The 55,333-nt window shown below is 65.9% G+C and carries 52 protein-coding genes (2 of these 52 only partly in view); 18 read left to right on the forward strand and 34 right to left on the reverse strand.

What is annotated here, in order from left to right:
- The 3 genes from ACA097_RS26310 to ACA097_RS26320 all read right to left on the reverse strand — a co-directional run.
- Positions 1-369 carry the 5' end (the start) of an ABC-F family ATPase gene (locus ACA097_RS26310; protein ID WP_371367094.1) on the reverse strand. The gene continues 1,221 nt to the left of window position 1, outside the view, so 369 of the gene's 1,590 nt are visible here — the first part of the coding sequence; the start codon lies at positions 367-369; the stop codon falls past the left edge of the window.
- 602 nt (positions 370-971) lie between these two features.
- On the reverse strand, positions 972-1,244 hold the full coding sequence (locus tag ACA097_RS26315; RefSeq protein WP_043252679.1) for a hypothetical protein: 273 nt from the start codon (positions 1,242-1,244) through the stop codon (positions 972-974).
- A 336-nt stretch (positions 1,245-1,580) separates the two neighbouring features.
- Positions 1,581-2,252 carry a DUF3313 domain-containing protein gene (locus ACA097_RS26320; RefSeq protein ID WP_043252676.1) on the reverse strand — a complete coding sequence of 224 codons (672 nt, stop codon included), beginning with the start codon at positions 2,250-2,252 and terminating at the stop codon, positions 1,581-1,583.
- A 604-nt stretch (positions 2,253-2,856) separates the two neighbouring features.
- Here ACA097_RS26320 and ACA097_RS26325 point away from each other — a divergent pair.
- Positions 2,857-4,824, forward strand: a complete 1,968-nt coding sequence (locus tag ACA097_RS26325) for a BCCT family transporter (protein WP_371367098.1) — start codon at positions 2,857-2,859, stop codon at positions 4,822-4,824.
- A 74-nt stretch (positions 4,825-4,898) separates the two neighbouring features.
- Here the strand turns inward: ACA097_RS26325 and ACA097_RS26330 are convergent, their stop codons facing one another.
- The 5 genes from ACA097_RS26330 to ACA097_RS26350 form a co-directional block, all read right to left on the reverse strand.
- Entirely contained in the window at positions 4,899-6,179 is a 1,281-nt protein-coding gene (locus ACA097_RS26330) for an OprD family porin (protein WP_043252672.1), read from the reverse strand.
- 200 nt (positions 6,180-6,379) lie between these two features.
- Positions 6,380-7,561: an MFS transporter gene (locus ACA097_RS26335; protein ID WP_160287280.1), complete on the reverse strand. Its 1,182-nt coding sequence runs from the start codon at positions 7,559-7,561 to the stop codon at positions 6,380-6,382.
- A 288-nt stretch (positions 7,562-7,849) separates the two neighbouring features.
- Positions 7,850-8,407, reverse strand: a complete 558-nt coding sequence (locus tag ACA097_RS26340) for a putative glycolipid-binding domain-containing protein (RefSeq protein ID WP_371367101.1) — start codon at positions 8,405-8,407, stop codon at positions 7,850-7,852.
- Positions 8,404-8,766 carry an MmcQ/YjbR family DNA-binding protein gene (locus ACA097_RS26345; protein WP_371367103.1) on the reverse strand — a complete coding sequence of 121 codons (363 nt, stop codon included), beginning with the start codon at positions 8,764-8,766 and terminating at the stop codon, positions 8,404-8,406. Before ACA097_RS26345 ends, ACA097_RS26340 begins: the two co-directional genes overlap by 4 nt.
- Before the next feature lie 18 nt (positions 8,767-8,784).
- The gene (locus ACA097_RS26350) at positions 8,785-9,063 is read right to left on the reverse strand and encodes a peptidylprolyl isomerase (RefSeq protein ID WP_371367106.1); all 279 of its coding nucleotides are present in this window, start codon (positions 9,061-9,063) and stop codon (positions 8,785-8,787) included.
- 192 nt (positions 9,064-9,255) lie between these two features.
- On the opposite strand from ACA097_RS26350, the gene ACA097_RS26355 reads away from it, so the two are divergent.
- Positions 9,256-10,467 carry a PilT/PilU family type 4a pilus ATPase gene (locus tag ACA097_RS26355; RefSeq protein ID WP_201752499.1) on the forward strand — a complete coding sequence of 404 codons (1,212 nt, stop codon included), beginning with the start codon at positions 9,256-9,258 and terminating at the stop codon, positions 10,465-10,467.
- Between the two features lie 239 nt (positions 10,468-10,706).
- Here the strand turns inward: ACA097_RS26355 and ACA097_RS26360 are convergent, their stop codons facing one another.
- Entirely contained in the window at positions 10,707-11,969 is a 1,263-nt protein-coding gene (locus ACA097_RS26360; protein ID WP_371367108.1) for an OprD family porin, read from the reverse strand.
- A gap of 387 nt (positions 11,970-12,356) precedes the next feature.
- On the opposite strand from ACA097_RS26360, the gene ACA097_RS26365 reads away from it, so the two are divergent.
- From ACA097_RS26365 to ACA097_RS26380, 4 genes are all read left to right on the forward strand, one after another.
- Positions 12,357-13,133 carry an IclR family transcriptional regulator gene (locus tag ACA097_RS26365; protein ID WP_371367110.1) on the forward strand — a complete coding sequence of 259 codons (777 nt, stop codon included), beginning with the start codon at positions 12,357-12,359 and terminating at the stop codon, positions 13,131-13,133.
- A gap of 207 nt (positions 13,134-13,340) precedes the next feature.
- On the forward strand, positions 13,341-14,393 hold the full coding sequence (locus ACA097_RS26370) for a Gfo/Idh/MocA family protein (protein ID WP_371367112.1): 1,053 nt from the start codon (positions 13,341-13,343) through the stop codon (positions 14,391-14,393).
- A gap of 104 nt (positions 14,394-14,497) precedes the next feature.
- The gene (locus ACA097_RS26375) at positions 14,498-15,313 is read left to right on the forward strand and encodes a sugar phosphate isomerase/epimerase family protein (RefSeq protein ID WP_371367114.1); all 816 of its coding nucleotides are present in this window, start codon (positions 14,498-14,500) and stop codon (positions 15,311-15,313) included.
- 88 nt (positions 15,314-15,401) lie between these two features.
- On the forward strand, positions 15,402-16,280 hold the full coding sequence (locus tag ACA097_RS26380) for a DMT family transporter (RefSeq protein WP_371367116.1): 879 nt from the start codon (positions 15,402-15,404) through the stop codon (positions 16,278-16,280).
- Positions 16,281-16,342: 62 nt separating this feature from the next.
- On the opposite strand, the gene ACA097_RS26385 is transcribed toward ACA097_RS26380, so the two are convergent.
- On the reverse strand, positions 16,343-17,674 hold the full coding sequence (locus ACA097_RS26385) for an MFS transporter (RefSeq protein ID WP_371367118.1): 1,332 nt from the start codon (positions 17,672-17,674) through the stop codon (positions 16,343-16,345).
- A gap of 564 nt (positions 17,675-18,238) precedes the next feature.
- Here ACA097_RS26385 and quiC point away from each other — a divergent pair.
- The 3 genes from quiC (at position 18,239) to ACA097_RS26400 (ending at position 21,749) form a co-directional block, all read left to right on the forward strand.
- Positions 18,239-20,149: a 3-dehydroshikimate dehydratase QuiC gene (gene quiC / locus ACA097_RS26390; protein WP_371367121.1), complete on the forward strand. Its 1,911-nt coding sequence runs from the start codon at positions 18,239-18,241 to the stop codon at positions 20,147-20,149.
- Between the two features lie 86 nt (positions 20,150-20,235).
- Positions 20,236-20,904, forward strand: a complete 669-nt coding sequence (locus ACA097_RS26395) for a TetR family transcriptional regulator (RefSeq protein ID WP_371367123.1) — start codon at positions 20,236-20,238, stop codon at positions 20,902-20,904.
- Positions 20,905-21,005: 101 nt separating this feature from the next.
- Positions 21,006-21,749, forward strand: a complete 744-nt coding sequence (locus tag ACA097_RS26400) for a sulfite exporter TauE/SafE family protein (protein WP_371367125.1) — start codon at positions 21,006-21,008, stop codon at positions 21,747-21,749.
- A gap of 137 nt (positions 21,750-21,886) precedes the next feature.
- On the opposite strand, the gene ACA097_RS26405 is transcribed toward ACA097_RS26400, so the two are convergent.
- The 7 genes from ACA097_RS26405 to ACA097_RS26435 all read right to left on the reverse strand — a co-directional run bounded on the left by ACA097_RS26405 (position 21,887) and on the right by ACA097_RS26435 (position 30,487).
- On the reverse strand, positions 21,887-22,741 hold the full coding sequence (locus ACA097_RS26405) for a shikimate dehydrogenase (protein ID WP_371367127.1): 855 nt from the start codon (positions 22,739-22,741) through the stop codon (positions 21,887-21,889).
- A gap of 5 nt (positions 22,742-22,746) precedes the next feature.
- Positions 22,747-23,187 (reverse strand): type II 3-dehydroquinate dehydratase, encoded by a 441-nt coding sequence (aroQ, locus tag ACA097_RS26410; RefSeq protein ID WP_371367129.1) that lies wholly within the window; start codon positions 23,185-23,187, stop codon positions 22,747-22,749.
- 195 nt (positions 23,188-23,382) lie between these two features.
- Positions 23,383-25,173, reverse strand: a complete 1,791-nt coding sequence (locus ACA097_RS26415; RefSeq protein WP_371367131.1) for an FAD-dependent oxidoreductase — start codon at positions 25,171-25,173, stop codon at positions 23,383-23,385.
- A 339-nt stretch (positions 25,174-25,512) separates the two neighbouring features.
- Complete coding sequence (gene lpdA / locus ACA097_RS26420; RefSeq protein WP_371367133.1) at positions 25,513-26,919, reverse strand: dihydrolipoyl dehydrogenase; 1,407 nt, start codon at positions 26,917-26,919, stop codon at positions 25,513-25,515.
- 5 nt (positions 26,920-26,924) lie between these two features.
- Complete coding sequence (locus ACA097_RS26425; protein WP_160287264.1) at positions 26,925-28,205, reverse strand: dihydrolipoamide acetyltransferase family protein; 1,281 nt, start codon at positions 28,203-28,205, stop codon at positions 26,925-26,927.
- Positions 28,206-29,258: an alpha-ketoacid dehydrogenase subunit beta gene (locus ACA097_RS26430; RefSeq protein WP_043252630.1), complete on the reverse strand. Its 1,053-nt coding sequence runs from the start codon at positions 29,256-29,258 to the stop codon at positions 28,206-28,208.
- A complete protein-coding gene (locus ACA097_RS26435) occupies positions 29,255-30,487 on the reverse strand; it encodes a 3-methyl-2-oxobutanoate dehydrogenase (2-methylpropanoyl-transferring) subunit alpha (RefSeq protein ID WP_371367136.1) in 1,233 nt (410 codons plus the stop codon). Before ACA097_RS26435 ends, ACA097_RS26430 begins: the two co-directional genes overlap by 4 nt.
- Positions 30,488-30,776: 289 nt before the next feature.
- Between ACA097_RS26435 and ACA097_RS26440 the strand changes: the two genes are divergently transcribed.
- Positions 30,777-31,238 (forward strand): Lrp/AsnC family transcriptional regulator, encoded by a 462-nt coding sequence (locus tag ACA097_RS26440; RefSeq protein WP_043252626.1) that lies wholly within the window; start codon positions 30,777-30,779, stop codon positions 31,236-31,238.
- Between the two features lie 48 nt (positions 31,239-31,286).
- Positions 31,287-32,159: a MurR/RpiR family transcriptional regulator gene (locus ACA097_RS26445; RefSeq protein ID WP_160287261.1), complete on the forward strand. Its 873-nt coding sequence runs from the start codon at positions 31,287-31,289 to the stop codon at positions 32,157-32,159.
- Positions 32,160-32,204: 45 nt separating this feature from the next.
- On the opposite strand, the gene ACA097_RS26450 is transcribed toward ACA097_RS26445, so the two are convergent.
- The 9 genes from ACA097_RS26450 to ACA097_RS26490 all read right to left on the reverse strand — a co-directional run bounded on the left by ACA097_RS26450 (position 32,205) and on the right by ACA097_RS26490 (position 43,045).
- Complete coding sequence (locus ACA097_RS26450) at positions 32,205-33,416, reverse strand: P1 family peptidase (protein ID WP_371367138.1); 1,212 nt, start codon at positions 33,414-33,416, stop codon at positions 32,205-32,207.
- A 30-nt stretch (positions 33,417-33,446) separates the two neighbouring features.
- The gene (locus ACA097_RS26455) at positions 33,447-34,778 is read right to left on the reverse strand and encodes an aspartate aminotransferase family protein (protein WP_371367140.1); all 1,332 of its coding nucleotides are present in this window, start codon (positions 34,776-34,778) and stop codon (positions 33,447-33,449) included.
- Positions 34,775-35,662, reverse strand: coding sequence for an ABC transporter ATP-binding protein (locus ACA097_RS26460; protein ID WP_371367142.1), 888 nt, complete (start codon positions 35,660-35,662; stop codon positions 34,775-34,777). Before ACA097_RS26460 ends, ACA097_RS26455 begins: the two co-directional genes overlap by 4 nt.
- 21 nt (positions 35,663-35,683) lie before the next feature.
- A complete protein-coding gene (locus tag ACA097_RS26465) occupies positions 35,684-36,397 on the reverse strand; it encodes an ABC transporter permease subunit (RefSeq protein WP_160287257.1) in 714 nt (237 codons plus the stop codon).
- Positions 36,394-37,101, reverse strand: a complete 708-nt coding sequence (locus ACA097_RS26470) for an ABC transporter permease (RefSeq protein WP_160287256.1) — start codon at positions 37,099-37,101, stop codon at positions 36,394-36,396. The genes ACA097_RS26465 and ACA097_RS26470 overlap by 4 nt, the downstream gene beginning before the upstream one ends.
- A 3-nt stretch (positions 37,102-37,104) precedes the next feature.
- On the reverse strand, positions 37,105-39,168 hold the full coding sequence (locus ACA097_RS26475) for an FAD-dependent oxidoreductase (RefSeq protein WP_371367145.1): 2,064 nt from the start codon (positions 39,166-39,168) through the stop codon (positions 37,105-37,107).
- A gap of 89 nt (positions 39,169-39,257) precedes the next feature.
- Positions 39,258-40,040: an ABC transporter substrate-binding protein gene (locus ACA097_RS26480; protein WP_371367147.1), complete on the reverse strand. Its 783-nt coding sequence runs from the start codon at positions 40,038-40,040 to the stop codon at positions 39,258-39,260.
- Positions 40,041-40,075: 35 nt separating this feature from the next.
- On the reverse strand, positions 40,076-41,398 hold the full coding sequence (locus ACA097_RS26485) for an acetyl ornithine aminotransferase family protein (RefSeq protein ID WP_371367149.1): 1,323 nt from the start codon (positions 41,396-41,398) through the stop codon (positions 40,076-40,078).
- 75 nt (positions 41,399-41,473) lie between these two features.
- The gene (locus ACA097_RS26490; protein WP_371367151.1) at positions 41,474-43,045 is read right to left on the reverse strand and encodes an aldehyde dehydrogenase family protein; all 1,572 of its coding nucleotides are present in this window, start codon (positions 43,043-43,045) and stop codon (positions 41,474-41,476) included.
- A gap of 410 nt (positions 43,046-43,455) precedes the next feature.
- Between ACA097_RS26490 and ACA097_RS26495 the strand changes: the two genes are divergently transcribed.
- Complete coding sequence (locus tag ACA097_RS26495) at positions 43,456-43,701, forward strand: DUF2790 domain-containing protein (protein ID WP_371367153.1); 246 nt, start codon at positions 43,456-43,458, stop codon at positions 43,699-43,701.
- 52 nt (positions 43,702-43,753) lie between these two features.
- Here the strand turns inward: ACA097_RS26495 and ACA097_RS26500 are convergent, their stop codons facing one another.
- Positions 43,754-44,677: a LysR family transcriptional regulator gene (locus tag ACA097_RS26500; protein ID WP_371367155.1), complete on the reverse strand. Its 924-nt coding sequence runs from the start codon at positions 44,675-44,677 to the stop codon at positions 43,754-43,756.
- A gap of 121 nt (positions 44,678-44,798) precedes the next feature.
- Between ACA097_RS26500 and ACA097_RS26505 the strand changes: the two genes are divergently transcribed.
- From ACA097_RS26505 to ACA097_RS26515, 3 genes are all read left to right on the forward strand, one after another.
- Positions 44,799-45,497, forward strand: coding sequence for a CoA transferase subunit A (locus ACA097_RS26505; protein WP_160287250.1), 699 nt, complete (start codon positions 44,799-44,801; stop codon positions 45,495-45,497).
- Between the two features lie 26 nt (positions 45,498-45,523).
- Entirely contained in the window at positions 45,524-46,180 is a 657-nt protein-coding gene (locus ACA097_RS26510) for a CoA transferase subunit B (protein ID WP_371367158.1), read from the forward strand.
- Positions 46,181-46,253: 73 nt separating this feature from the next.
- Positions 46,254-47,435, forward strand: a complete 1,182-nt coding sequence (locus ACA097_RS26515) for an acetyl-CoA C-acetyltransferase (RefSeq protein ID WP_371367160.1) — start codon at positions 46,254-46,256, stop codon at positions 47,433-47,435.
- 131 nt (positions 47,436-47,566) lie between these two features.
- On the opposite strand, the gene ACA097_RS26520 is transcribed toward ACA097_RS26515, so the two are convergent.
- The 3 genes from ACA097_RS26520 to ACA097_RS26530 form a co-directional block, all read right to left on the reverse strand.
- Positions 47,567-48,118, reverse strand: coding sequence for a hypothetical protein (locus ACA097_RS26520; protein ID WP_371367163.1), 552 nt, complete (start codon positions 48,116-48,118; stop codon positions 47,567-47,569).
- A 323-nt stretch (positions 48,119-48,441) separates the two neighbouring features.
- On the reverse strand, positions 48,442-48,921 hold the full coding sequence (locus ACA097_RS26525; RefSeq protein WP_371367166.1) for a DUF2778 domain-containing protein: 480 nt from the start codon (positions 48,919-48,921) through the stop codon (positions 48,442-48,444).
- On the reverse strand, positions 48,918-49,400 hold the full coding sequence (locus tag ACA097_RS26530) for an Hcp family type VI secretion system effector (protein ID WP_371367168.1): 483 nt from the start codon (positions 49,398-49,400) through the stop codon (positions 48,918-48,920). Before ACA097_RS26530 ends, ACA097_RS26525 begins: the two co-directional genes overlap by 4 nt.
- Before the next feature lie 521 nt (positions 49,401-49,921).
- On the opposite strand from ACA097_RS26530, the gene ACA097_RS26535 reads away from it, so the two are divergent.
- On the forward strand, positions 49,922-50,710 hold the full coding sequence (locus ACA097_RS26535) for an SDR family NAD(P)-dependent oxidoreductase (RefSeq protein ID WP_371367170.1): 789 nt from the start codon (positions 49,922-49,924) through the stop codon (positions 50,708-50,710).
- A gap of 168 nt (positions 50,711-50,878) precedes the next feature.
- Positions 50,879-51,319, forward strand: a complete 441-nt coding sequence (locus ACA097_RS26540) for a carboxymuconolactone decarboxylase family protein (RefSeq protein ID WP_371367172.1) — start codon at positions 50,879-50,881, stop codon at positions 51,317-51,319.
- Between the two features lie 38 nt (positions 51,320-51,357).
- Here ACA097_RS26540 and ACA097_RS26545 read toward each other — a convergent pair whose 3' ends face one another.
- The 3 genes from ACA097_RS26545 to ACA097_RS26555 form a co-directional block, all read right to left on the reverse strand.
- A complete protein-coding gene (locus ACA097_RS26545) occupies positions 51,358-51,786 on the reverse strand; it encodes an organic hydroperoxide resistance protein (RefSeq protein WP_043252602.1) in 429 nt (142 codons plus the stop codon).
- Positions 51,787-51,903: 117 nt separating this feature from the next.
- Positions 51,904-53,058, reverse strand: coding sequence for a YbfB/YjiJ family MFS transporter (locus ACA097_RS26550; RefSeq protein WP_371367175.1), 1,155 nt, complete (start codon positions 53,056-53,058; stop codon positions 51,904-51,906).
- Complete coding sequence (locus ACA097_RS26555) at positions 53,055-53,936, reverse strand: LysR family transcriptional regulator (protein WP_160287241.1); 882 nt, start codon at positions 53,934-53,936, stop codon at positions 53,055-53,057. The genes ACA097_RS26550 and ACA097_RS26555 overlap by 4 nt, the downstream gene beginning before the upstream one ends.
- A gap of 82 nt (positions 53,937-54,018) precedes the next feature.
- Between ACA097_RS26555 and ACA097_RS26560 the strand changes: the two genes are divergently transcribed.
- On the forward strand, positions 54,019-55,071 hold the full coding sequence (locus ACA097_RS26560; protein WP_371367178.1) for an NAD(P)H-dependent flavin oxidoreductase: 1,053 nt from the start codon (positions 54,019-54,021) through the stop codon (positions 55,069-55,071).
- Between the two features lie 221 nt (positions 55,072-55,292).
- Here ACA097_RS26560 and ACA097_RS26565 read toward each other — a convergent pair whose 3' ends face one another.
- Positions 55,293-55,333, reverse strand: the final stretch of a protein-coding gene (locus tag ACA097_RS26565) for a DMT family transporter (RefSeq protein WP_371367180.1). It continues 847 nt past the right edge of the window; 41 of the gene's 888 nt are visible here — the last part of the coding sequence; its start codon lies off the right edge, out of view; its stop codon occupies positions 55,293-55,295.

A 55,333-nucleotide genomic window follows, 5' to 3' on the forward strand; every position in this document is an offset into this window, starting at 1 on the left:
GAACTGGACTTCCAGCTCCGCCACGGCCATGCCGTCTTCCTCGCTCATTTCCGGCAGCGAGTAGATGCGATCGCGCTCGGCCTTGACCGCCCACAGCTCCTCGTGGCCCATGATCACGGTGTCGATCACCGAGAACTCTTCGTAGGCGAACTGGTCCTGGCGCAGCTTGCCCAGGCGCACGCCGTTCTCCAGCATCACCTGGCCGCTCGAAGGCTCCAGATCGCCACCGAGAATCTTCATGAAGGTGGACTTGCCGCAGCCGTTGGCGCCGATCAGGCCGTAGCGGTTGCCGTTGCCGAACTTGACGGAAACGTTTTCGAACAGCGGCTTGGCGCCGAACTGCATGGTGATGTTGGCGGTGGAGATCAAGGTTCTTACCTATCAATAACTTAGAGGTGCATGGATCAAGCCGATAGCAATTTGATACCGAGTTCAGCCGCTCAGGTTCGCCGGGGGCGCCTGAGTCGATCCTGCGGGCGTAAGTGGGTTTCGCGAACCGCAGCTCCTACCGAGCTGCCGGGTGCTGCATGCGGGGGTTGGTCGCGGACGTGGCGCGCATTGTCGCATAGCTGGGGTGACAGTTGCATGCGCGAGGTCAAGGGGCGCGTCAGATCGGGCCTTGGCGGTTACGGTGGCCTGCACCCGGCTCTCGACCTGGCGTTTGCTGAAGATGTGCCTTATGTGGCTCTCGATGGTTTCCGGTGTAACGCACAGCAGCTTGGCCCTTTCCTTTGTCTCGATCGACTCCGACGCCGACACCCCGCGGATTGAGTTGGAGCCTGATCCATGGCATTGGCTGCGTTGCGGCATGTGGCCGAGATGTTCGGTTTGCACTGGAGCACCGTACCCAGGCGATCGTCCACGCCAAGGCGCTGGGCCCGGCGCGCTGAAGCGGCTCGGCGCCGGGGCATTCGCTCCGGCGCTTCGTCCTTAAGGCGTGGATTTTCCTGGGGAGGGCGGTTACGTGCTGGTCAGGCGCTGGCGCGCATCTGTGCCCCTTGGGCTGCCTCGTACAACTGCCGCGCTTCGCTGGCCAGCGGCGCCAGGGCCCAGGCCAGGCGGGCGGTTTCCTGCAGCAGGGTTTCCGCGCTGTCGTGCTGCTCCAGCACTTGCAGCAGGTTTTCCAGCGCCTGCAGACGGCGCGCGGCGGCTTCGTACAGGTGCTCGGCCGGTGCGGCGGTGTTGATGTAGAGAACGTCCTCGAAGGGTTGGTGACGCAGGGGGACCAGCTTGAGGTCAGGCATGGCGCACCTCGCTGGCGGAGGTGCAGGGCAGGGGGAGCGACCGGGGGCTTGTGGCCGGGGTCGGTTGATTGCGCATTTCCGTTGCTCCGTCTCAGGAGTGAATAAGCCGCCATCCCGGGGCAAGGGCGGCGGGCCGTACGGGGTACGCAATGTAGTGGCAGCTTTTGTAGGACGGCAAGGTAAGTACGCGCAGGACGCTTCTGTACTAATGGCTAGGGATTTCTACGGCGTGCGGTTCGGCGCAAGGCGGGGAAAGCGCTTGGTGTTGCGCGGAGCAGGGGATTCGCGGAGGGAGCGGACGCCCGGGTGCCGATGGCAGCCCGGGCGCCGCGGGTGTCACTTGCCTTTCAGGCTCTGGTACGACTTGACCATGTCCGAGGCCCAGGTATCGAGCACGGTGCGGAAGTCCGTGGACTTGACCACCTGGTCGGAGTTTTCGAGTTCTTTACCCGAGCCTTTGCGCACCACCTGGGCGACCACCTTGTTGTTGCTGCCGTCCATGAACGCAGCTTCGGTGGCGAGGGTGGTGTCTTGGTCGCGGATGCCGGCGGCGGTGCTGATGCCGGCGGCGATCAGGGCGATCGGGATCACCTCGTAGGGTTGCAGGCTCTTGGTCTTGGCGCTGACCGCGGTGATCGCCGGGCGCACCACCAGGACGCCCGGGCCGGGGCCGTTGGCCAGCGGCAGGACCTTGGCGAATTGGGTCTTCAGGGCCTGGTCGTAGTACTGGGTGATGCCCTGCAGGGTGCTCGCCGGGATCTTGTCGGTGGCTTGCGGCTGCGGGTAGAGCTGGCTCGGTTCGACGTAGACGCTGGTGAACTGGCTCACGTCGAGGCCCGGTTGAATCCAGCGCATGACGGGTGCGCCGGAGGGCGACTTGTCCTCCTTCAACACGCTGTAGTTGGTGAGGAACCCGGAATACTGCTCTGGCTCGACGTACTTGCTGGCACAACCGGAGAGCAGTAAGGACGTAAGGCACAGCGGAACTGCCCAGGACTTCATTTGCATTTTTATGCTCCATGTCTTCAGGTAGGGGTGTTCGCTTGCGGTTTGCTACAGGTTCAAGCGTGGTACTCAGTGGGCTTTCGCGCCAGGCCAGCTGGGTGCGGCGCAAAAACTTCATCCCGCCGGCCCGGCTTCCTTGCGAGTGTGCCGACGAGCGCTGAAAGGCGGTGTAGGCGCGCAGATCGTAAGTTGCGCTTATGCATCGAGCCTCCCCTGCTTTTTCATCGGTTCATCGAGGCACCGGTGTCCATTGGCGCTCGCGACCTGAGCGATGACAGCGCCCCCCGGTGGTTGGGCGTTCCCTGCGACCGCGCGTGCCGTACGAAATCCAGCCTAGATGCACTTGCCAGTTGCGCAACCGTTCGCGCCGGGTATCGGCGCGAGACGTGCGCTTGGCGAGGCTGCCGTGTGCGCCTGTAGCAGCGGGCTCTGGAGGGGGAGTCCAAGCCGTTCCAACTGCCCCGATCTGGGCAGGCCAATGGCCCTGCGTAGCGGCCACTCGAAAATCTTCGAGGCTTCAATGGGGTACCCTAGAAAACTTTCGATTGCGCTGGCCCTGTGCCGGCGCAATCGAAAGAAGTGTTTCGCAATGCAGGAGAACCCCCACTTGACCGACAAGACGTCAACCCCCAGGAGCACACTCAACCCCCCAGTCTTCTACAGCAGCGCACTGCTCATCATCCTTCTGGTGATCTACGCAGTGGTCTTCCAGACGCAGGCGCAGAGCCTGTTCGAACACATCCAGCAGTGGATATTCACCAACGCCAGCTGGTTCTACATCCTCACCGTCGCGCTGGTACTGATCAGCGTGGTGTTCCTCGCGGTAAGCCGCTTCGGCGACATCCGCCTCGGCCCCGACCACAGCGAACCCGAGTACCGCAACACCAGCTGGTTCGCCATGCTGTTTTCCGCCGGCATGGGCATCGGCCTGATGTTCTTCGGCGTGGCCGAACCGGTCATGCACTTCACCAGCCCGCCGGTGGGCGAGGGCGGCACAGTGGCCGCGGCCCGCGAGGCGATGAAGATCACCTTCTTCCACTGGGGCCTGCACGCCTGGGCGATCTACGCCATTGTCGGGCTGATCCTGGCGTACTTCAGTTTCCGCAAGGGCCTGCCGCTCACGCTTCGCTCGGCGCTGTACCCGCTGATTGGCGAGCGCATCCATGGCCCGATCGGCCATGCCGTCGACGTCTTCGCCATCCTTGGCACCGTGTTCGGCGTGGCGACTTCGCTGGGCTATGGCGTGCTGCAGATCAACAGCGGTTTCCACCATCTGTTCGGCCTGCCGGTCAACGCCACCGTGCAGATCATCCTGATCGCCGTCACCTGCGGGCTGGCCACGCTGTCGGTGGCCAGCGGCCTGGACAAGGGCATCCGCATCCTCTCGGAGCTGAACCTCGGCCTGGCCGTGGTGCTGATGCTGTTCGTGCTGGCGCTCGGCCCGACCGTGTTCCTGCTGCAGACCTACGTGCAGAACACAGGCGGTTACCTGTCCGACATCGTCAACAAGACCTTCAACCTCTACGCCTACGAACCCACCGACTGGATCGGCGGCTGGACCTTGCTCTACTGGGGCTGGTGGCTGTCCTGGTCGCCCTTCGTCGGCCTGTTCATCGCGCGCATCTCGCGCGGCCGGACCATCCGCGAATTCGTCTGCGGCGTGCTCTTCGTGCCGGCCGGTTTCACCCTGCTGTGGATGACCATCTTCGGCGACAGTGCGATCCACATGATCCTCAACGAGGGCGTGAAGGACCTGGCGACCATGGTCGGCCAGGACAGCTCACTGGCGCTGTTCGCCTTCCTCGAGCACTTCCCGTTCTCCAGCGTGGTGTCGATGGTGGCGGTGGCCATGGTGGTGGTGTTCTTCGTCACTTCCGCCGACTCCGGCGCCCTGGTGGTGGACATGCTGGCCTCGCGCGGGCATGCCCATTCGCCACTGTGGCAGCGCATCTTCTGGTCGGTGAGCATTGGCGTGGTGGCTATCGCGCTGCTACTGGCCAACGGCCTCAAGGCGTTGCAGACCGCGACCATCGCCAGCGCCTTGCCGTTTGCGATCATCCTCCTGGCGTCGATCTGGGGCCTGTTCAAGGCGCTGCACCTGGACGCCACCCGCCGCGACCTGCGTGGCCAGGCACTGCCGGCGCCCAGCCGCGGGCAACACGGCGGCTGGCAGCGGCGGTTGCGCAACATCGCCATGCGTCCGCGCCGCGCCCATGTTTCGCGCTTCATCGCCGAGGTGGTGCGGCCGTCCTGCGACGAGGTCGCCAGCGAGCTGCGCAAGCAGGGCTATGAAGTCGCGGTGAACGAGCGCGATGACGGCCGGGTGCTGCTGGAGCTCGAGCACGCCGGGGAAGGGCGCTTCGTCTACGAAGTGCGTCCGCGCGCCTTCGACCTGCCCAATTTCGTTCTGCAGGACGACGACGGCAGCGATGCCCGCAAGTACTTCCGCGCCGAGGTGCACCTGCGCGAAGGCGGGCAGGACTACGACATCATGGGCTGGAGTCGCGACGACGTGATCGGCGACATCCTCGACCAGTACGAGCGCCATCTGCACTTCCTGCACGTGGTCCGCTGACCAGGCACCCGTAAAAACGCCCCGTGGCATTGCTGCCACGGGGCGTTTCGTTTCAGCTCGAGCGAGCCGTTCGATCAGAACACGCTGAACGGGTAGTCGACGAACACGCGGACTTCGTTGCCGCTGACGTTGTACTCGCTGGCGTCGTTGGACACGCGCAGCCAGGAGCCACGCAGGCGAACCGACAGGTCCTTGGCCGCGCCGTCCTGTACCACGTACTTGAGCTGGTTGAAGATCTCGCGCTCGTGGCCGTCGCTGGTTTCCGAGGTCTTGATGTTGTCGCCGTAGACGTAGGCGACGGTGTAGCTCAGACCCGGAACGCCGTACTCGCCGAAGTTGATGGCGTAGTTGGCCTGCCAGGAGCGCTCGTCCTCGCCGTTGAAGTCCGACCAGTAGGAGTTGGCCAGCCAGATGGTGGTGCCGCCGTCGCCCAGGCCGCCAGCGTTCTGGTACCAGCCGTACAGGTAGCCGGTGTCGCCGGTGTTGCGCTGGTGGGCGAGCATGAAGGAGTGCGCGCCGAGGGTGTAGGTGGCCGCCAGGCTCCAGATGGTGTTGTCGCGGTTGCCGTTGTTGTTCTGCTCGGCCCAGTCCTTGTTCAACTTGGTCTTGTAGCCGTTGAAGTCGAAGGTCAGGGACTGCTTGTCCTGCATCGGGATGACGTAGTTGAGGTTCATGTACTCCTTGCGAGCCACGTCCTTGTTGTCCGATGCGTAGAGCGAGCCGCTGAAGTTGTCGGTGAACTTGTAGCTGCCGCCGTAGACGTCGATGCGCTTCAGGCCACCGCTGTCACGCCCTTCGGCGCTCTTGCGGGCTTCCTCGGTGAAGCTGCCGACGTTCAGTTCCAGGCCGTCGATCTCCTTCGAGGTGATCAGGGTGCCGGTGTAGCTTTCCGGCAGCAGGCGCGAGTTGTCGTAGCTCAGCACCGGCAGGGCGGGCATCTGGTCGCCGTACTTGACCACGGTGTTGGAGAAGCGCGCCTTGACCGCGCCACCCGCGCGGGACAGGTCGTCAGCCGCTTCGCCGCTGTCGCCCTGCTTGAAGAAGTCGATGCCTGCCGCGCCGCTCTTGCCCTTGCCGCCGTCCAGGCGCAGGGCGTAGAGGCCGAAGGTGTCGATGCCGAAGCCGACGGTGCCCTGGGTGAAGCCGGAGGTGAAGGTGGCGGTGGCGGACTGGCCCCACTCGGCCTTGTCGGCCTTGCCGTTCATATAGTCGCGGTTCATGTAGGCGTTGCGGAAGAACAGGTCCAGGTGGCTGTCTTCGACGAAGCCCTTGGAGGCAGCCTGGTCGTCGGCCATGGCCTGGCCTGCGGCGGCGAGAATGCCCAGTGCGAGCAGGCTGATTCGCGTGTTCATCATCTTCTTGTTTCCTACGGTCTGTAATCGCCGCGCGCCCTGGCGGGAGACGAATGCAGCCCGTTCCGGCACAAGGCGGAGCGGGCAGGCGAGCCGGGGGCTGGCGTTATTCGGATTATTCCCGAGGCCCCTCACAGGCCTCGAACGCCGGCGATAATAGCAGAGTGCTCGCAAAATCAAGGTATTACGAGACCGCCGCGGGCTCAGTGCCGGCGCTGCAGCCAGAGGCTCAGGCCAAGACCGAGCAACGCGGCGGTCGCCGCGAACAGGAAGATCGAGCGGAAGCCCCAGCCGCTGGCGATGGCGCCGGCCAGCGGGCCGGTGATGCCGAGCGACACGTCGATGAACAGCGAGTAGGCGCCCAGTGCCGCGCCGCGACTGGAGGCCGGCACCAGGCGCACCGCCTCGACGCCGAGGGCGGGGAATACGAGAGAGAAGCCGAATCCAGTGAGCGCCGCGCCGGCGAAGGCCGACCAGGGCGCTGCCGCCTGCCAGAGGAGCAGCAGACCCAGGGTTTCCACGCTGAGGCAGACGATAGCCACGAGGAAGCCGCCGTGGCGGTTGATCGCATTGGCGAACAGCAGGCGCGCGCCGATGAAGCAGGCGCCGAATGCGCTCAGGCAGTACACCGCGCCGTCCCAGCCACGGCTGCGGTAGTAGAGGGTGATGAAGGTGGCGATGCAGCCGAAGCCGATGCCGCCCAGCGCCAGTCCGGAACCGTGCGGCGCCACGCGGCCGAGCACGTGGTGGAAGGGCAGGCGCTCGCCGTGGACCACGGCGGCCGGGCGTCGTGGCCAAGCCAGGGCGAAACCGAGCACGCCCAGCAGGATGACGGCGAGCGCCATGCCGGCCAGGCCGAAGTGCTGTGCCAGCACCGCACCGAACGGCGCACCGACCGCGAGTGCGCCGTAGCTGGCGATGCCGTTCCAGGAAATCACCTTGGCGGTGTGCCCGGCGCCGACGCGGTCGATGCCCCAACTGATCGAGCCACTGCCCACCAGGCTTTCCGCGGTGCCGAGGATCAGCCGGCCGAGCAGCAGGCTGCCCAGGCTCAGCAGCGGCAGTGCCTGGGTGGAAGCCGAAAGCAGCATGCACAAGCCGCTGACGGCGCAGCCGCACATGCCATAGAGCACCGCGCGTTTCGGACCGAGGGTGTCGATCACCTTGCCGGCGTAGGGCCGGGTGAGCAGGGTGGCGAGGTACTGGGTGCTGATGACCAGGCCGGCGAGCACGGATCCGTAGCCCAGGTCGCCGTGCACGTAGCCGGGCAATATGGCCAGCGGAATGCCGATGGTCAGGTAGGCGAGAAAGGTGAACAGCACCACCGACACCACCTCGAGCGTGATGGCGGCGTTGGAGCGCGGAGCGGCGATATCGGCGGACATGGGCGGGAACAGCGGGGTAGAGAGCGGGAGGCCATGATGAACCTGGTCTTTCTTGTAGGAAAGCTAGCTAACGAACTACCTCGGTTTCGCTTGTCTCTGGGTCCCCGCGTTCGCGGGGAAGACGACGTTTGCTTCAGTGCCTCCCGTCGTCCTCGCGAATGCGGGGATCCAAAAAAGCCCCAATTCGCTGCAGGGCTGGACCTCGATGGCGGGGCTGTTCGCGAGCAAGCTCGCTCCTACGAAGGGCGGGTGCTTCCTGTAGGAGCGAGCTTGCTCGCGAACCGATCGTTAAACCCGCCGGAACAGCGTCGGGTAATCCATTACCAGCCCGTGCTCATCGACCTCCAGCAGCGCCTGGAACTCGCTGCCTTCCAGGTTGCGGTACAGGTAGTGCCGCGCATCCTGCCGCGTGTAGCCCTGGCGCATGCGTACCGGCTTCAGCTGCGGCGCCTCCATGTAGACGACGTCCAACTCGGCGGCCTGGCCGTCGCCCAGGCCCAGGCGGCGGATCGGGAAGACGTTGGTGAAAGGGCTCGGCCAGATGTCGATGTCCAGGCAGCCGTCCAGCTCGGCCAGCGGGCTGCCGTCGCCGAGCGCCCAGTGGCCCTTGCCGTCGGCTAGCAATAGCAAGTGGCGCTGGAAACTTTCGGCCTCTACCGCCAACTCGGCCTCGCGCAGGCGCCAGTCAGCGTCCCATTCCAGGCGATATTCCAACTGGTACGGCGGCTGTCCATCGGCTGCGGCCACGCGCAGCTGGCTGTCGGCGCGGCCGTCCTGCAGTTGCAGGCGCTCCCAACTGGCGGCCGGTGCCTGCCAGATACCTTCCCAGGTGAGTACGCGGTTCATGCCGGATCCAGCAGCAGGCCCAGGCGCAGGCGCTTGGGCAGGCGCGCGACCACCAACTGGTGCGAGCGGGTGAGGGCGGCGCGCAGTTCCTCGGCGCCCATGGGGTAGGGGCGCTGCATGGCGATCCAGTGGGCGCGGGCGAGGTAGGGCGCCGGGCGGATGCCGGGGCGGTCGACGTAGCCGAGGAACAGGTCGCTATCGACCTTGAAGGCCAGGCCGCCGCGGCCCTCGTCGAGGAAATCGAGGATGGCGAACATCTTGTTGCCGGCCACCGAGAACACCCGGTTGCTGCCCCACTTGAGGTCTTCGCGGGCGCCGGGCAGCTGCAGGCAGAAAGCGGCGATCTGGCTGGGTGTCATGGGCGCTCCGGAGGGCGATCAGTCGCGGAAATAGACTTGCACGAGATGGTAGCCGAACTGGCTTTTCACCGGCCCATGCACGACGTTGAGCGGCTTCTTGAAGATCACCGCGTCGATGCTGCGCACCATCTGCCCGGGGCGGATTTCGCCGAGATCGCCGCCGCGCTTGGCCGAACCGCAGGTGGAGTGCTTCCTGGCCAAGGTGGCGAAGTCTTCGCCGCGGGCCAGGCGTTGCTTGAGTTGCTCGGCTTCGGCGGCGATCTTTACCAGGATGTGGCGGGCCATGGCGACGGGCATGCAGTCTTACCTTCTGTACGAAACGGTGGATTGTAGCGCGCGGCGCGCCGACGAGCTGGAGTGACGCAGGTCGCATTTCTTCTGGGCTGGCATTGTGCCGGTATTTAGCCCTGCCTAGAGTGCGACGACATTTGCAGTGCGAGACCCGCAGTGGGTCTCGCCCCTCGTTCCCAGCGTATGGATGCAGTACAGATGGAAATCCAAGCGATGCTGCGGATCCTGTCCAGTCAGGACGGTTCCGACCTCTACCTGTCCACCGGCGCGCCGCCCTGCGCCAAGTTCAACGGTGTGCTCAAGCCCCTGTCCAACGAACCGCTGAAAGCCGGCGAAGTCGCGGCCATCGCCAACTCGATCATGGACGAGGAGCAGCGCGCCGAATTCGAACGCGAGCTGGAGATGAACCTGGCGATCTCGGTCACCGGCGTCGGGCGCTTCCGTATCAACATCTTCAAGCAGCGCAACGAGGTTTCCATCGTTGCGCGGAACATCAAGCTGGACATCCCGCTGTTCGAGGACCTGAAGCTGCCCGAAGTGCTGCTCAAGGTAGTGATGGAGAAGCGCGGCCTGGTGCTCTTCGTCGGCGGCACCGGCTCGGGCAAGTCGACCTCCCTGGCGGCGCTGATCGACCACCGCAACCGCAACAGCGGCGGCCACATCGTCACCATCGAAGACCCCATCGAGTACGTGCACCGGCACCGCAAGTCGATCATCAACCAGCGCGAAGTGGGCGTGGACACCCGCAGCTTCCATGCGGCGCTGAAGAACACCCTGCGCCAGGCGCCGGACGTGATCCTGATCGGCGAGATCCGCGACCGCGAGACCATGGAGCACGCCCTGGCCTTCGCCGACACCGGCCACCTGGCGATCTCGACGCTCCACGCCAACAACGCCAACCAGGCGCTGGACCGCATCATCAACTTCTTCCCGGAGGAGCGTCGTCCGCAACTGCTCAACGACCTGGGCAACAACCTCAAGGCGTTCGTCTCGCAGCGCCTGGTGCGCACCCAGGACGGCAAGCGCCGCGCCGCGGTGGAGGTGCTGCTGGGCACCGCGACCATCAGCGACATCATCAAGCGCGGCGAATTCAGCATGATCAAGGAGATCATGGACAAGTCCCGCGCCCTCGGCATGCAGACCTTCGACCAGGCGCTGTTCGACCTGGCCGTGGAAGGCGCGATCAGCGAAGAGGAAGCGGTGAAGAACGCCGACTCGGCGAACAACCTGCGCCTGAAGCTCAAGCTGTACAAGGACAACCCGGCAACCGCCATGGCCCAGGCGGCCAAGGCCCAGCCCGCTGCGCCGACGCCTCCGCCGGCTGCCCCGGTAGAGGCTTCCAGTTGGGGCCTGGAACTGGCCCTGGAAGAGATCAAGGCCGAGGACGAGGAAGGCAAGCCGGGCATTTGATGCCCGCCGGGCCGGCGCAGGGCGTATGACGCTCCGCGTTATGCGCCGATTGGCCTTGGCATTCGGTCCGCACGGGGCGATCTGGACGAAAACGCCCGGTTCGAACGCGAGGTTGGCGGGGGTATCGGTCAAGCGGCGTACAACCGCTAACGGTTGTACGCCCTACGTAACGGGCGGGACTGGCGTAGGGCGAATAACCCTGCGGGTTATCCGCCGCCTGACCTCTGCGAACCGTCGCCTCAGAGGATGTTCAGCGGATAGCTGACGATCAGCCGGTTCTCGTCGAAGCTGTTGGTCTTGCCCCAATCGCGGCGCATGGTCGAGTTGCGCCATTTGACGTTCAGCGTCTTCAGCGGGCCGGACTGGATGGTGTAGGCCAGCTCGCTCTCGCGGCCCCATTCGGTGCCGTCGTCGGTGCTGCTGTTGTGCACGTTGTCGCCGTGGATGTAGCGGTTCATCAGGGTCAGGCCGGGTACGCCGAGCCCGGCGAAGTCGTAGTCGTGGCGCAGCTGCCAGGATTTCTCCTTGGCGTTCTCGTAGCTGGAGTTGTAGCTGTCGTTGGCCAGGGTGCCGCCGCTGGTGCCGTTGACGCGGAACCACTCGTCATCGCCCATCACTTTCTGCAGGCCCACGTAGAAGGTGCTGGCGCCGTACTTGGCCGAGAACAGGCCGGAGAAGGTGCGGTTGTCCAGGTCGCCGGCCCGCGCGCTGCCGTCCTCCTTGCCCCAGAAGTAGCCAATATTCGCGCCCAGCACCCAGTCGCCCACCGGCTGCGAGTGCTGCAGCTGCAGGTACTGCTGCTGGTAGATGTCCTTCAGCTGCGCGTCCCACAGCCCGATCAGGGTGTGGTCGCCATTGAAACGGTATTCGCCGCCGGCGAAGTTGAAGCGGTCGGACTTGAACGCCGTGCGGTTGAACAGGCTCATGTCCTCCAGGCTCGCGTCGTTACGCGGGCTGTTCTGGCGGAACTGGCCGCCGTAGAGGGTCAGGCCGGCGATTTCCTTCGAGGTGAGCTGCGCGCCCTGGAAGGTCTGTGGCAGCGAGCGGCCGTCGTCGGAACGCAGGATCGGCAGCACCGGCATCCACTCACCGACCTTCAGCTCGGTCTTCGATGCCTTTGCCTTGCCGGCGATGGCCAGGCGGCCGAAGTCGTCGGCCGGGCGACCGTCGTCATGCACCGGCAACAGCTGGGTGCCGGCGGTGCCCTTGCCGCCATCGAGCTTGACGCTGTACAGGCCGAGCACGTCCATGCCCAGGCCGATGGTGCCCTGGGTGTAGCCGGACTTGGCGTCGAGGATGAAGCTCTGGGTCCATTCCTCGGCCTTGCCCTGCTTGGTGTCGCCGACGAAATTGCGGTTCATGTAGAAGTTGCGCAGCGTCAGCGCGGCCTTGCTGTCGTCGAGGAAGCCGTCGGCGAAGGCGGGCAGGGCGCAGGTGGTACCGGCCAGGGCCAGGACGGCGGGCAGGCGGCGGGGAAAATCGCGGATGCAGGAGTAGCCCATGACGATCTCTCTGGAGTCATTGTTGTTATCGAGTCTGTAAGGTGCCCGGGGGCGGGCGGCGGCGCAGGGACGAGCGCTAAGCGCGGGAGCCTGGCGTTCGACCGCGCGGGAGCGGATCGATGGCGGGGTGCGGCATTGCGGTAGACCTTCTTGTAATTGTTCGAATGCGTTCGTGTCCGTGGGCAGCGCGTGCCGCCCGGGGACCGGTACGCCTCGATAGTGAAAGGGCGGGCCAGGCCAGACAATTGCCCAAAGCGCATCTTGTGCGATCAGCGAACGGTAATTAACCGGTTCGTACATTGTTGAGATTCGAGGGTAAGGGATGGACGGTTTCCCGCCTGGGACTATCTCTTTAGAATCCGCCGATCCTTGCAATGGACGACGCCCATGGCCGGTAGCCAGATCGAACGTGCCTTCAGTCTTCTCGAAAGCCTCACCGGCGAGCCGCGCGGCCTGCCCATGCAGACCCTGGCCGACCGCCTGCAGATTCCCAAGAGCGCGACGCACCGCATGCTCGCCGAGCTGATCCGCCTGGGCTATGTCCGGCAGAACCCGGAGAACAGCCGCTACCAGCTGTCCACCAAGCTGGTGGCTCTGGGCTTCCGCTACCTCTCCAGCAGCGGCGCCGATATCGTCCAGCCGATCCTCGACCGCCTTGCCCAGGACAGCGGCGAACTGGTGCGCCTGGGCGTGATCGACGGCCAGCGCCAGACCTGGATCGCCAAGTCCCAGGGCGCCCGTTCGGGGCTGCGCTACGACCCGGACATGGGCCGCGACGCGCCCTTGTTCTACACCGCCTCCGGCCATGCCTGGCTGGCCAGCCTGAGCGATGCCGAGGCCATCGAGCTGGTGCAACGCCAGGGCATCGCCGATCCGGCCGGCTTCGGCCCGCGCGCACCGCGCAGCCAGGATGAGCTGCTGGGCTACCTGAAGCGCGCTCGCGAGCACGGTTATGCCTGGGTCGAGGAGACTTCCGCCGTCGGTACTTCCGCCATTGCCGCGGTAGTGAGCAGCCCCCTGGATAAGCGGGTGATAGGCGTACTCAGCGTCGCTGGCCCCAGCGCCCGCCTGCCCGAGGCGCGCTTGCACGAGCTGGCGCCGCTGTTGCTGGCCGCCACAGCCGAGCTGTCCGCCGCCAGCCAGGCCTCCGAACTCTTCGCCTGATTCCCGCTCTCCATTGACGCTTCGCGCCTTCTGCTTCTCAGCAGAGGGCGGCGTCTGCCTGCGTGCGCGCAGCAGTGGGCGATAACCGCACGCTGCTTTTCGCTACACTCTTGAGAAAAAATGGAACCGAGTTCTAAATCTGCATGAATCCTTCATCGAACCCGCTAGCCAAGAGGTTCGAGACGACAAGCAGAAGAGGACCCGCGCGTGACCGCTCCCTTGCGAATCGCCCTGATCGGCGCCGGCAACATGGGCCGCCAGCATTACCAGCACCTGCTCCAGGTCTCGGCCGCGCGGCTCTGCGCCGTGGCCGATCCGGGCCCGGGCGCCGCCGAGTTCGCCGCCGAATCCGGCGTGCCGCACTTCACCGAGCATCGACGCATGCTCGACGTGGCGCAACCGCAGGCCGTGATAGTCGCCAACCCCAATAAGCTGCACGTGGCCACCGCCCTGGACTGCCTCGCGGCGGGAGTGCCGGTGTTGCTGGAGAAGCCGGTAGGCGTGCACCTGGACGAGGTGCGCGAACTGGTGGCTGCGAGTCGCGGCAGCGGTGTGCCTGTGCTGGTCGGCCATCACCGCCGGCACAACCCGCTGATCGCCAGGGCCCGCGAAGTGCTGGCGGAGGGCGCCCTGGGCAGGTTGGTGAACGTGACCGCGCTCTGGCAGTTGCAGAAACCGGAGAGCTACTTCGATGTGCCCTGGCGCCGCGAACCGGGGGCCGGCTTCCTGTTCACCAACCTGGTCCACGACCTCGACCTGCTGCGCTACCTGTGCGGCGAGGTGGTGCAGGTACAAGCCTTCACTAGCAACACCGTGCGCGGCCTGCCCAACGAGGACAGCGCAGCCATCCTGCTGCAGTTCGAGAACGGTGCCCTCGGCAGCCTGACCGGCTCCGACGGCGTGGCCGCGCCCTGGAGCTGGGAGCTGGATTCCGGCGAAAGCCCGGTCTACCCGCGGCAGTACGACCAGCCGTGCTACCTGCTGGCCGGCACCCAGGGCGCGCTGAGCATTCCGCAGCTGCAGCGCTGGCACTACGCCGAGCCGGGCGCCGGTTGGCACCAGCCATTGCTACGCGGCAGCGAGACCTTCACCCCGGGCGAGGCGCTGCGCCTGCAGCTCGAACACTTCGTGCGCGTTGCGCGGGGCGAGGAACAACCGCTGACCGATGCTGCCGACGGCGGTCGAACCCTGGCGCTGATCGAGGCAGTGCGCGAAGCCGCTGCCAGCGGCAGGGCCTGCGCGCCATCGCAGATCGCGTAAACGAATGCCCTTGTAGGAGCGAGCTTGCTCGCGAATCGGCCCGTCGCGGGTTCGCGAGCAAGCTCGCTCCTACGCTTCACTGCAGAACCTGGATGTGTGAATTCATGACCGACCGAATCCTTTCCCTAGCCGCACTGACCGTCCTCGAGCTGTCCCCGCCGGAGATGGTCGAAGTGGCCGCGTGCGCCGGCTACAGCCACGTCGGCTTGCGCCTGGTGCCGGCTACTGCCGAGGAATACCACTTTCCGCTGGTCGCCGATGCCGAGCTGCGCCGTCAGACTCATGCGCGCCTGCGCGATACCGGCGTGCGCGTGCTGGACCTGGAAATCCTGCGCCTGAAGCCAGATACCCGGGTTGCCGACTTCGAACCGATCCTCGCGGTCGGCGCCGAGTTCGGCGGCAGCGAGCTGCTGGTGGCCGGCAACGACCCCGACGAGACGCGCCTGACCGAGCGCTTCGCCGAACTCTGCGAGCTGGCCGACGGCTATGCGCTGCGCCCGCACCTGGAGTTCATGCCCTGGACCGATGCCCCCGACCTGCACACGGCCTGGCGAGTGGTGCGTAACGCCGGCATGGACAATGCCTGCGTGCTGGTCGACGCCTTCCATTTCAACCGTTCCGGCTCGGCGCTGAACGACCTGGCGCAGATTCCGCCCGAGCGCCTGCGCTATGCGCAATTGTGCGACGTTGCCGGTCCGCGTCCGGCGGACATGCAGGAAATCCTCCGCCAGGCACGCAACGAGCGGCGCTTCCCCGGCGATGGCGACTGCGATCTCGCGGGGCTGCTGAAAACGCTGCCGGCGGACATTCCGCTGAGCCTGGAGATTCCCACCCGGCAATTGCTGGAGCAGGGCGTGGGTGCGCTGGAACGGGCCAGCCTGGCGCTGGACAAGGCGCGGACCGTGCTTGCCCGACTTTGAGCGCGGGCCTGGCGGCATTCCCTTTACTCCCTTCGCCCGGCACACTGCCGGGCGCCTTGCTTTGCAACCGACCTATCCGGAATTCCCGATGACCGCCGCCTCCGCGCTGTCCGGCAGCAGCCAGCCCCTGAAGGGCATCCTTCTGGTGATCCTGGCGACCTCGCTGTTCTCCACCCACGACGCCTTGTCCAAGTACCTCTCCGGCTTCTACCCGATCCTGCTGGTGGTATGGGCGCGCTACCTGGTGCATACCCTGCTGATGGCCGGGATCTTCCTGCCGCAATCAGGCCTGCGCGTGCTGCGCAGCCGCCGTCCGCTGCTGCAGGTGGTGCGCGCAGTCTGCCTGCTGGGCACCAGCCTGCTGTTCACCACCGGGCTGCAATACATCCCGCTGGCGGAGGCCACGGCAGTCAACTTCCTTGCGCCCTTGCTGGTCACCGCGCTGTCGTTGCCGCTGCTGGGCGAGCGGGTCACGGCTGGGCAATGGGGGGCGGTGAGCATGGGCTTCGCCGGCGTGCTGGCGATCGTCCATCCGGGCGGCGAGCTCTTTACCCCGGCGGTGCTGCTGCCGCTGGCCTCGGCGCTGTGCTTCTGCTTCTACCAGCTGCTGACGCGGAAGCTGGCCGAGGTGGACAGCCCGACCACCAGCAACTTCTTCGCCGGCCTGCTGAATACCGCGCTGACCACCGCGATGGTGCCCTTCGTCTGGCACACGCCGAGCCTCGGCCACGCGCTGATGATGATCGCCCTAGGCACCTGCGGAATGTCCGCGCACCTGTTCCTCACCCAGGCGTTCCGCCACGCCGCGCCGGCATTGTTGGCGCCGTTCGGCTACTGCCAGATCGTCTTCGCCGGGCTGATCGGCTGGCTGATCTTCAGCCATGTGCCCTCGGTCAGCGCCCTGGCGGGCATCGCGGTGATCTGCCTGAGCGGCCTGGCAGCGGCGTGGATGCAGCGCCGTAGCTGACCGCGTTCGCTGGGCAAAAAAAGGAGGCCCGCAGGCCTCCGAGAGTGGAACAGGTCCGCGTCTTACTCGACGCTGGTAGGCACCTTGCGCGGGGCCATGAAGTACAGCCAGATCAGGGCGGTGAAGTACATCGCCGGAATCAGGGTGAAGAGCACGGCGTAGTTGTTGTTGGTAGCGGTGAGTACCGCACCGACGATCTGGGTCATGAACATGCCGCCGATGGCCGCGCACATGCCGCCGAAACCGAACACGGTGCTCATCAGGTGCTTGGGCGTGTAGTCCATGACCAGGCTCCAGATGTTCGCGGTCCAGGCCTGGTGCGCGCCGACAGCCACGGCGATGGCCAGCACCGCGACCCACAGGCCGCTTGCGTGGGCGGCGAAGATGACGCTGACGATGGTGCAGGCGAAGATCAGCAGCGACAGCAGGCGTGCGGTGGTGGCACGCATGCCACGCCCGATCAGCCAGGACGAGAGGATGCCGCCACCAACGCTACCGAAGTCCGCGGTCAGCCAGATCAGCATCAGCGGAATGCCCATCTGGGTCACGCTGATCCCCAGGTTGTACTGCTGGTTGAGGAAGGGCGGCAGCCAGTACAGGTAGAACCAGAACACCGGCGCGGTGATCGAGTAGGCCAGGGCGAAGGCCCAGGTGCCACGCATGCGCAGGACGCGGCTGAAAGGCACGCGCTCGACGGCCGGCTCGGCTTCCTTGTGGATGTAGTCCAGTTCGCTCTGCTTCACCCGCGGATGTTCCTCGGGGTTGAAGTAGTGCTTGCTCCAGAGCACCACCCAGATGAGCCCGAGGCAGCTCATGGCCAGGAAGGCGGCCTGCCAGCCCCAGACCGAAAGGATCAGCGGCAGCAGCGCCGGGGTGACCATGGCGCCGACATTGGTGCCGGCGTTGAACAGCCCGGTGGCCAGGGCGCGCTCGCCGGCGGGGAACCAGAGGCGGGTGGTCTTCACGCAGGCCGGATAGTTGGCCGCCTCGGTCAGGCCGAGGATGAAGCGGCAGACCATGAACCCAGCGGCCGACGTCGCCAGGCCATGAGCACCGGTGGCGAAGCTCCAGAGCAGTACGGCGAAGAAGAACGAGCGCTTCACGCCAACCTTGTCGATGAGCCGTCCCTGGATCACGAAGCCGATCGCATAGCCGACCTGGAACCAGAAGTTGATGTTGGCGTAGTCCATTGCCGTCCAGTTCATCGCCTTGGCCAGGATCGGCTGCATGACGCCGAGCGCCGCGCGGTCGATGTAGTTCAGCGTGGTAGCGAAGAACACCAGGGCGAGCATGGCCCAGCGAGTCTTGCCGACCGCGAAGGCGCCTTGGATTTTCTGCCCGATCGAGGCATGGGGGGTATGCGATGCGGCGGAAGAAGCTTGGGTATGGATCATCTCGGGGCCGTCCGTTGTGTGACTGCGCGTGCAGTCTCAGCTGAAGAAGCGCGCCGGGCCGGGGACAGCGCGTCAGGTCGGCGGACCTGGTGCGCGGGCAGGGCGGTGGCGGGCGTTGGGGCTGTGTCAGGCGCGGTCTGGAACGCTGAATGGCGCTGCCACGCGGACGACGGACGGAGAGCGGGCGACGGAGTCGGTGTGCATGTGCATGAGGCGGTACCTGTTTCTTGAAATTGTTATGGCCTTGCGGCGTCTCGCTCCGGGGTATTCGGCAGGCAAGGGCAGGAAGGCTGCCTACCGTTCAGGTGAATCCCCGAGGCTGTTTTCGATGTTGCGCATCGACTGAAAAAGCGTCAATTCGATAACCGGCCTTCTGTTCGATTACCGAACACAAAACTAACCAGTTCGTACAATTCGAGTTGCCGCTCGAAAATACCTTTCCAATAATCCACTGACCAGACGTGCGCCCGCGGCGCACCCGAATTCGCGGTGCGTGCCGACCACCGGTCGCGGGCACGCACCCACGGCCATGGCTCGCAGAAGCCCATAGAACAGGAGCTGAACATGCAGCGCTCGATCGCCACCGTCTCCCTGAGCGGAACCCTGCCCGAGAAACTCGAAGCCATCGCCGCCGCCGGATTCGACGGCGTGGAGATCTTCGAGAACGACCTGCTGTACTACGACGGCAGCCCGCGCGACGTGCGCCAGATGTGTGCAGACCTTGGCCTGCAGATCACCCTGTTCCAGCCGTTCCGCGACTTCGAGGGCTGCCGCCGCGACCGCCTGCCGCGCAACCTGGAGCGCGCCGAGCGCAAGTTCGACCTGATGCAGGAGCTGGGCACCGATCTGGTACTGGTTTGCAGCAACACCGCCGTCGACTCCCTCGGCGAGCGCGAGATTCTCGTCGACGACCTCCGCCTGCTGGCCGAACGTGCCGGCGCGCGCGGCTTGCGCATCGGCTACGAGGCCCTGGCCTGGGGGCGCCACGTGAACACCTGGCAGCAGGTCTGGGACCTGGTGCGCGAGGCCGACCATCCGGCCCTGGGCGTCCTGCTGGACAGCTTCCATACCTTGTCGATCAAGGGCGATCCCAGCGCCATCGCCGACATTCCCGGCGAGAAGATCTTCTTCGTGCAGATGGCCGATGCGCCCATCCTGGCGATGGACGTGCTGGAGTGGAGCCGGCACTTCCGCTGCTTCCCCGGCCAGGGCGAATTCGACCTCGCGGGCTTCCTCGCGCCCATCCTGCGCAGCGGCTACAAGGGCCCGCTGTCCCTGGAAATCTTCAACGACGGCTTCCGTGCCGCGCCGACCCGCTCCAATGCCGCCGACGGCCTGCGCTCGCTGCTTTACCTTGAAGAGAAGACCCGTCGCCTGCTGGAACAGGACGCCAAGCCCGTCGTCGATTCGGATCTGCTCTTCGCGCCGCCGCCGGCCAGCCGCTACGACGGTGTCGAATTCCTCGAATTCGCGGTCGACGAAGCTCTGGGGGCGCGCTTGGGTGGCTGGCTGGAGAAGCTGGGCTTCGCCCGCGCCGGCGAGCACCGCTCCAAGGCCGTCAGCCTGCTGCGCCAGGGCGACATCAACATCGTGCTCAATGCCGAGCCCTATTCCTTCGCCCACAACTTCTTCGAAGCCCACGGCCCGTCCCTGTGCGCCACCGCCCTGCGTGTGCGTGACGGCGCCCGCGCACTGGAGCGTGCCCAGGCGTTCAAGGGCCAGCCGTTTCGCGGCCTGGTCGGCCCGAACGAGCGTGAGATTCCCGCGGTGCGGGCGCCGGACGGCAGCCTGATCTACCTGGTGGAGCCGGGCGAGCCGGGGCAGACCCTCTACGACAGCGACTTCCGCCTCGACCTGCAGGCCCAGGCCGGCGGCCACCTGCAACGCATCGACCACATGGCCATGGCGCTGCCGGCCGACAGCCTCGACAGCTGGGTGCTGTTCTACAAGGCACTGTTCGATTTCGAGGCCGACGACGAGGTTGTCCTACCCGACCCGTATGGCCTGGTGAAGAGCCGCGCGATCCGCAGCCGCTGCGGCAACCTGCGCCTGCCGCTGAACGTCTCGGAGAACCGCAACACGGCGATCTCCCACGCGCTATCGAGCTATCGCGGTTCCGGGGTGCATCACATCGCCTTCGCCTGCGAGGACATCTTTGCCGAGGTGGCCCGTGCCAAGGAGGCGGGGGTGCCGCTGCTGGAAATCCCGCTGAACTACTACGACGACCTGGCTGCGCGCTTCGATTTCGACGACGAATTCCTCAGCGAGCTGGCCTACTACAACGTGCTCTACGACCGCGACGCCCAGGGCGGCGAGCTGTTCCACGTCTACACCGAGCCGTTCGAGGGGCGTTTCTTCTTCGAAATCCTGCAGCGCAAGAATGGCTATGTCGGCTACGGCGCGGCGAACGTCGCGGTGCGCCTTGCGGCCATGGCACAGGCACGCAGCGGTATGGCACGCAAACCCAAGCTTTGATGCCCGCTGCATGGGCCGCGCCGCCTTCCCTTGGGGGCGCGGCACGGCCCATAATCGGCAGCATTTTCCAAGGCTGTGAGCCCGCCATGCCGAATTCCGCCGCCCCCCTCGACCCCGCCAGCGAAGTGCGTGGAAAGGGCCGCAAGAACAACCCTGAGAAGACCCGCGAAGGCATCCTCCAGGCCGCCATCACCGAGTTCGTCCAGCAGGGCCTGTCCGGCGCGCGCGTCGATGCCATCGCCGAGCGCACGCACACCTCCAAGCGGATGATCTACTACTACTTCGGCAGCAAGGAGCAGCTCTACGTCGAGGTGCTGGAAAAGCTCTACGGCGACATCCGCCACACCGAAAGCAAGCTGCACCTGACCGAGCTGGAACCGCTGGAGGCGATCCGCCGTACCGTCGAGTTCTCCTTCGACCACCACGACCGCAACGTCGATTTCGTGCGCATCGTCAGCATCGAGAACATCCACCACGGCGAGTACGTGAAGAAATCCACGGCCATCCGCTCGATGAGCAACACCATGCTCCTGTCGCTGGCCGAGATCCTCCGTCGCGGCGCGGAACAGGGGTTGTTCCGCGAAGGCATCGATCCGCTCGACCTGCACATCCTCATCAGCTCGTTCTGTTTCTATCGGGTGTCCAACCGCAACACCTTCGGTGAGATCTTCCAGATCGACCTGGCCGACGAGGAGGTCAAGCGCCGGCACAAGGAAATGATCTGCGAGGCCGTGCTGCGCTATATCCAGCGCTGAGCCCGCATGGCACTGGGAAGCGGGCGCTGATCGCCCGCGCTACCCGCCAGGCGGTCAAGGACGCGGCATAATCGTCGGTCCGTTTGCCGACGAGTTTCGCGATGACCCTCGAATTCCTCCTGGTGGCGATTCCCGCCGTCCTGCTCACCGGTGTCTCCAAGGGCGGCTTCGGCGGTGCGCTCGGTGGCATCGCCGTGCCGCTGATGGCCCTGGCCATGCCGCCGACCCAGGCCGCGGCGCTGATGCTGCCGATCCTCTGCATGGCTGACCTCACCGGCCTGCGGCGCTTCTACGGCAAGTGGGAAGTGCGCAACCTGAAGATCATGCTGCCCGGCGCGCTGCTCGGCGTAGGAGTGGGCGCGCTGAGTTTCGGCCTGCTCAGCGAGCGCTTCATCGCGTTGCTGATCGGCGGCATCGCCATCGCCTTCGTGCTGCTCAACGTGGTGTCCGCCCGTGCCGCTGCGACGCCGAAACCAGCTGCGCTGGGCAAGGGCGTGGTGCTTTCGGGGATCGCCGGCTTCACCAGCTTCGTCGCCCATGCCGGCGGCCCGCCGGTGATGATGTACCTGCTGCCGCAACAGCTGGAGAAGGTGCGCTACATCGCCACGGTGAACTGCTTCTTCCTGCTGACCAACGCCATCAAGCTGGTGCCTTATGCGCTGCTGGGCCAGTTCACCTGGAGCAACCTCGACACCAGCCTGCTGCTGGCGCCCATCGTGGTGCTCGGGGTGTGGCTGGGCATCTGGTTGCAGGACAAGGTCAACCACACCTGGTTCTACCGCATTGCGCGGCTGGGCCTGCTGGCGACCGGGGTGCAGCTGGTGTGGGAGAACTGGCATCCGTAGCGCACGGAGCCATTCCTGTGTGGTTTCTGGGTCCCCGCGTTCGCGGGGAAGACGTAGATAAGAACGCATCTTGGTTCTGTCACTCCCGCGAACGCGGGAGCCCAGAATACAGCTGCTCCGATAAGAGCGTTTGCCGGTCAGCTGTCGAAGCTGCGGAAATGCGCCTGCATCCGCTCGGCATCGGCCGGGCGGCCGCTGAACAGCTCGAAGGCCTTCACCGCCTGGAACACCGCCATGGTGCCGCCATCGAGGGTGCGGCAGCCGAGGGCGCGGGCATGGCGCAGCAGTTCGGTTTCCAGCGGGAAGTAGATGATCTCGGCGACCCACAGCTCGGCGCGCAGCAGCTCCACCGGCAGCGGCGTGCCGGGCAGCTTTGCCATGCCCACCGGGGTCGTGTTGACCAGGCCGTCGGCCACCGCCATGGCGCTCGCCAGGTCGTGGCAAACCTGGGCGCGGCCCGGGTCGAAGTGGGCGTTGAGATTGTCCACCAGCGCCTGGGAACGAGCCGGGTCGACCTCATGGATGGTCAGTTCTTCGACACCCTCGCTGAGCAGCGCGTGGGCCACCGCCGCACCGGCGCCGCCGGCGCCCAGTTGCACCACGCGGTTGCGCTTCACGTCGCCCAGGCCACGGCGGAAACCTTCGGCGAAGCCCAGGCAGTCGGTGTTGTGGCCGACGCGCTTGCCGTCCTTGAATACGACCGTGTTCACCGCGCCGATTCCGCGGGCCTCGCCGGACAGCTCGTCGAGCAGCGGGATCACCGCCTGCTTGCACGGGAAGGTGATGTTCAGCCCGGTGAAGCCCATGCGCTGGGCGCCGTCGAGCAGCTGCGGCAGGGCGCTGATGTCGAGCTTGAGCGCGTCCAGGTCGATCAGCCGGTACAGGTAGCGAATGCTCTGGGCATCGCCTTCGTGCTCGTGCAGGGCAGGGGTGCGCGAGGCCTGGATGCCGGCGCCGATCAGGCCGGCGAGGATGGAGGTGGTCTGGGTCATGGCAGTCAACCCCGCAGCAGGTGGGCGAAATGGTCGAGGGCCAGGCGGTAGCCGTTGCTGCCGAAACCGGCCAGCACGCCGAGGGCGATTCCCGAGACGAAGGAGTGGTGACGGAATTCCTCGCGCTTGTGCACGTTGGACAGGTGCACCTCGATCACCGGCAGCTCCACCGCCGCCAGGGCATCGCGGATCGCCACCGACGTGTGGGTCCAGGCGGCGGGGTTGACCACGATGCCGGCACAGCGGCCGCGCGCCTGGTGAATCCAGTCGATCAGCTGGCCTTCGTGGTTGGTTTGCCTGAACTCCACCTGCAGGCCCAGTTCGTCGGCGCGGGCGTGGCAGAGCGCCTCGACGTCGGCGAGGGTCTCGTAACCGTAGGTCGCCGGTTCGCGCGTGCCGAGCAGGTTCAGGTTGGGGCCGTTGAGGATCAGGATCGGGAGTGTCATGCGAGTGTCTCTTGTAGGTCTTGCCGACGCTGGAATGTGGTCTCAGCAAAAATGTACCAACTAGTTACTTTCGTCAATTGGCGCGCAAAGGCCCGACTGGTTTGCCTTAAATCGGCTCGCGGCCAGGCCCGGCGCGGCCTTCAGGCGTTGCCGGGGCCTTCGAGGTGGGAGCGGAAGTGTTCGATCAGCGGACAGTCAGTCCGACGCGGGGTAAGATTCGGGCTGATCAGGCGCACGTTCTTCGGTAGAGCGGCAATGCGCTGCCGGGCCATGCTCCAGGGCCAGACCAGCGGCTTGGCGGCCTGCGATGTAGCCGAAGGTCAGCGCCGGCCCGAGATTGATGCCGCCGGACGGGTAGTGGCCGCCAAAGACGCTGGCCATGTCGGTGCCGGCGGCGTAGAGGCCGGGAATCGGTTGGGCGTTCGCGTCCAGGACCCGCGCCTGGCCGTCCGTGCGCAATCCGGCGAAAGTGCCGAAGCAGCCCGGCTGCACCTTCACGGCGTAGAAGGGGCCGCGCTCGATGGGCGCCACGCAGGGGTTGGGGCCGCGATGCTGCGGATCGCCCTGCTTGCGGTTGAACGGCGTGGAGCCACGCCCGAAGGCGGGATCTTCGCCATTGCGGGCATGGCGGTTGTAGTCCTCGACCGTGCGCGCCAGTCCAAGCGGGTCGATCCCACAGGCGTCGGCCAGTTGCTCGATGGTTGCGCCGCGCTTGAGATAGCCATTGTGGAGGTGCTGGCCGATGGGCAGCGGGGCCGGGCGCACGTAGCCGAGGCCGTAGCGGCGCAGGAAACGATGGTCGCAGACCAGCCAGGAGCAAGGCTCCGCGTCTTCCGGCAAGGCAGCCAGCATGGCGGCGACGTAGTCGTAGTAACCGTGGGCTTCGTTGACGAAGCGATTGCCGCTGGCCAGCACGCCTATGAGGCCCGGCTTGCCGCGCTCGATGATGTGCGGGAAGTGGCCGACCGAACCATCGCGATGCACCACCTTCGAGACCGGAGCCCAGGCCACCGGCGATTTGAGGTCGGTCTCGACGCTGCCGCCCGCGCTTTCACCCAGGCGCAAGCCGTCGCCGGAGCAGGAGGAGGGCGGCAGCGCCAGGTTGTCATGGCCGCTGCGGTCACGCGGGAAGAGTTCGCGCCGGCGTTGCGCATCGTTGGGGAAACCGCCGGACGCGAGCACTACGGCCTTGGCGCGGATTTCAAGCTCGCCCTGCGGCGTCTGGACGATGGCGCCATGTACCGCGCCATTCTCCAGCAGCAGGCGCCGCGCCGGGGTTGACTCCAGCAAGCGCACGCCCAGGTCCTGAGCGGAGCGCGCCAGGCGTGCCACTAGTGCAACGCCGTTCACCAGATGCATGGCGCGGCCGTAGCGGACCAGGTGGTAGAAGTGCGTCAGCACGCGTCGGGTGGCGTGGAGGAAGGCGCGCGTCGAACGGGTCATGTTCAGGAAGGCGGCAAGGTCGGCGCCCGCCATGATCGGCATGCCGAGGAAAGAGGTTTCGCGCATTGTCTTGCGCAGGCGCGGCAGCAGGTCGAGTACCTCGCGCGCGTCATAGGGCGCGGCGATCACCTGATGCCCGCCCGTGGCGGCGCCAGGCGTGTCGCCATGCATGTCGGGGATGCCATTGCCGTCGGCGAACTGCAGCGCGGTGTGTTCCTCGAAGAAGGCCACCATGTGTGGGGCGGCTTCGAGGAAGGCATCGACCCGCGCGGCGTCGTAGTGCTCGCCCAATTCGTTGCGCAGATAGGTGCGCGGTTGCTCGATGTCTTCCTCGATGCCCGCCCGCCGAGCCAGAGGATTGCGCGGCACCCAGGCCCAGCCGCCGGACCAGGCCGTGGCACCGCCGAACACCGGCTCCTTTTCCACCAGGATGACCTTCTGTCCATGCCAGGCGGCGGTCACGGCAGCGGCCAGGCCGGCGGCGCCGGAACCTATCACCAGCAGATCGCATTCGGTCGAGGGGAGGGGCGTGGCAGCGGGCATGGCGAAGGACTCCGGGGCGAAATCTTGTTTTATGGAACGTGGTTCCATAATCCGATTCAGGCGGAGTCAAGGCAAGCCGATGCGGGAATAAGTGGTCGATAACCGGCCAGCGTCGAAGGGAAGGATGCGTAGGATGGGTTGAGCGGAGTGTTCTGCCGGGACAGATAGGTAACGGTTGTCGGGACACATGGGTAACGGTTTCCCATGTTCACTTCGGCAATCGGGATAGGTCGCGTGATCGATGGGTTTCGCTTCGCTCAACGCCATCCTACGGAGTGGCGGTTTGATGCTTTGCAAGGCAGCGGGCGGATAACCGCGAACGGTTACCCGCCTGACGGGCTAGATATGCAGCGCATGCCCCAGCGCACGCAGCGCCGCTTCCTGGATCGCCTCGCCCAGGGTCGGGTGGGCGTGGATGGTGCCGGCGATGTCTTCCAGGCGCGCGCCCATCTCGATGGACTGGATGAAGGCCGTGGACAGCTCGGAAACCGCCTTGCCCACGGCCTGCCAACCGAGGATCACATGGTTGTCGCGGCGAGCTACCACGCGGACGAAGCCGTCGTGGGACTCGAGGGTCATGGCCCGGCCATTGGCGGCGAAGGGGAAGTTCGCCGTCAGCACGTCATGCCCGGCGGCCTTGGCCTGTTCCGGCGAAAGCCCGACCACCACTACTTCCGGATCGGTGAAACACACCGCCGGAATCGCCGTGGGCGCGAAGGCGCGGCGCTTGCCGGCGATCAGCTCGGCGACCATCTCGCCCTGGGCCATGGCGCGGTGCGCGAGCATGGGTTCGCCGGCGATGTCGCCGATGGCCCAGACGTTGCGCATCGAGGTGCGGCACTGCTCGTCGATCTTCAGCGCGCGGCCGTCCATGTCCAGGTGCAGGCTTTCCAGGTTCCAGCCTTCGGTGTTGGGCCGGCGGCCGACGGCGACCAGCACCTGGTCGGTCTCGATCACCCGCTGCGAACCTTCGCCATCGCGTACGCGCAGGCCTTTGCCGTCCGACTCCAGGCCAATCACGCTGTGCCCGAGGTAGAGCTCGATGCCCAATTTGCGCAGCGCAGCGGCGACCGGTTTGGTCAGCTCCTCGTCATAGGTCGGCAGGATGCGTGGCTGGGCTTCCACCACCGTGACTTCGACGCCCAGCTTGCGGTACGCCGTACCCAGCTCCAGGCCGATGTAGCCGCCGCCGACCACTGTCAGGCGACGTGGCAAGGTCTTCGGCGACAGTGCTTCGGTCGAGGAGATGACCTTGTCGCCGAGCGGCAGGAACGGCAGTTCGACCGAGCGCGAACCGGCGGCCAGCAGCATGTGCTCGCAATGGATGCGCTGCACGCTGCCGTCGCGCAGGGTCACTTCCACGCCCTTGCCGTCGGTGACCCGCGCCCAGCCGTGGACGACGGTGACGCCATGCTTTTTCAGCAGCGCGGCGACGCCGGTGGTGAGGCGGTCGACGATGCCGTCCTTCCAGGCCACGGTGCGCTGGATATCGATGCTCGGCGCCTGCACGCTGATGCCCAGCGCCGACTGGCCGGCGAATTCGCGGGCCTTGAGGTATTCCTCCGCAGCGTGGATCAGCGCCTTGGACGGGATGCAGCCAATGTTCAGGCAGGTGCCGCCGAGGGTGCCGCCTTCCACCAGCACGGTGGGGATGCCCAGTTGGCCGGCGCGGATGGCGGCGACGTAGCCGCCGGGGCCGCCGCCGATCACCAGGAGGGTGGTTTCGAGGCTGTGATTCTGTTTCACGCGACTCACTCCAGGAACAGGGTGGCGGGATGTTCGAGCAGGGCGCGCACGGCCTGGATGAAGGCCGCGGCGTCCATGCCATCGACCACTCGATGATCGAAGGACGAGGACAGGTTCATCATCTTGCGCACGACGATCTGGCCGTTGACGACCATGGGCCGCTCGACCATGCGGTTAACGCCGACGATGGCCACTTCCGGATGGTTGATCACCGGCGTGCTGACGATGCCGCCCAGCGCGCCGAGGCTGGTCAGGGTGATGGTCGAGCCGGAAAGCTCCTCGCGGCTGGCCTTGCCATTGCGCGCGGCTTCCGCCAGGCGCGCCACTTCCGCGGCGTTGCCCCAGAGGTCGCGGGACTCGGCATTGCGCAGCACCGGCACCATCAGCCCGCTGTCGCTCTGGGTGGCCACGCCCAGGTGCACCGCGCCGTAGCGGGTGACGATATCGGCCTCGTCGTCATAGCGTGCGTTGATCTGCGGGAAGTCGCGCAGGGCGACCACCATGGCGCGGGCGATGAAAGGCAGCAGGGTGAGCTTGCCGCGGCTCGCGCCGTATTTGCCGTTGAGGTGCTGACGCAGCGCCTCCAGGTCGGTGACGTCGATCTCCTCGACGTAGCTGAAGTGCGGGATGCGCCGCTTGGCCTCGGCCATCTTCTGCGCGATGCGCCGACGCAGGCCGATAACCGGAACCTGTTGCTCGTCGTGGCGGGCCATGTAGCCGGAAGCGACCACCGCGCCGCCGTGGGTCATGTACTTGTCGAGGTCGTCATGCAGGATACGCCCGGCCGGGCCGCTGCCCTGGACGAATTGCAACTCGACGCCGAGATCGCGGGCGCGCTGGCGAACCGCAGGCGAGGCCAGCGGCTTCTCGCCGGGGGCGCGACGCACCATGGGCGCCGCTGGCGCAGTGCTCGGGCGGGGCGACACCACGGGTTTCATTTCCCCGCGCGGCGCGTCCTGCACGACAGGGCGCACGGGCTCAACGGGGGCTGCAACGGCTGGCTCGGCTTCTGCGGCCGGTGCCGCCTCGCGCTGGTTGCCCTTGCCTTCGACTTCCAGGCGCACCAGCTCGCCGCCCACCGCCATCACCTGGCCGGGCGCGCCGCCCAAGGCGAGGATCTTGCCGGCTACCGGCGAGGGAATCTCGACCGTCGCCTTGTCAGTCATGACTTCGGCGAGCAGCTGGTCCTCGTGGACCTCGTCGCCCACCGCCACATGCCACTCCACCAGTTCCACTTCGGCGATGCCTTCACCGATGTCCGGCATCTTGATCACGTGAATGCCCATTCAGACCTCCATGGCACGCTTGAAGGCCGCGCCGACGCGGGCGGGGCCGGGGAAGTAATCCCATTCCTGGGCATGCGGGTAGGGGGTGTCCCAGCCGGTCACGCGGACGATGGGCGCCTCCAGGTGGTGGAAGCAGTTCTCCTGCACCAGCGACATCAGCTCGGCGCCGAAACCGCAGGTGCGGGTGGCCTCGTGGACGATCACGCAGCGGCCGGTCTTCTTCACCGAGGCGACTATGGTGTCCAGGTCCAGCGGCCAGAGACTGCGCAGGTCGATGACCTCGGCATCGATGCCGGTTTCCTCGGCGGCGGTCTGCGCCACGTAGACGGTGGTGCCGTAGGTCAGCACGGTCAGCTCCGAGCCCGGACGGGCGATGGCCGCCTTGTCCAACGGCACGCGGTAGTAGCCTTCGGGAACCTGGCTCTGCGGGTGCTTCGACCAGGGCGTCACCGGGCGGTCGTGGTGGCCGTCGAAGGGGCCGTTATAGATGCGCTTGGGCTCCAGGAAGATCACCGGATCGTCGTTCTCGATGCAGGAGATCAGCAGGCCCTTGGCGTCGTACGGGTTGGACGGCATCACCGTGCGCAGGCCGCAGACCTGGGTGAACATCGCCTCCGGGCTCTGGCTGTGGGTCTGCCCGCCGTAGATGCCGCCGCCGCAGGGCATGCGAACCACCATGGGCGCGCTGAAGTCGTTCACCGAGCGGTAGCGGATGCGCGCGGCCTCGGAGATCAGCTGGTCGGTGGCCGGGTAGACGTAGTCGGCGAACTGGATTTCCACCACCGGGCGCAGGCCGTAGGCGCACATGCCGACGGCGGCGCCGATGATGCCGCTCTCGGAAATCGGCGCGTCGAACACCCGCGAGGTGCCGTACTTCTTCTGCAGCCCCTCGGTGCAGCGGAACACGCCGCCGAAGTAGCCGACGTCCTGACCGAACACCACGACGTTGTCGTCGCGCTCGAGCATCACGTCCATCGCCGAGCGCAGCGCCTGGATCATGGTCATGCTGGTGACCGCCTGGGCGTTCTCGTGTTGCGGATTCATGGCATTCATACCCCGAGCTCCTGGCGCTGCCGGCGCAGGTGTTCCGGCAGGTCCTTGTAGACGTCGTCGAACATGCTGGCGGCGCTGAAGACATGGCCGTCCACCAGCGAGCCGTGGCGCTCGGCCTCTTTCTGCGCGGCGATGACTTCGGCTTCGAGTTCCTTCTGCAGCGCTTCGTGCTGCTCGTCCGACCAGATGCCGAGGCCGATCATGTGCTGCTTCAGCCGCGCGATCGGGTCGCCCAGCGGGAAGTTGGTCCAGTCGTCGGCCGGGCGGTACTTGGACGGATCGTCCGAGGTGGAGTGCGGGCCGGCACGGTAGGTGACCCATTCGATCAGGCTTGGGCCATGGCCACGGCGGGCGCGCTCGGCGGCCCACAGCGAGGCGGCGTAGACGGCGAGGAAGTCATTGCCGTCGACCCGCAGCGAAGCGATGCCGCAGCCCACGCCACGGTTGGCAAAGGTGGTGCCTTCACCGCCGGCGATGGCCTGGAAGGTGGAGATCGCCCATTGGTTGTTGACCACGTTGAGGATCACCGGCGCACGGTACACGTGGGCGAAGGTCAGCGCGGTGTGGAAGTCCGACTCGGCGGTGGCGCCGTCGCCGATCCAGGCCGAGGCGATCTTGGTATCGCCCTTGATCGCCGAGGCCATGCCCCAGCCGACCGCCTGGATGAACTGGGTAGCGAGGTTGCCGGAGATGGAGAAGAAGCCCTTCTCGCGGCTGGAATACATGATCGGCAGCTGGCGGCCCTTGAGCGGGTCCTGCTCGTTGGAAAGCAGCTGGCAGATCATGTCCTTGAGCGGGTAGTCGCGGGTGATGAGGATGCCTTGCTGGCGATAGGTCGGGAAGGTCATGTCGCCGTCGCGCAGGGCCATGGTGTGGGCGGTGGCGATGGCTTCCTCGCCCAGGCACTGCATGTAGAAGGACATCTTCTTCTGGCGCTGCGCGGTGAGCATGCGCGCGTCGAAGATGCGCGTCTTGAGCATCACCCGCATGCCGCGCAGCAGCTGCTCATGGCTGAGCTGCGGGTCCCAGGGGCCTACCGCGTTGCCAGAGTCATCGAGAACCCGCACCAGGCTGTAGGCGAGGTCGGCGGTCTGCGCCGGCTCGACCTCGACGGCGGGCTTGCGCACTTCACCAGCGGGGGACAGGTGCAGGTAGGAGAAATCGGTCTTGCAACCCGGCCGCCCGGTGGGCTCCGGCACGTGCAGTTTCAGGGGGGCGTAATCGGTCATGGTTCGGGTCTCCAGCGGCTGAAAGTGAGGGAGGGAAGCTCGATCAGCAGGGGGCGCATGGAGGCCTGGGTGGGTGCAACAACCCGGATAGGGCGGCGTTGCGGCTACGGCGAGGGGTGGCGCCGCGGCGGGTGACATCACTCATGGTGAGGTCCTCGTGGTTGTGTTTGTTCTTGTGATTTCAGTATAGGTGTGACCGGCTGGTTTTTTGCTCCAATTTGACTAGCTTTGAACAAGAGTTTTAGTGTGTTTGAACTCTAAAAATCCGCTTTCGTAGAAGTGACCCGCCATGGCCGACATAGACCGCACCGACCTCAAGATCCTCCGCGCGCTGGCCGACGACGGCCGGCTGAGCTGGCGCGACCTGGCGCAGAAGATCGGCCTGTCGCTCACCCCGACCCTGCGCCGGGTGCGTCGCCTCGAAGAGGAGCACTACATCCAGGGCTACTTCGCGCAACTCGACGAGGAACGCCTCTCTGGCGCCATGAGCGTGTTCGTCTCGGTGACCCTGGAGAAGCAGACCGGCGACTACCTGGCGCGTTTCGAGGAAAGCATCGTCCAGGCGCCCCAGGTGATGAGCTGCTTCCAGATGACCGGCGATGCCGACTACATGCTGCGCGTGGTGGTCAAGGACCTGGCCGCCTACCAGGCCTTCCTCACCACCACCCTGACGCAGATTCCCGGTGTGGCCGGGATCAAGTCGGCCTTCGCCCTGAAGTCGGTGCTCAAGCGTTCGGCGCCGCCGGTCTGAGCGGGCGGCATGCTAGAGTGGCAACCCCTTGAAGGAGCGATAGGTTCGATGGACAAGGCGCAGATCGAGAAGCACATCGAGAACAGTTTTTCCAAGCTGTCACCCACCTTGCAGCGCGCCGCGCGTTACGTCCTCGACCATCCCAACGACATCGCCCTGGAGTCGATGCGTAGCGTCGCCGCCAAGGCGAAGCTGCAACCCGCCTCCATGCTGCGCCTGGCACGACAGCTGGGCTTCGACAGCTATGAGGATTTGCGCGAGATCTTCCGCAACTGGCTGACCGAGCGCGATTCGCCGTTTTCGCAGCGCGCCGATGCGCTGCGCCGCCGTTCCCACGACGACCAGACCGGCGGCCTGATCAGCGAGATGCTGAGCACCGAGATGGGCAACCTGGAAGCGACCTTCAGTGCCGAGCGTTACGAGCAGATCCTCGCCGCGCACGAAGTGCTGACGCGGGCCAAGCACATCTACGTGGTCGGCCTGCGCAGCCTGTTCCCGGCCGCGTACTACTTCAGCTACGTGTGCGGCATGTTCCTCAACAACACCACACTGCTCAGCGGCATCGGCGGGTCCTTCGCCGACGAGCTACGGCGGATCGGCCCGGACGATGCCCTCGTCGCCTTCAGTTATCACCCCTATGCGCAGGATGCGCTGCGGGCGGTGAGCTTCTCCCGCGAGCGTGGCGCACGGATCGTCTCGATCACCGACAGCCCGGTGTCGCCGATCGCCGCGCCGGCTGATGTCCTGGTGGTGGTGCGCAACGCCACTCCATCGCTATTCCCGTCCGTGGTGCCGGCGCTTGCCGTGTCGCAGACCCTCGCCGGGCTGCTGGTGGCGAACAGCAACGAAGACAGCCTGCGCGAGATCGCCAACAGCGAGGCGCAGCTGAAGAGTTTTCAGGTCTACATCGACAAGGCCTGAGGAACGACAAGGGCCCCTGCATGCATGGCGTGCAGGGGCCCTCGTTCATTTGGCAAGGCGGTTGTACTTGCCGAGTATGCTGCGCAGCGCATCGTGGGGCAGGGCATAGACCTGGTAGCCGTCGGCGCCGGTCATGTCGCGCGCGGCGACCAGGGCGTTGCCGATGGCTTCCTCGGTGGCCTCGACCGTGGCCTGGAACAGCGGGTCGATCATGCCGTTGGGGTACTGCACCGAGCTGACCGGCTTCTCTTCCTCGACATCGTTGACCGCGCCGGTGGTGGAGAAGGACACGATGATGTCGCCCGACTCGTTGCCGGCGAACGAACCCAGGCGCGCCAGGCCCATGGAGGCGCGCCGGGCGACGCGGTTGAGCTGGGTCGGGGTAAGCGGGGCGTCGGTGCCGACCACGATGATGATCGAGCCCTGGTCCTTGCTCGGCTTGCCGCCGTCGCCGTCGCTGCGGCATTGCGGGGTCTTGTCCTTGCCGGCGAGTTCCGGGCGGTAGCAGCCCAGCCATTTTTCCGCGAGCTCCTGTCCTACCGGGTTGCCGGCGATGCGCAGGGTCTTGCGCAGGCCGGTGTTGCATTGCACCAGCACGCCGACGGTGTAGTCCTTGCCGTCGACCTTGATCACCCGCGACGAGGTGCCGATGCCGCCCTTGAAGCCGAAGCACACCATACCGGTGCCGCCGCCGACGTTGCCTTCCTGCACCGCGCCGGGACGCGCCGCGTCGATGGCCTGGATGGCGTGCTCCTGGGTCACGTGCAGCCCCTCGATGTCGTTGAGGTAGCCGTCCCAGGTTTCCGCCACCACTGGCCAGATCGCGCTGCCGAACTTCTTCGCCGACCACTGGGTGATACCGGCGTAGACCGGGCCGATGGCGTTGGTGTTGGAGATGCCGATGGGGCCGTACGCCTCGCCGAAGTCCTGCAGGTACGACTGGCCGGTCATCTCGCCGTTGCCGTTGAGGTTGAAGAAGCCGGCGTTCACCGGCTTCACCGATTCGCGGCCGCGCGGCAGGACCATGGTCACGCCGGTGCGCACCGGCCCCTTGCCTACCTGCAGGTCCCCGTCACCACTGACCAGGGTGACCTGGCCGACCTCGACGCCGGGGATGTCGGTGATCGCGTTGAGCTTGCCGGGCGTGCCCTCGAAGGGCACGCCCAGGTCGCGGGCCCGCGGTGCGTCGGCCGCGGCGGCCAGGCTGAAGAGCAGACCGCCGGCCAGGGCGATCAGGGTGAGTGGATGGCGTTTCATCGATTGCCTCTTTGCGGGTGGTGGGAAAGGTCAATCCAGGGCCGCGATGCTCGCGTCGACGGCATCGCCGAGTATCTCGACGGCGCTCTTGAGCTGTGCCTCGCTGCTGATGTAGGGCGGCGCGAGCAGCACGTGGTCGCCGTTGACGCCGTCGGCGGTGCCGCCGGAGGGATAGCAGAGCAGGCCGCGGGTCAGTGCCTCGTGCTTGATCCGCGCATGCAGGCGCGCCTCGGCGGGGAAGGGCCGGGCATTGCGGCGGTCCTGCACCAGCTCGATTGCCTGGAACAGGCCGCGCCCGCGGATATCGCCGACATGCTTGTGCTGGGCGAAGCGCTCTTCCAGGCAGCCGCGCAGGTACTCGCCGCGCTGGCGCACCTGGGCGCAGAGGTTGTGCTCGACGATCTCCCGCTGCACCGCGAGCGCGGCGGCGCAGGCCAGCGGATGGCCGATGTAGGTGTGCCCGTGGTGGAAGCTGCCGCTGCCGCCGGTGATGGTCTGCACCACGCGGTCGCTGGCCATGACCGCGCCGATTGGCTGGTAGCCGCCGCCCAGGCCCTTGGCCAGGGTCAGCAGGTCCGGCACCACGCCCTCGCGTTCGAAGGCGTGGTAATGCCCAGTACGGCCGATGCCACACATCACCTCGTCGAGGATCAGCAGCACCCCGTAGCGGTCGCAAACCTCGCGGACCCGCGCCAAGTAGCCCGGCAGCGGCTCCAGGGCGCCGGCCGTCGCGCCGACCACGGTTTCCGCGACGAAGGCGGCGACCGTCTTGGGCCCCAGGCGCAGCAGGGTGACTTCCAGCTCGGCGACCAGGCGCTCGACATAGGCGTCGTCGCTTTCCCCGGCCAGGCGCTGGCGATACGGGTAGCACGCCGAGACCTGGGTGCTCGGCACCAGCAGCGGCTCGTAGAGCGTCCGGCGTGCCAGGTTGCCGCCGATGGCCAGGGCGCCCAGCGTGTTGCCGTGGTAGCTCTGCCGCCGGGAGACGAAGTGCGTGCGCTGGCTTTCGCCGTTCTCGACATGGAACTGGCGGGCCATCTTCAACGCGGTTTCGACGGCCTCGGAGCCGCCGGAGAGGAAATACACGTTGCCCAGCGACGGCGGGCTCAAGCGCGCCATCAGGTTGGCCAGGTGCTCGGCCGGCTCGCTGGTGAAGAAGCTGGTGTGGGCGTAGTCCAGCTTGTCCAGCTGGTCCTTCAACGCGGCGACGACCGCCGGATGGCCGTGTCCCAGGCATGACACCGCCGCGCCGCCGGAGCCGTCGAAGTAGCGCTTGCCATTGGCGTCGATCAGGTAGCAGCCCTCGCCGCGAGCGGCGACCGGCAGGACCTGGGCAGGATTGCGATGGAAGATGTGGCTCATGCGTATTGTCCTTGTCCGCGACCGGGGCGGCGCGCTGCGCTTTCTTCTACTTGTTCCATTTCACTGTCGATTGATACATGTGTTTCATTCGCCGGCGTGGCAAAGCCGCCACCCCGCTGGGCGGAGCTGCCGAGGAAAGCCTTCAGCCGCTCGCTGCGCGGCGCCTGGAACAGTTCCTGCGGCGGACCCTGCTCCTCGATCCGCCCCTGGTGGAGGAAGATCACCTGGCTGGACACCTCGCGGGCGAAGCCCATCTCGTGGGTCACCATGATCATGGTGCGGCCTTCGGCGGCCAGGCCCTTGATCACCCCCAGCACCTCGCCGACCAGTTCCGGGTCCAGCGCCGAAGTCGGCTCGTCGAGCAGGATCAGCGCCGGCTCCACCGCCAGCGCGCGGGCGATGGCGACGCGCTGCTGCTGGCCGCCGGAGAGCTGGGCCGGATAACTGTTGGCGAAGCGCTCCGGGTCCATGTGCACCTTGCGCAGGTACTGCACGGCCTTGTCGCGGGCCTGGGCGCGGCTCAGGCCCTGGACGCGGATGGGGGCGGCCATCACGTTCTCCAGCACGGTCAGGTGCGCCCAGAGGTTGAAGCTCTGGAACACCATCGACAGCTGCGTACGCAGGTGCTGCAGCTGGCGCGTACTGGCGGCGTGCAGGCTGCCGTCGCGCTGGCGCTTGAGCGCCAGGGGCATGCCGTCCCAGATGATCTCGCCGGCGTTCGGCCGCTCCAGGAGGTTGAGGCAGCGCAGGAAGGTGCTCTTGCCCGAACCGCTGGAGCCGATCAGGGTGATCACGTCGCCGGGACTGGCTTTCAGCGATACGCCCTTGAGCACCTCGTGTCCGCCGTAGCTTTTGTGGATGTCTTTGACCTGCAGGGTCGCCATGTCGGGGTCTCCGTAGGTGGGTCAGGCAGCGCGCGGGCGCAGGTAGGCGAGCCAGCGGCGCTCCGCGAAGCGGAAGAGGATGAAAACCAGGCTGGTGAACAGCGCATAGAGAATCAGCGCGGCGATGTAGGCCTCGTAGGGCGAGGCGTAACGCATGCTGATCGAACGCCCGACGCCGGCGAGGTCGAGCAGGGTGATGCTCGATGCCAGGGCGGTGGCGTGCAGGGTCAGGACCACCTCGTTGCTGTAGGCCGGGATCGCCCGGCGCATGGCACCGGGGAGCACGATGTGGACCATCTGCGTCCAGCGCGTCATGCCCATCGCTCGGGCGGCCTCGATCTCGCCGTGGAAGGTCTTGAGGATGCAGCCGGCAAGGATCTCGATGGTATAGGCGGCGGTGTTCAGCCCCAGCGCCAGCCAGGCGCAGACGTAGGCCTCGCGCAGGTACTGCCAGGCCCAGCTGCCGCGGACCCAGGCGATCTCGGCGAGGCCGAAGTAGATGATGTAGATCTGCACCAGCAAGGGCGTACCGCGCAGCACATAGGTGAACAGCCAGACCGGCGCGCGCAGCCAAGGGTTGCCGGACGCGCGCAGCACCGACAGCGGAATGGCCAGCGCCAGGCCGAACAGCAGCGAGATGAGGAACAGTTCCACGGTCAGCAGCAACCCCGTGGTGCGGGTGCCGTCGCTGAACAGGAACAGGCCCAGGTTGTCCAGAACGAGTTGCCAGTTCACAGGCTGATCTCCTTGCTGCCCGCGGCATAGCGGGTGGCGAGCAGGCGCAGCACGAGGACCGATACGGTACTCAGCAGCAGGTAGACGAGGGCGGCAACCAGCAACAGCTCCAGACCATGGCCGGTGGCCTTGCCGGCGGCGCGGGAGAGGAAGATCAGCTCGTTGAGACTGACCATGGAGGTGATGGCCGTGGCCTTGAGCATCACCAGCCAGTTGTTGCCGATGCCGGGCAGGGCGAAGCGCATCATCTGCGGGAAGACGATGTGGAAGAACGTCTGCAGGCGACCGAAGCCGAAGGCCTGGGCCGACTCGGCCTGGCCCTTGTCGACGGCCAGGAAGGCGCCGCGGAAGGTCTCCGCCAAGTAGGCCGAGTAGATCACCCCGAGGATGATCACGCTGGCGACGAAGGCATCGATGTCCACCGGCTGCAGGCCGAAGCGGCTGGTCAGCAGGTTCAGCGCGGTCTGCCCGCCGTAGTAGAGGAACAGCAGCCAGACGAAGTCCGGGCCGCTGCGCATCAGGGTAGTGAAGGCCGTCGCGCTCATGGCCAGCGGACGCCAGCGCGAGAGCTTGCCGGCCGCGACCAGAAGGCCCAGCGCCAGGGCCACGGCCAGGGAGCAGAAGCCGACCTGGATGGTTACCAGGGCGCCGCTGAGGATGCTGCCGGCATAGCCGTACAAGAGTTCACCAGAGGGGATCGGCATGCTTCACTCCCGTGCGATCAAGGGCAGTTCGCGGGCGTATTCGTGGGGCGCCAGTCCGCTGTCCAGGTAGCGGGCGAACTTGTGCCCCTGGTACACCGCGGCGGCGATGGTCGCCGGGGCCATGCAGTCGCCGACCAGGCTGAGGGTCTGGATGCCGGCCTCGCGAAGGGCGTCGGGCCGCTCCTGCAATTCGAGGAACAGGGCGTCCTCGGGCAGTCGGGCGGTGACGCTGACCAGGCCGCCGCAGGCGATGCGCTGGCGTCGCCCGCTGATCTCGCACACCAGCTCCAGGCTTTCGCCGTCGTAGGCGGCGACGTTGTGGTGGCGGATGATCTCCACGCCCAGCTCCATCAGGCGACGCAGGATCGCCGTCGACTCCAGGGTGTTGCTGCTCCAGCTGGCGACCTGCAGCGCCGGGGTAACCAGGGTGACCGGAAGGCCCCACTCGACGCAGCGCTCGGCGAGCACGTTGGCCATGTAGTAATGGTCGTCGTCGAAGATCACCACCGGGCCCTGCGGGCGCCGTCCGGCCATCAGGTCGTCCGGGTTGAACACCTTGCCCGCCGCGAATCCAGGCACGGCCCAGCCGTTGGCGCGGCCGACGCCGTCGTGGCGCCAGCGCGACCCGGTGGCGATGGCCACGTGGCCGGCGCCGAAGTCGCGGATGTCCGCCGCGCTCAGCGGGCTGTCGAGGTAGATGTTCACGTTGGCCATGGGCTGCAGCTGGCCGACCCGCCAGTCGCGCACCCGTGACCATTCGCGCAGGCCGGGCAGGGCCGACTCGCGCAGCACGCGGCCGCCAAGCTCGGCGCTGGCCTCGGCCAGGTGCACCTCGTAGCCGCGGCGCGCGGCGGCCAGCGCCGCTTCCAGACCGGCGGGGCCGGCGCCGACCACCAGCAGGGTATGGTCGGAACCGCGCGCTGGGATTTTCTCCGGGTGCCAGCCGCGCCGCCATTCCTCGCCCATGGTCGGGTTCTGCGTGCAGCGCAGGTTGCTGCTGGAGTAGTCGCTGGAGACGCAGATGTTGCAGCCGATGCACTCGCGGATGGCGTCGATGTCGCCCCGTTCGATCTTGCTCGGCAGGAAGGGATCGGCGATCGAGGGGCGTGCCGCGCCGATGAAGTCCATCACGCCGCGGCGGATCTGGCTGACCATGGTGTCCGGCGACGTGAAACGGCCGACGCCGACCACCGGCTTGCTGGTCAGCCATTTGACGAAGGCGGTGTGCTCCTCCTGGTAGCCTTCCTTCTTGAAGCGCGAGGTCACGCTGTCATTGCTCCAGGCGCTGACGTTCACATCCCACAGGTCGGGCAACTCGGCGAGCATGGCGATGATGTCGCGGCCTTCCTCGGCGCTGACGATGCCATCCGGCCCGAGCAATTCCTCCACGCCCAGGCGCACGGCCACCGCGCAGCGGTCGCCGACGGCGTCCTTGGTGTCCTCGATCAGCTCGCGCAGCAGGCGCACGCGGTTTTCCAGGCTGCCGCCGTATTCGTCGCAGCGGTCGTTCTTGCGCCGCTGCAGGAAGTGCATCGGCAGGCCGAGGTCGTGCGAGGCGTAGACGTAGACCAGGTCGAAGTCGGCGCGCTTGGCGCGCAGCGCGGCCTGGCGATGCCACTGGCGCAGTTCGCGGATGTCGCTCTTGCTCATGGCCCGCGCCTGCACCGGCGAGTAGTAGGTGATCGGCCGGTGCGAAGGGCCGATGGGCACCTCGCGGCTGTCGTAGTTCGCGCACGAGGGGCCGTGGTGCATGATCTCGATGCCGGCCAGCGCGCCGTATTCGTGCACTGCCTCGGCCATCAGGGCCAGGGCGGGAATGTCCAGGTCGCTCCACAGGCGGCCTTCGTGATAGGGCGAGCAGTCGCTGCTCGGATGGATCTCCACCTCTTCGGTGCAGATGACGCCCCAGCCGCCTTCGGCCTTGACCCGGCGCAGTTCGGCGAGGCCGCGGGGCTGGGTCCAGCCCATGCCGTTGCAGTGCGGGACCTGGAAGAAACGGTTCTTCGCGGTGACCGGGCCGATGCGCAGTGGCTGGAACAGGATGTCGTAACGAGGATCTCGGGACACGCAAAACCCCCTCGGCCGGGCGGGTGGGCCGATCTGGAAATGAGCGGATGAGAGGAGGGCGGCGGCGGGTGTGCTCCGCCGCCGGGCCGTCAGAGGATGGGCGCGTCGAAGTACTGCTTGCGCAGCTTGTCGTAGGTGCCGTTGCGGATGATCTCCGCCAGGGCCTGGTCCAGCGCCTGGCGCAGCTCGGCGTCTTCCTTGCGGATGCCGATGCCTTGGCCTGCGCCGAAGTAGGCCGGGTCGCTCACCTGCTGGCCGACCAGGGCGAAGCCCTGGCCCTGGGGCTTCTTGATGAAGCCTTCGAGGCCGGGGATGGTGTCCTGCAGCGTGGCGTCGAGACGGCCGTTGCCCAGGTCCATGTAGGCCTCTTCCAGCGACGGGTAGCTGACGACCTCGGCACCGGCCTTGGCCAACACGTCCTTGGCGTAGCGTTCGTGAGTCGTTTCGCGCTGCACGCCCAGGCGCACGCCCTTCAGCGATTCCGGTTTCGCCGCGTCGTAGGGTGCCCCCGCCTTGGCGATGATCTGCACGTTGGAGCTGTAGTACTTGTCGGTGAAGGCGATCTTCTGCTCGCGCTCCGGGGTGATGGTCATGGAGGCGACTATGGCGTCGAACTTGCCGGCCAGCAGTGCGGGAATCATGCCGTCCCAGTCCTGTATTACCCAGTTGCACCGGGCCTTCAGCTGCGCGCAGAGCGCATTGCCGATGTCGACGTCGAAACCCCGTGGTTTGCCGTCCGGGCCCATCTCGTTGAAGGGCGAGTAGGCACCTTCGGTAGCCATGCGGATCTCTTTCCAATCCTTGGCCTGGGCGCTGCCGTGCAGCAATGCCAGGCCCAGTGCGACAGCCATGAATCCGTGCAATCTTTTCATCGTTGCTTTCCTCGGTAGGGCTGGAGAGGGCGCGGTCAGGCGCCCAGGGTGTCTTCGATGGCCGCCTCGAGCAGCGCCAGCGCTTCGTCGCAAGTGGCGCGATCGATCATCAGCGGCGGCATCAGGCGCAGGGTGCTCTGGCCGCAAGTCAGCAGCAGCAGGCCGCGGCGCCAGGCGCTGTACAGCAGGTGGTCGGCGAACTCCCGTGCGGGCGCGCGGCTCTGCGCGTCGGCTACCAGTTCGACACCGATCATCAGGCCCTTGCCGCGCACGTCGCCGATCAGCTGCGGGAAGCGCTGCTGCATTTCGCGCAGGCGCTGCATGAGGTATTCGCCCATCGCGGCGGCGTTCTGCATGTAGCCGTTCTCGATCAGCGCCAGGGTCGCCGAGGCGGCCGCGCAGCAGATCGGATTGCCGCCGTAGGTGTTGCCGTGGGCACCGCGCTTCCATTGCTGCATCAGGGTCCGCTTCGCGGTCACCAGGCCGATCGGCAGGCCGGAGCCCAGGCCCTTGGCCATGGTCACGATGTCCGGGCGCAGGCCCCAGTGCTCGCAGGCGAACATGCGCCCGGTGCGGCCGGCGCCGGACTGCACCTCGTCGGCGATCAGCAGGATGCCGTGGCGGTCGCAGAGGGCGCGCAGGCCGGCCAGGAAACCTTCCGGCGGCACCAGGTAGCCGCCTTCGCCCTGGATCGGCTCGAGCAGGATCGCGGCGACCTCATGGGCCGGCACGTTGCTCTGGAACAGCACGTTCTCCAGGTAGTTGAGGACGGCCTGGCCCTGGTCCTCGCCAGCCAGCAGCGGGCGATAGGGGTTCGGATAGGGGATGTGGGTGACGCCGGGCATGCCCGGGAAGAACCCGGCTTGCTGGGTGTATTTGCTCGCGGTGAACGACAGCGAACCCATGGTGCGGCCATGGAAGCCACCGAGGAAGCCGACGAAACGCTGCCGACCGGTGACGTAGCGGGCCAGCTTGAGCGCACCTTCCACAGCCTCGGTGCCGGAATTGCAGAAGAAGGTCATGGCCGGCTCGCCGAAGGGCGCCAGGCGGTCGATGGTTTCCGCCAGGCGGATCTGCTCCTCGTGCCAGTAGTCCGAGGAAATGTGCAGGAAGCGGTCGGCCGCATTCTTCACCGCCTCGACCACCTGCGGGTGGCTATGGCCGGTGGAGCAGACCGCGATCCCGGCAGCGAAATCGAGGAAGCGGTTGCCGTCGACGTCCCAGACTTCGGCGCCGCGACCGTGGCTCATGACGAAGGGGTAGTCGCGCGGATAGGACGGCGAGACCACGGCGCTGTCGCGCTCGATCATGGCTAGGGCCTTGGGGCCGGGCAGGGCGGTGACGATGTGTTCGGACATGGAACTCTCCTGGAAAGACGGGGTGGCTGACCGGAAATCGCGGCGCGGGCGGGGTGCGCCGCGCGCCGGGGCGGATCAGTCGACGCGGGTTTGCGACTGCTCGCGCAGGTACTGCGGCAGGTAGTAGAAGGACGCGATGGCCTTGCCGGTGTTGCCCGAGCCTTTCCAGCCGCCGAAGGGCTGGTAGCCGGGCCAGGCGCCGGTGGTCGCGCCCTGCGGGCGGTTGGCGTAGGTCACGCCGGCCTCGATGTGCGCGAAGAACCAGTCGGTCTCCGCGGCGTCGCCATAGAAGCCGGCTGTCAGCCCGTAGGCGCTGGCATTGGCCTCGCGCATCGCCTGTTCGAGGCTGTCGACGCGGGCGAGCATGACGATCGGCAGGAACATCTCCTCGGTCCACAGCGGATGGTCCAGCGGCGCTTCCGCGAGCGTCGGCGCGCAGTACAGGCCATCGGCGTAACCGGCCCCTTTCAGTTGCTCGCCACCGGCCAGCAGTCGCGCGCCATGTTGCTGCAGGCGGGCGCTGTAGGCCGCATAGTCGTCGTAGGCGGCACGGGTAGAAACCGGGCCCATCCAGTGTTCGCGGGCGGCCGGGTCGCCGATGCGGATGGCGGCGATCTGCGCCTTGAGGCGCTCGATCAACGCGTCGGCAACGGGAGCCTCGACGTAGATGCGCGACAGCGCGGAGCACTTCTGCCCCTGCATGCCGAAGGCCGAACGGACGATGCCCAGCGCGGCGCGATCGAGGTCGGCATGGCGGCTGACCAGCACGGCGTTCTTGCCGCCCATCTCGGCGATGCAGGGACGCGGGTAGGGCCGGGCGAGCTGGGCGCGGGCGATGGCCATGCCGACATCGTAGGAGCCGGTGAAGGTGATGCCGGCGGTGTGCGGATGGTCCACCAGCGCTTGCCCCGCGCCGCGACCGCTGCCGGAGAGGTAATTGAACACGCCGTCCGGGATGCCGGCGTCGCGCAGGCATTCGGCGAGCAGGCGACCGGCCCAGGGCGTTTCGCTGGCGCCCTTGAGCACCACGGTATTGCCGGTGACCAGCGCGGCGCTGACCGGGCCGCCGGCAAGGGCGAAGGGGAAGTTGTAGGGGGCGATCACCACCCAAGCGCCGTAGGGCTTGAGCACGCTGCGGTTACGGCTGGTAAAGTCCTCGAGCGGATCGTTGGGCAGCACGTGGTCGTAGCCCTGGTTCTGCTCCATGAGGTCGCTGTAGTGGTCGAAGAACACCGCGGTCTCCTGGACTTCGCCCAGGGCTTCCATGCGGTTCTTGCCGGTTTCCAGGCTGACGGCAGCGGCGATGCGGTATACGCGTTCCTCGATCAGCCGGGCGACCCGGCGCATCAGCTCGACCCGGCGCTGCCAGGGCATCGCGCGCCAGGCCGGGAACGCCTCGTGCGCGGCGTTCATAGCGGCGTCGACCTCGTGTTCGCCCGCCGCCTGGAAGCGCCCGAGCAGCCAGCCCCGGTCTATCGGGCTGCGCTTCTCCAGGGTCTGGCCGGTGAGGACATCCTGGCCTGCGATGAACAGGCCATGGTCGCGGCCAAGCTCCTCGCGCAGATCCACCAGCGCCTGTTCGAAGCGCACGTGCAGCGCTTCCGGCGGGGCGAACATGGTCGAGTAGGTCAACTTGAAATCGCTCATTCTTATTATCCTCACGCACGGTCGTGCGGCGATCGGTGGTGATGTGGGCACATGAAACACTTGAATCATTTTGTCGTCAAGTGAATCATTTGTGCAAAGTTGTGATGCCAGCCATTGACAAGGACAGGAGCCCTGCGCCGCTGCGGAGAGCCCGTGTAAGAGGCGCGGTTGCGGCGTTCACGCCGTGCGGCGGAGGGACGAAGAGCGGGAAGATTCCGCTTGCAACAAGTGTTTCAAGCGCAGCGGCCCGGTTGGGTGATCCGACCGCGCCAGCGCTGGCAAGTGTTTTCTGTTACGGAAAACGTATCAATCCATTGTCGGATCGGCGCTGTGTCCGGAAGGGGCGTTCAACTAGATTGAATGCACGGCATGGCGAATTGCCCGCCAGCCGGATTACGGAGAATCCCACCATGAAACGCACCCTGCTTTGCCTGTTCGCCTTTCCCCTGATGGGCGCTGCCTTGGCCGCCAACGCCGACACCGCGCCGGTGGTCTACCAGTACGGCATGAAGCTCGACGTGGCCAAGGTCATCAGCATCGAGCAAGCCAACGACCGCTGCGAAGTCGCCCTGGCGAAAATGACCTACGCCGACTCCAAAGGGCAGGTCCATGTGCTCGAGTACCTGCGTCAGACCGAGATGTGCAGCGACATCTGACCCCTGCGCAACGGGTGGTGCGCTCGCACCGCCCGCGCCGCGCAGATGCCTCTTACTCCGCTTCCCCCTCCCGGCCTTCCTTCTGCAACCGTGGCCAGTCTTCGATCTGCAACAGCACATCGCTCAATGCCTGGGCCGCGCTGGATAGCTTGTGTTCGGCCAGGCTGAACAACCCTACGCGTCGCTCGACCGTCGGTTCGTAGAGATCCACGCACTTCGCGCCCAGTTCCTCCATCTGCTTCACGCACAGGCGCGGCACCACGCTGACGCCAAGCCCCTGGGCGACCATGCGGCCGATGGTCACCAACTGATGGCTTTCGAAAGCGATCGGCAGCCGGCCGTGACTGGCGGCGACGCTGTCTTCCAGCAACGCGCGCACCCCCGAAGGGCGCTGCAGCGCGATAAAGGGCTCGGTCAGCAGCTGCGACCAGCTCAGCCGGCGCAGCGTTGCCAGCGGTGAGCTGGCCGGCAGCACGGCGACGAAGCGGTCGCTGTAGAACGGCTGGAAATGCAGCCCATCCAGCGAGTCGGGCTCGAAGGCGATGCCCAGCTCGACACGGCGATTGCGCACCATCTCCAGGACCTGCTCGTTGATCACGTCGTGCACCGCGACGTTGACCTTCGGGTAGCGACTGCGGAAGGCGATGAGCGCGGATGGCAGCAGGTTGCCAGCGAAGGAGGGCATGGCGGCGATGGAAACCTTGCCCAGCTGCAGCGTGAAGTGCTGGCGCAGCAGTTCCTCGGCGTTGTCCCAGTCGGCCAGCAGGCGACGAGCGATGGGCAGCAGCGTCTCGCCCTCGGGCGTCAGCGCGACGCTGCGCGTGGTGCGCACCAGCAATTGCCCGCCGAGGGATTCCTCGAGGTTCTTGATCGCCAGGCTGAGCGCCGGTTGCGACAGGTGCAGTCGCTCGCAGGCCTGGGCGAAGCTCAGGGTTTGCGCCACGGCGAGGAAGGCGCGCAGTTGTTTGACGGTCATTGATTTGCAAAGCCAATCAATCGAGAAGAAAAACAAACTTAACAAATCAGTTGATTGCGGAGAAGCTGCGGCCATCTCCGACCGGCCGGTCGGAAACCCTAACAACAAGAGGCAGCAGCAAATGGCAGGACTCGACAAGCGGGTTGGCAGTTACGAGGAAGCCCTGGCCGGGCTCACCGACGGCATGACGGTAGTGGCGGGCGGCTTCGGCATCTGCGGCATTCCGGAAAACCTGATCGCGCAGATCCGCCGCATGGGCGTGAAGGGCCTGACCGTGGTGTCGAACAACTGCGGCATCGACGGCTTCGGCCTCGGCGTGCTGCTGGAAGACCGCCAGATCCGCAAGATGATCGCCTCCTACGTCGGCGAGAACGCCCTGTTCGAGCAGCAGCTGCTGTCCGGCGAGCTCGAAGTGGAACTCACCCCGCAAGGCACCCTGGCCGAAAAACTGCGCGCCGGCGGCGCCGGCATCCCGGCCTTCTTCACCGCCACCGGCTTCGGCACCCCGGTCGCCGAGGGCAAGGAAGTGCGCGAGTTCGACGGCCGCCAATACATCATGGAGCGCGCCATCACCGGCGACTTCGCCATCGTCAAGGGCTGGAAGGCCGACCACTACGGCAACGTGATCTACCGCCACACCGCGCAGAACTTCAACCCGGTGGTTGCCACCGCGGGCCGCATCACCGTGGTCGAGGTGGAAGAAATCGTCGAGCCGGGTGAACTGGACCCGACCCAGATCCACACCCCCGGCATCTACGTCGACCGAATCATCCAAGGAACCTTCGAAAAGCGTATCGAGAAACGCACCGTACGTTCCTGAGCCCACCGGACAAGAGAGACAAGACCATGGCACTGACCCGCGAACAGATGGCCCAGCGCGTCGCGCGCGAGCTCAAGGACGGCTACTACGTGAACCTCGGCATCGGCATCCCGACCCTGGTGGCCAACTACGTGCCCGAGGGCATGGAAGTGATGCTGCAGTCGGAGAACGGCCTGCTCGGCATGGGCGCCTTCCCGACCGAAGCCGAGGTCGACGCCGACATGATCAACGCCGGCAAGCAGACCGTCACCGCCGTGAAAGGCGCGTCGATCTTCTCCTCGGCCGAGTCCTTCGCGATGATCCGCGGCGGCCACGTCGACCTGACCGTGCTTGGCGCCTTCGAGGTGGACGTGCAGGGCAACATCGCCTCCTGGATGATTCCCGGCAAGCTGGTGAAAGGCATGGGCGGCGCGATGGACCTGGTGGCCGGCGCCGACAACATCATCGTCACCATGACCCACGCCTCCAAGGACGGCGAGTCCAAGCTGCTCGACCGCTGCACGCTGCCGCTGACCGGCGCCGGCTGCATCCGCAAGGTGCTGACCGACCTCGCTTATCTGGAAATCGAAGATGGCACCTTCATCCTGCGCGAGACCGCCCCGGGCGTGAGCATCGCCGAGATCGCCGAGAAAACCGCCGGCCGCCTGATCGTGCCGGACGATGTGAAGGAAATGACCTTCTGAAGCCTTTAGCGGGACCGGGCCAGCGCTCGTGACGCGGCCCGCGCCCGCCTTTCCGCCAAAACGGAGCCAAGACATGCAAGACGTAGTGATCGTCGCCGCCGTGCGCACCGCCATCGGCAGCTTCCAGGGCAGCCTGGCGAATATCCCCGCCCACGAACTGGGCAGCGTGGTCATCCGCGCGCTGCTCGAACGCAGCGGCGTGAAGCCCGAGCAGGTCGACGAAGTGATCCTCGGCCAGGTGCTCACCGCCGGCGCCGGGCAGAACCCCGCTCGCCAGGCCGCCATCGGCGCCGGCCTGCCGGTGGAAGTGCCGGCCATGACCATCAACAAGCTCTGCGGTTCGGGCCTGAAGTCGCTGTTCCTCGGCGTCCAGGCGATCCGTTGCGGCGATGCCGAAGTGGTCATCGCCGGCGGCCAGGAGAGCATGAGCCTCGCCCCCTACGTGCTGCCCAAGGCCCGCACCGGCCTGCGCATGGGCCACGCCGAGCTGCAGGACAGCCTGCTGCGCGACGGCCTGATCGACGCCTTCAACGACTACCACATGGGTATCACCGCGGAGAACCTGGCCGAGCGCTTCGAAGTCAGCCGCGAAGCCCAGGACGCCTTCGCCGCGCAGTCGCAGCAGAAGGCCGTCGCCGCGGTCGAAGCCGGCCGTTTCCGCGACGAGATCACCCCGGTGCTGATCCCCCAGCGCAAGGGCGAAGCCCTGGCCTTCGACACCGATGAACAACCGCGCGCAGGCACCACCGCCGAATCGCTGGCCAAGCTGAAACCGGCGTTCAAGAAGGACGGCAGCGTCACCGCCGGCAACGCCTCGACCCTGAACGACGGCGCCGCCGGCGTACTGCTGATGAGCGCCGCCAAGGCCAAGGCCCTCGGCCTGCCGGTGCTGGCCCGCATCCAGGCCTACGCCAGCGCCGGCGTGGACCCGTCGATCATGGGCATCGCCCCGGTCCCGGCAACCCGCCGCTGCCTGGAGAAGGCCGGCTGGAGCCTCGCTGAGGTCGAGCTGATCGAAGCCAACGAAGCCTTCGCCGCCCAGGCCCTGTCGGTCGGCAAGGAACTGGGCTGGGATGCCGGCAAAGTGAACGTCAACGGCGGCGCCATCGCCCTCGGCCACCCGATCGGCGCCTCCGGTGCCCGCGTGCTGGTCAGCCTGCTCCACGAAATGCTCCGCCGCGACAGCAAGAAAGGCCTCGCCACCCTCTGCATCGGCGGCGGCCAAGGCGTCGCCATGGCTCTGGCCCGCGACTGAGTTCGACCCTGCAAGACCTGCCGCCGGAATCGTCTCCACGCCGATGGCTTCGGCGGCATGAAAAAGCCCGGATACCGTGAGGTGTCCGGGCTTTTTCTTTTATTGAGCCTGCAAAAGCTCCGCGGAGACTGTCACGCCTCACTTGCTGAGGCTTTTGACTTCTGCCGCCATCCGTTCCATAAAGTGGAAGTTATGTAAATAAAAACGCAGTTAGAAGCTAACGCCAGGAGTGTCAGTTCAATTACGGCATCATGCTCGCATCCCAATTCAGCAATATGTTCGCCAGTAGAAGTGCTAACCAGCCAAACCTTCCAATCATAGGGGGTGAAGGCGATTAGCAATTCGAGCATTGCGAAGAATACAAGGTAATAAGCAAGCCACAAAATGAGAGCAGTCCATGGGTTCAGAAAACTGCGATTGACTGCTCCGCTGCTGAACTCTGCAGTGTATTTCTCGCGTTTGTAGACTGCATTAATCACAATTCCATTCAGAACCAGGCATGCTATGGTTCTTAAGGTATTGTAAATAAACCCGAAGACGGGGCTGTATTCTAGGTCGGCTTGAAATAGTCGAAGAACACCCAGGAGCCATTCTCCAGAAATAGCCATCGAGTAGAGTGTGTAAATTACCGAAAAGGTCAATATATAAATAAGCCACATAAGAATCATTTTGAATGGCGACATTTAGCGGGTCTTCACCTCGTCGCGGGCCAATAGATTAGGTTCGGCTAAGAGCTGGATCGCTTGATAGAGCAGGGTGATCTGAATTCTCCGCGATGGCGCCAAAACTCTATTGAAAAGATCAGAATTGCATTTAGTGCAAGTGAGACGAGCATGAGGATTGACATGTGGGTTTCATCCCAAGAGTTTCCAAGCAGATCCCTGATGTGACTGTCTATCAGGTTGAACAAATACTCCTCAGGCACCAACAGGAAGAGTGCGTTAAATATCAATACGTATGTGGCGGCGTACAGATGCCATATGAGAAGGAATTTTAAAGGTTTCATTCAATAAACCCGTATTGTCCCGTAGGCCCTTAGGCCGGGCGCCACCAAATACTCCGGAGTGCTTAGCAACGCCTTGCGAAGTAGATCGAAGTGGTAAGGACTTGGAAGGGTAATGCAGCCCTCGCTAATTCCCTCGCGTCCCGCTGGGTGCAATCTGAAGTTCTTTCGATTGACACTGCCTACAAGTGTTAGGTCATCTATAACTCCGTCGGCACGATAGAGCGAAAACCATGTGCTATGGTCTGACCCTGTCCACCAGGACTTTACAGCGCTATTTACCTTTGATCTGACGCCGCCCCTTGCTCTTTTTACTATGTAATAGGTCCCGCGAGGCAAAGGCCCTACATCTCGAATCATTGCCGAGCCGGGATTGTTGCGATGTGGTCCTGAGTTTCCGGAATAGGCTGGGAAAAATCCAACTCCAGGACAGCTAAGGATGGAAAGCCCTTGCCCATTGAGATGAAATGTGCAGCGAATCATCTTTCATTCCAGACATCGGCGAAGATGATATTGCCGTCGCAGTGCTTCCAGGTGATCTTGGCGTAACGCAGTGAAACCGATTCTAGATGATTATGCTTTTCCATCGATGGGTCCTTGCAATCGTGCATCATCGGGCAAATGGCGACGACCTTCACATCCTCGAGGAGCATATTGAAGTACTCCTCTTCCTGGCCTGCGTCATTGATCCTGTACCACTTGAATTCCGCCGATTTCAGCGTTTGCCCCTTGGCTACGGCCTTATAGAGATAAGGGCTGGAATAATCGAATTCCTTCTCGAAAGTCAGCGCTGCATGCTGCCTTGTTCCCGTGATTTTGCCGCTGCTGTCGTCGACCGGAAGGAACAGGCCATGCCCAAAACCGAAGATTTCAATGCTGCCTTCGCGCCCCATTACATTGACGCTGCCCTTGATATCCGCGCCGCCGTCATCTTTCAGCCAGAGGTGTGCCGGAATCGCCATATAGGTATCGTTCCCATTGAATAGACGGCGCGGACTATAGAGGCGAGGGGGATATCGATCTGCGCTTCAAGTTGTCGCAGACAGATCGACGATGAGTCAGGGACTGGCGAACGCTGGGATTTTGTGTCGAATAGCAGCTGGAAAAGATATGTTTCGTACGAAGCCAGCGGATGTTCTGAAAATTCCGTCTTTACATTCGAGTGAGCTGGCTTTCTAGCGCGCAAGTAGTGCGTCGATATGACACGACATTCCCGTAGGCGGATAAGGTTCGACGTTATCCGCCGACTGGCCTTCCTTCGGTACTTCATCTATCAGCCGGCCAGGCTCGACAGGGGAACAGGCGAGGGCAGGGCACATCGGTAGCAGTCATGCGCCAGGCCCCCGGCATTCCTTGCGGATCGGCGATTGCCGGACCGTTCCGCGGAAAGGCATGCGTACAGGCAGCGTCTGCTGGAAGGCTCCGGACGCCGGGACTAGGCTCCTGCCGGGTCCGGCCATTCCATCCATTCGAGAGCAACGCCATGAACCTCAACCTGCACGACAAACTCGCCCTGGTCAGCGGTTCCACCAAGGGCATCGGCTTCGCCATCGTCCAGGGCCTGGCCCGTGAGGGCGCCCGGGTGATCCTCAACGGCCGCAGCCAGGCATCGGTGGACGCCGCCTTGGCGAAGCTTCGCGAGCAGCAGCCGGACGCGAAGGTCGAGGGCTTCGCCGGCGACCTTTCCGATCCGGCGCAGATCGCTGCCCTGGTGCAGCGTTACCCGCAGGTGGACGTGCTGGTGAACAACCTGGGCATCTTCGATCCCAAGCCGTTCGAGGACATTCCCGACGAGGACTGGGAGCGCTTCCTGCAAGTGAACCTGCTCTCCGGCGTGCGCCTGAGCCGCGCCTATCTGCCGGGCATGAAGCAGCGCAACTGGGGCCGCGTGGTGTTCATCAGCAGCGAAAGCGGCATCCAGATTCCGGTGGAGATGATCCATTACGGCGTGACCAAGACCGCCCAGTTGGGCCTGTCCCGTGGGCTGGCGGAGAGCTGCGCCGGCACTGGCGTGACGGTCAACGCGGTGCTGCCGGGACCGACGCACTCCGAAGGGGTCGGCGAGTTCGTCGACAAGCTATCCGGCGGCCAGCCATTCGCCGAGTTCGAGGGTGAGTTCTTCCGCAGCGCGCGGCCAACATCGCTACTCAAGCGCTTCATCAGGCCGGAGGAGGTCGCCAACCTGGTCGTCTACGTCTGCTCGGAGGCCTCCTCCGCCACCAATGGCGCTGCCCTGCGGGTGGACGGCGGGGTGGTTCGCGCGGCGTTCTGATCGCGAGAGGCCGGTGCAACGCCGGCCTCTTTGTCCAAGGGCTCGTCATTGTCCGGCACATTGTTGCTCCGCCTTGGACTCCTGAAGATCCGCGGGATTGGCACCTGGTTCGGACAGGCCGCAGCTCTATGCTGGTAGCCCAAGACGTGCCACCCGAGGAGCCCGACGATGGAGCCACGCCTGGATTACTACACGGCTTCGCCAGATGCGCTGAAGGCGATCCTCGCGCTGGAGGCCTCTTCCTTCGACCTGTCCATCGAGAAGCCGTTGCTGGAGCTGGTCAAGTTGCGGGTTTCGCAGCTCAACAACTGTGCCTTCTGCGCCGACATGCACGCCCTCGAAGCGCGCCGCAACGGCGAGTCCGAGCGGCGCTTGTTTGCGGTGGCGGTGTGGCGTGATTCGCCGTTCTTCACGTCCCGCGAGCAGGCTGCGCTGGCCTGGAGCGAGTCGGTGACCTTGCTGTCGCAGTCCAATGTGCCGGACGACGTTTATGCGCAGCTGCGAGAAGAATTCGACGAACGCGAGGCGGTCGACCTGACCGTGGCCATCGCGGCGATCAACTGCTGGAACCGGCTGGCGGTCAGCTTCCGGCAAGCGCCGGCTCTCTGAAGAGCGGACGGCTGCGGCCTGCGCCGCAGCCGATGGACTCAGTCGGTGATCGTCAGGGTGACGTCGATGTTGCCGCGGGTGGCGTTGGAGTAAGGGCAGACGATGTGCGCGCGGTTCACCAACTCCTGCGCCTGGTCGCGCGGCAGGCCCGGCAGGGAGATGCGCAGCTCGACCTCGATGGCGAAACCGGTGGGCACGGCGCCAATGCCGACCACGCCCTCGATCGACGGATTCGCCGGAATCGCCAGCTTGTCGCGCGCGGCGACGAACTTCATGGCACCGAGGAAGCAGGCCGAATAACCGGCAGCGAAGAGTTGTTCCGGGTTGGTGCCACGGGCGCCGTTGCCGCCCAGTTCCCTGGGCGTGGTCAGCTCGACGTCGAGGACGCCGTCGGAGGAAATGGCGCGGCCCTCGCGACCACCGGTGGCTTCGGCATAGGCGCGGTACAGCACTTTCTCGATGGACATGGCGGAACTCCAGGCTGTGGGAGGGTCCTTCACTGGGCCGGACCGGGTGCCTCGGCGCAGGGGAGGGACTGTCCAGTCTTGGCCAGACTCGGGCTGGCCGCCAGTCCGTGGGTCGGCTCAGTCAGGGGACCTAGCCCGTGCAACGCGTGCCGGTTGCCAGGTGCAGGCGGCGGCAAGAAGCAGCGCTACGGCAGCAACCAGTAGCGCCGGCGCGAAGCTGCCACTCCAGTGATAAAGGGCGCTGGAGGCCAGTGGCCCGGCGATCTGCCCGACGCCATAAACCGCCGTCATCGCCGCCAGCATGTTGAAGCGCACGCGGCTCGCCACCTGGCGTGCCGCCGGCATGGCGATGGTCGCGGTGCCCATGAAGGTCCCGCCGACCAGCAGGGCGCTGGCCAGATAGGCCGGCGAGCTTTGCTGCAGCGCCGGCAGCATCACGCCCAGGGCCTGCAACGCCAGGTTGGCCGCCAGCGCACGTCGAGCGCCGAGGCGCTGGTGCAGCCAATGCCAGAGGAAGCAGGAAGGCACCGCACCGAGGCCGAAGACCGCCCAGGCCTGCATCGGGTCGAGCGGACCGAGCGCCCCCTTCATGAGCAGGGGCAGGTAGGTCGCAGTGATGATGTAGCCGAAGCCGGCCAGGCCATAAATCGCCAGCACTGCAGCGGGTCCGAGCAACGCAGTACCCTGGGCGTGCGCCTTGGCCTGCGTGGGAGCCGCGACGGCCGGGCGTCCCAGCACCGACCAGGCGAACAGCAGCGGCAGCACGCCGGCGCCGGCCAGCAGCAGCCAGATGCCAGGGCTGCCGAGGCCGCCGTGCGCGCCTGCGGCGATCAGCTCCGCCGAAACCAGGATGCCGAAGCCCACGCCGGCGAACATCAGGGGCGCGGCGCCGTGTTGCTGCATCTGGTGCAACAGCCACACGGAAGCCCCGACCATGGCCATGGCGCTGAGCACCCCGGCAACGAAGCGCACGCCAACGGCGAACCAGACCGGCGCTGGCAAGGCCATGGCAGCCAGGCCGAGCAGGGTGCCGAGCACCGCGATGCGGCAGAGCCTTGCGGCCTGGTCTTCAGGGCAGCGCGCGAGGAGCAGGGCGCCGATCAGGTAGCCGGCGTAGTTGGCCGACGCCGCCAGGGAGCCCGCGTTCACGCTGAGCAGGCCGTCGCGGACCATCAACGGGTAGAGCCCGGTGAAGGCGAAGCGGCCGAAGCCCATGCCCAGGGCTAGGATCAGCGCGGCGGTGAGACCAGCCAGGCGATCGCGATTGTTCATGATGAGGCGGCCTGCAGGGTTTCGCGGAAGCGTTCGAAGGCGGCCGTGGCGTAGCCCTCGCGCCACACCAGCCAGGTATCGGTCTCCAGCAGTGGATGCAACTGCACGGCCGGCGGCTGACGCTGCAATTCGACCAGCGAGCGCGGCAGGATGCCGACGCAGGCGCCGGCAGCCACGCAGGCGAGAATCCCGTGGTAGGAGCCGACTTCCTGCACCTGCACCCGCGTGCCCCCGGCGTTCAGCCAGTCCTCGGCGATTTGCCGGTAGGTGCAGCCTCGGGCGAAGCCAGCCAGGGTGCGTACCTGCACGTCCTCGGCGGCGTTGACCGGCGGGTGATTGCCGGGCAGCGCCAACAGCAGTTGTTCATGGAACACCGGTACGCCCAGCAGGCCGCGTTCCAGCGTGCGTTCGGCCTTGCTGTCCGCGAGGATCGCATCGGGATGGGCGATCAATGCGCAATCGAGGCGGCGTGACAGCACGCCGTCCACCAGCGCCTGGCTGGTGCCGGTGCTGACTTCCAACTGCACCTGCGGACAGGCGTTGTGGTAGGCCGCCAGCGGACCGGGCAGGCGACTGGCGGCTGTGCTCTCCATGCTGCCGACGCGCAAGGTGCCGGCGGCGACCTGCGGGTGCAGCGACTGCCGCGCCTCTGCGGCCAGGGCCAGGAGCTTCTCGGCGTAGGCGAGGAATTCGCGGCCCGGGTCGGTCAGGGTCATGCGCTTGCCGTCGCGAAGGAACAGCTGCACGCCGAGGTCCTCTTCCAGTTGGCGGATGCGCGTGGTGACGTTCGACTGCACACGCTGCAGGCGCGCGGCAGCACGGGTGACGCTCTGCTCCTCGGCGACGCTGCGGAAGATCTCCAGGCTGGATAGGTCCATGGCTATAAATCTCTTTTAGAGAACATGTTGCGCAGAATATTCTCCATGTGAGATTTTAAGTCAATCACTCCCAGACGAGGCCATGACCATGTCCATCCGCCAGCGACTCGCCATTGATCACCCCATCATCCAGGCGCCCATGGTCGGCGTGTCGACGCCGGCACTGGCGGCCGCAGTCTCCAACGCTGGAGGACTGGGCTCGGTAGGCCTGGGAGCCAGCACACCGGCGCAGGCGCGGGAAACCATCGCCCAATTGCGCGGGCTGACCGACCGGCCGTTCAACGTCAACCTGTTCTGCCATCGCCCGGCGCAGGCCGACGCGGCGCGCGAGGCACGCTGGCTGGAACACCTTCGGCCGCTGTTCGCGGAATTGGGGAGTGAACCGCCGGCCGCGCTGCGCGAGATCTACCGTAGCTTCGTCGACGACCCGCAGATGCTCGAACTGCTGCTGGAGGTTCGCCCGCCTGTGGTCAGCTTCCACTTCGGCCTGCCCGAGCAGCGCTGGATCGACCACCTCAAGGCGGCCGGCATCACCTTGCTGGCCTGCGCCACCAACCTGCGGGAAGCGCAGGCGATCGAGGCCGCTGGAATCGATGCGGTGATCGCCCAGGGCTACGAGGCGGGCGGCCATCGCGGCATCTTCGACCCCGAGCATGACGATCGCCTCGGGACCCTGGCCTTGGTCGGCAGCCTGGTGCCGGCCCTGAACGTGCCGGTGATAGCTGCCGGCGGCATCATGGATGGTCGCGGAATCCGCGCGGCGCTCGCCCTGGGCGCCGAAGCGGTTCAGATGGGCACGGCGTTCATCGCCTGCCCGGAGTCTTCGGCCAATGCCGCCTATCGCGCTGCGCTGCGCAGCGACAAGGCCTGGCATACGCAGATCACGGCGGCGATCTCCGGTCGCCCGGCGCGCGGCCTGGTGAACCGGCTATTCACCGACCTGCAAAGCCCTGATGCACCGGCCTTGCCCGATTACCCGATGACCTATGACGCCACCAAGGCCCTCCTGGCGGCGGCCCAGGCCAGCGGCAACGGCGACTTCGCCGTGCAGTGGGCCGGGCAGGGCGCGCCCCTGGCCCGTGAGCTGCCGGCGGCGGAGCTGATGGCGGTGCTGTTGGCGGAAATGCAGAGCTGAAGCGCGCTCGCTGACAGCGTCCCGTTTGGATTGACTCCGTTCCCTCTCCCTGTAGGAGCGGATTCATCCGCGAAAACCCCACACCAATGCCACCTTGTAGGAGCGGGCCATGCCCGCGATTCGCGGACAAGGTCCGCTCCTACATTGAAAAGACCGTGCGCGCGCGAACGCCGCGTAGGAGCGGATCTCATCCGCGAAAATCCCCGCACCAATTCCCTCGATTATTCGCTGGCCAGGCTTACCGCCGGCCGCGGCCGCCAGC

This window comes from Pseudomonas sp. QL9 (assembly GCF_041409665.1).
Lineage (GTDB): Bacteria > Pseudomonadota > Gammaproteobacteria > Pseudomonadales > Pseudomonadaceae > Pseudomonas > Pseudomonas knackmussii.

Bases quoted from the DNA above. Each gene is read 5' to 3' on its own strand.
- ACA097_RS26315 (WP_043252679.1), bottom strand. From the start codon at position 1,244: ATGCCTGACCTCAAGCTGGTCCCCCTGCGTCACCAACCCTTCGAGGAC.
- ACA097_RS26320 (WP_043252676.1), bottom strand. From the start codon at position 2,252: ATGCAAATGAAGTCCTGGGCAGTTCCGCTGTGCCTTACGTCCTTACTG.
- ACA097_RS26330 (WP_043252672.1), bottom strand. From the start codon at position 6,179: ATGATGAACACGCGAATCAGCCTGCTCGCACTGGGCATTCTCGCCGCC.
- ACA097_RS26335 (WP_160287280.1), bottom strand. From the start codon at position 7,561: ATGTCCGCCGATATCGCCGCTCCGCGCTCCAACGCCGCCATCACGCTC.
- ACA097_RS26340 (WP_371367101.1), bottom strand. From the start codon at position 8,407: ATGAACCGCGTACTCACCTGGGAAGGTATCTGGCAGGCACCGGCCGCC.
- ACA097_RS26345 (WP_371367103.1), bottom strand. From the start codon at position 8,766: ATGACACCCAGCCAGATCGCCGCTTTCTGCCTGCAGCTGCCCGGCGCC.
- ACA097_RS26350 (WP_371367106.1), bottom strand. From the start codon at position 9,063: ATGCCCGTCGCCATGGCCCGCCACATCCTGGTAAAGATCGCCGCCGAA.
- ACA097_RS26355 (WP_201752499.1), top strand. From the start codon at position 9,256: ATGGAAATCCAAGCGATGCTGCGGATCCTGTCCAGTCAGGACGGTTCC.
- ACA097_RS26360 (WP_371367108.1), bottom strand. From the start codon at position 11,969: ATGGGCTACTCCTGCATCCGCGATTTTCCCCGCCGCCTGCCCGCCGTC.
- ACA097_RS26365 (WP_371367110.1), top strand. From the start codon at position 12,357: ATGGCCGGTAGCCAGATCGAACGTGCCTTCAGTCTTCTCGAAAGCCTC.
- ACA097_RS26375 (WP_371367114.1), top strand. From the start codon at position 14,498: ATGACCGACCGAATCCTTTCCCTAGCCGCACTGACCGTCCTCGAGCTG.
- ACA097_RS26380 (WP_371367116.1), top strand. From the start codon at position 15,402: ATGACCGCCGCCTCCGCGCTGTCCGGCAGCAGCCAGCCCCTGAAGGGC.
- ACA097_RS26385 (WP_371367118.1), bottom strand. From the start codon at position 17,674: ATGATCCATACCCAAGCTTCTTCCGCCGCATCGCATACCCCCCATGCC.
- quiC (WP_371367121.1), top strand. From the start codon at position 18,239: ATGCAGCGCTCGATCGCCACCGTCTCCCTGAGCGGAACCCTGCCCGAG.
- ACA097_RS26395 (WP_371367123.1), top strand. From the start codon at position 20,236: ATGCCGAATTCCGCCGCCCCCCTCGACCCCGCCAGCGAAGTGCGTGGA.
- ACA097_RS26400 (WP_371367125.1), top strand. From the start codon at position 21,006: ATGACCCTCGAATTCCTCCTGGTGGCGATTCCCGCCGTCCTGCTCACC.
- ACA097_RS26405 (WP_371367127.1), bottom strand. From the start codon at position 22,741: ATGACCCAGACCACCTCCATCCTCGCCGGCCTGATCGGCGCCGGCATC.
- aroQ (WP_371367129.1), bottom strand. From the start codon at position 23,187: ATGACACTCCCGATCCTGATCCTCAACGGCCCCAACCTGAACCTGCTC.
- ACA097_RS26415 (WP_371367131.1), bottom strand. From the start codon at position 25,173: ATGCCCGCTGCCACGCCCCTCCCCTCGACCGAATGCGATCTGCTGGTG.
- ACA097_RS26425 (WP_160287264.1), bottom strand. From the start codon at position 28,205: ATGGGCATTCACGTGATCAAGATGCCGGACATCGGTGAAGGCATCGCC.
- ACA097_RS26430 (WP_043252630.1), bottom strand. From the start codon at position 29,258: ATGAATGCCATGAATCCGCAACACGAGAACGCCCAGGCGGTCACCAGC.
- ACA097_RS26435 (WP_371367136.1), bottom strand. From the start codon at position 30,487: ATGACCGATTACGCCCCCCTGAAACTGCACGTGCCGGAGCCCACCGGG.
- ACA097_RS26440 (WP_043252626.1), top strand. From the start codon at position 30,777: ATGGCCGACATAGACCGCACCGACCTCAAGATCCTCCGCGCGCTGGCC.
- ACA097_RS26445 (WP_160287261.1), top strand. From the start codon at position 31,287: ATGGACAAGGCGCAGATCGAGAAGCACATCGAGAACAGTTTTTCCAAG.
- ACA097_RS26450 (WP_371367138.1), bottom strand. From the start codon at position 33,416: ATGAAACGCCATCCACTCACCCTGATCGCCCTGGCCGGCGGTCTGCTC.
- ACA097_RS26455 (WP_371367140.1), bottom strand. From the start codon at position 34,778: ATGAGCCACATCTTCCATCGCAATCCTGCCCAGGTCCTGCCGGTCGCC.
- ACA097_RS26460 (WP_371367142.1), bottom strand. From the start codon at position 35,662: ATGGCGACCCTGCAGGTCAAAGACATCCACAAAAGCTACGGCGGACAC.
- ACA097_RS26470 (WP_160287256.1), bottom strand. From the start codon at position 37,101: ATGCCGATCCCCTCTGGTGAACTCTTGTACGGCTATGCCGGCAGCATC.
- ACA097_RS26480 (WP_371367147.1), bottom strand. From the start codon at position 40,040: ATGAAAAGATTGCACGGATTCATGGCTGTCGCACTGGGCCTGGCATTG.
- ACA097_RS26485 (WP_371367149.1), bottom strand. From the start codon at position 41,398: ATGTCCGAACACATCGTCACCGCCCTGCCCGGCCCCAAGGCCCTAGCC.
- ACA097_RS26490 (WP_371367151.1), bottom strand. From the start codon at position 43,045: ATGAGCGATTTCAAGTTGACCTACTCGACCATGTTCGCCCCGCCGGAA.
- ACA097_RS26495 (WP_371367153.1), top strand. From the start codon at position 43,456: ATGAAACGCACCCTGCTTTGCCTGTTCGCCTTTCCCCTGATGGGCGCT.
- ACA097_RS26500 (WP_371367155.1), bottom strand. From the start codon at position 44,677: ATGACCGTCAAACAACTGCGCGCCTTCCTCGCCGTGGCGCAAACCCTG.
- ACA097_RS26505 (WP_160287250.1), top strand. From the start codon at position 44,799: ATGGCAGGACTCGACAAGCGGGTTGGCAGTTACGAGGAAGCCCTGGCC.
- ACA097_RS26510 (WP_371367158.1), top strand. From the start codon at position 45,524: ATGGCACTGACCCGCGAACAGATGGCCCAGCGCGTCGCGCGCGAGCTC.
- ACA097_RS26515 (WP_371367160.1), top strand. From the start codon at position 46,254: ATGCAAGACGTAGTGATCGTCGCCGCCGTGCGCACCGCCATCGGCAGC.
- ACA097_RS26520 (WP_371367163.1), bottom strand. From the start codon at position 48,118: ATGTCGCCATTCAAAATGATTCTTATGTGGCTTATTTATATATTGACC.
- ACA097_RS26525 (WP_371367166.1), bottom strand. From the start codon at position 48,921: ATGATTCGCTGCACATTTCATCTCAATGGGCAAGGGCTTTCCATCCTT.
- ACA097_RS26530 (WP_371367168.1), bottom strand. From the start codon at position 49,400: ATGGCGATTCCGGCACACCTCTGGCTGAAAGATGACGGCGGCGCGGAT.
- ACA097_RS26535 (WP_371367170.1), top strand. From the start codon at position 49,922: ATGAACCTCAACCTGCACGACAAACTCGCCCTGGTCAGCGGTTCCACC.
- ACA097_RS26540 (WP_371367172.1), top strand. From the start codon at position 50,879: ATGGAGCCACGCCTGGATTACTACACGGCTTCGCCAGATGCGCTGAAG.
- ACA097_RS26545 (WP_043252602.1), bottom strand. From the start codon at position 51,786: ATGTCCATCGAGAAAGTGCTGTACCGCGCCTATGCCGAAGCCACCGGT.
- ACA097_RS26550 (WP_371367175.1), bottom strand. From the start codon at position 53,058: ATGAACAATCGCGATCGCCTGGCTGGTCTCACCGCCGCGCTGATCCTA.
- ACA097_RS26555 (WP_160287241.1), bottom strand. From the start codon at position 53,936: ATGGACCTATCCAGCCTGGAGATCTTCCGCAGCGTCGCCGAGGAGCAG.
- ACA097_RS26560 (WP_371367178.1), top strand. From the start codon at position 54,019: ATGACCATGTCCATCCGCCAGCGACTCGCCATTGATCACCCCATCATC.